This is a genomic window from Bradyrhizobium sp. CB1717 (genome assembly GCF_029714325.1).
GTDB lineage: Bacteria > Pseudomonadota > Alphaproteobacteria > Rhizobiales > Xanthobacteraceae > Bradyrhizobium.
This window is the reverse complement of sequence record NZ_CP121666.1, coordinates 6,905,057-6,961,914: the sequence shown is the minus strand read 5'-3', so window position 1 is coordinate 6,961,914 and position 56,858 is coordinate 6,905,057. Positions and strand designations below refer to the sequence as shown.

The following is a 56,858-nucleotide window of genomic DNA, read 5'->3' as shown; positions in this document are numbered from 1 at the left end:
ACCGGCTGGCCGCTGCCGGCATAGTTCGGGAAGCGCGCCAGGAAGCGCGAGATCGCGATGGCGCCTTCCAGCCGCGCCAGCGCCATACCGGCGCATTGATGCGCGCCGGTGGCGAAGGCGAGATGCCGGTTCGGCGTCCGCGCGATATCGAAGCGTTCGGGGTCGGCAAACTGCGCGGGATCGCGGTTGGCAGCCCCGATGCACAGCGTCACCGACGTGCCGGCCTCGAGCATGACGCCGCCGAGCTCGACCTTCTCCGTGGTCATGCGGTTGCCGAGCTGGTTCGAGCTCTCGTAGCGCAGCATTTCCTCCACCGCGGTCTTGATCATGTCGGGGTTGTCGATCAGCCGCTGCTTCTGGTCCGGGTTGCGGTCGAGCGCGACGAGGCCGTTGCCGATCAGATTGGTGGTGGTCTCGTGGCCGGCATTGAGCAGGAAGATGCAATTGTGCAGCAGCTCCTTCTCGGTCAGCCGCTCGCCGTTCTCCTCGCCTTGAATGAGGCGCGTCAGCACGTCGCGCTCGGGATTGCCGGGCTTTTCGCGCCGCCGTGCGACCAGCGTTTCGAGATAAGCGAGGAAGTCCGTCACCGCCCTGTTGCCGCGCGCGGCCACTTCGGGCGACACCACGGGCTCGAGTGCGCCCAGGATCGCCAGCGACCAGTCGCGCAGCGGCCCGCGCTCGTCATGGGGCACGTCGAGCAGATTGCCGATCACCTCGATGGGAATCGATGCGGCGAAATCCTCGATCAGCTCGCAATGGCCCTTGGCGGCGATGGCGTCGAGCAGGCCGTCGACCAGCTTGACGAGATCGCCTTCCATCCCCGCGATCGCACGCGGCGACAACGCGCCCATGATCAGGCGGCGCACGCGGGTGTGGGACGGCGGATCGTTGAAGACGAGGCTGGTGGTGTGGTGCTCGTAGAGCGGGGTGTCGCCGTATTTCGGCGCGAACTCGCGCTTCTTGTCCGAGCTGAACGATTTCGTGTTCTTGTAGGTGGTGACGAGGTCGTCGTAGCGGGTCAGGAACACAGTGCCGTTCGGCAGGCGCTTGACCGGGTCGTTCTCCCGCAGTGCACGATAAGTCGGATAGGGGTTGTCGTAGAATTCAGGCGTCAGCTTCTCGAGGTCGAAGCTTGCCGCCAGCGCCTTCGCATCTGCGTTCATCCCGTTATACTCGCCGGTTAAAGCCGTTATGCCGTTTTTGTTGTTCTGGTCGGCGCATGCATGCGTCTACAGTCTTTGCACCTTGCTAGCCGACCGGACAGAAAAATGCACGCACGCGCTGACGCTGCCGACACGGTGCCGAACTGGCCCGACGATATTTTCGCGACCTTGCAACGCTTCGACGTCCGGCAGGTGCCGTACGTGCCCGATGCCGGTCATTCGAAACTGATCCAGCGGGTGCTGGACTCCTCCACCATGCGCGGCATTCCGCTGACGACGGAGGAGGAGGGCGTGGCGCTGCTCGCCGGCGCCTGGGCAGGCGGCCAGCGTGGCGTCTTGCTGATGCAGTCGAGCGGCGTCGGCAATTGCATCAACATGCTGTCGCTGATCCCGATCCTGCGCTTTCCGTTCCTCACGCTCGTGACCATGCGCGGCGAGTGGGGTGAGTTCAATCCGTGGCAGGTGCCGATGGGGTCGACCACGCAGGGCGTGTTCGAGCTCTCAGGCGTTCAGGTGCTGCGTGCCTCGAACGCAGCCGAGGTGCCGGCGGTGCTCGAGGCCGCCGCCTCGCAGGCCTACAACGCGCTTACGCCCACCGCCGTCCTTCTGTCGCAGCGCCTGATCGGCGCCAAGGTTTTCACCAAATGAGCAAGGCCAATCTCCTCGACCGCCGTCAGGTGGTCTCCACCCTGCTTGCGAACCGCAAGGACGTGGTCGCGATCGGCGGCTTAGGCGCCTCCACCAACGACATGTGCGCGGCCGGCGACCATGCCCGCAACTTCTATCTCTGGGGCGGCATGGGCGGCGCCGCGATGATCGGGCTGGGTTTGGCACTGGCGCAGCCAAAGCTGCCGGTGCTGGTCATCACCGGCGACGGCGAGATGCTGATGGGCCTCGGCAGCCTTGCCACCATCGGCCTGCAGAAGCCGGCCAACCTCTCGATCGCAGTGCTCGACAACGAGGCCTATGGCGAGACCGGCGGCCAGACCAGCCACACCTCGGCCGCTGCCGACCTCGTCGGCGTCGCCAGGGCCTGCGGCATCAAGGACAGCCAGTCGATCTCGACCATGGCCGAGGTCGAGGCCTTCGCCAAAGCCGTCCATGACGTCTCGGCGGGCCCGCGATTTGCCAATGTGAAGATCGACAGCGCCAATCTGGAGCGAATCCTGCCGATTCGGGACGGGACCTACATCGTCAACCGGATTCGCGGGGACCTCGGCTTCCAGCCGATCTAGGCGGTCTACGCCATTCTGCCGATGTCCCGCACGCGGGCCGTGCAGGCTGGATCAATTTCCACTATTTTTACGCCGCATCTAGGTTGCGGTGCGGTATAGTGCTTGACTTTTGCGTGGGTGAGTGCTTACTCACTAACATGAGCTCATTGCGTATGACGAGCGACCTGAGGCGTCAATTGATCCTCGGTGCCGCGAAACGCTGCTTTGCCCGCCACGGATATAACGGCACCACGACGAAGAGCGTGGCGGCCGCCGCTGCCATTTCCGAGGCGCTGCTGTTCAAGCATTTCCCGTCCAAGGCGGCGCTGTACGCCGAAATCCTCAGCGACGAATGCGAGGCGGATCCGGCCTTGATGGAGCTGCTCGAGCGCGAGCCGTCGACGGCGGCTCTGGTCGAGCTGATCCGCGGCATGGTCCAGCACTTCCTCCACATCGCCGACGGTCCCGACCAGGAAGAAGCGCAGCGCCTGCGACTGATGGCCACGAGCCATTTGGATGATGGCGAATTCGCCCGTCTGCTATATGCCAAAATCGAGAAGCTGATCGGGGCGGTCTTCGTCGCCTCGCTCGAGCGTGCGGTTGCCAGCGGTGAGGCGCGGCCTTTCAGCGGTGATCCGCTCAACCTGTTCTGGTTTGCGCATCACGCGGTGATGATGGCTGCGCTGACCAGGCTGCCGGCTGCGCCCTGTCTCGCTTACGGCAAGGCGAACGATCTGGAGCGGCAGCTCTGTGAGTTTCTCCTGAGGGGTATCGGACTTAACGACGCCGCAATTGCTTCGCATTTGGGCCGCGATCAGGCCGCGGATGCGGGCAAGACGGCGATTGCAGAAAGTGCATGACATGAACATCGTAGCCGAACACAAGATTTCGGGCGAACCGATCGACAACAAGGCCCCCAAGCGTCCGGTCCGGCCGGTACGCTGGTTCATCATCGTCGGCACGCTGCTTGCCGTGCTCGTTGGTGGTCTCGTCTGGTTCAATAATTTCCGCGGCCAGATGATCAAGCAGTTCTTCGCCAACAACAAGCCGCCGCCGACGGCCGTCAGCGCAGCCGAGGCGAAGTCGGAGGTGGTGCCGAACCTGCTCACGGCGGTCGGCAGCCTCGTCGCCGTGCACCAGGTCGACGTCAGCGCCGACGTCAACGGCCGCGTCACCGAGATCAAGTTCGAGCCGGGTACGCGTGTCGAAGCCGGCACGCCGCTGGTGCAGCTGTTCGACGCGCCGGATCAAGGTGACCTCGCCAACTACAAGGCGCAGGCGACCGTCGCGCAGCTCTCGCTCGACCGCGCCAAGCAGCTGGCCTCGCGCCAGTTCGGCCCGCAGGCGACCGTCGATACCGCGCAGGCTGCCTACGACCAGGCGCAAGCGGGGATCGCAAAGACCGAGGCGCTGATTTCGCAGAAGCTCGTGCGCGCGCCGTTCTCGGGTGATCTCGGCATGCGCAAGGTGGAGGTCGGCCAGTATCTGACGGCCGGCACCGCGATCGTCTCGTTGACCGACCTGTCGGAGCTGTGGGCCAACTTCACCGTCACCGAAAAGGATTCCGCCAGCCTCAAGGTCGGCCAGACCGTTCGGCTGAAGGTCGACGCCTATCCCGGTCGCACCTTCGAGGGCAAGATCACCACGATCGAGCCGCAGATCGCGACCGACACCCGCAACATCCGCGTGCAGGCGACGATCGCCAATCCCGAGAAGATCCTGAAGCCCGGCATGTTCGTGACCACGACGGTGGTGTTGCCGGAGAAGCCGGCGGTGATCACCGTTCCGGAAACGGCGGTCGACTACACTCTGTATGGCGACTCCGTGTTCGTGATCACCGAGAAGAAGGAAGAGGACGGCAAGACCAGCCTCTCCGCGGTGCGCACCTTCGTGCAGACCGGCAACCGGGTCGAGGGCCGCGTCGAGATCGTCAAGGGTCTGAAGGTGGGCGACAAGGTCGTCGCCGTCGGCCAGCTCAAGCTGCAATCGGGCGCGGCGGTCGCGATTTCGACCGATCCGGCTCCGCAGATCCCGGCGCAGCCACCGCGCTACTGATCCGATACATCCAAGTGATCCGGCCCGGCCGGATCACTTTTCTAAAGGCAAAGAATTCGAGATCGCCGCGATGCGCTTTACCGATATTTTCATCAAACGCCCGGTCCTGTCGGTCGTCGTCAGCCTGCTGATCCTGCTGATCGGCCTGCGCGCCGCAATGGTGCTGCCGATCCGGCAATATCCGAAGCTGTCGAACACGGTCATCAACATCACGACCGTCTATCCCGGCGCGTCCGCGGACCTGATCCAGGGCTTCATCACCACGCCGATCGAGCAGGCGGTCGCCTCCGCCGAAGGCGTCGACTACATGACCTCGTCCTCGGTGCTCGGCACCTCGACGATCCAGGTCTACATCAAGCTGAACTTCGATCCGAACCAGGCGCTCACCGAGGTTCTGGCGAAGACGAACTCGGTCAAGTACCTGATCCCGAAGGAATCGAACGACCCGATCGTCACCAAGACCACGGGCCAGACCACGGCCGTGATGTATCTCGGCTTCTCCTCGGAGGAACTGTCGGGCTCGGCGATCTCCGACTATCTGACGCGCGTGGTGCAGCCGGTGCTGTCGACGGTGGACGGCGTCGCTTCGGCCGACATCCTCGGCGGCCAGACCTTTGCGATGCGGCTGTGGCTCGATCCAACGAAGATGGCTGGCCGCAACGTGTCGCCGGCAGATGTCGCGGCCGCGATCACCGCCAACAACTTCCAGTCCGCGGCGGGGCAGACCAAGGGCTATCTGATCGTCTCCAACATCTCGACCAACACCAGCCTCACCGACGTCAACCAGTTCAGGAAAATGATCGTCAAGGCCAAGGACGGTGGCTTCGTCCGGATGGAGGACATCGCGACGGTCGAGCTTGCCGCACAGAGTACGGACGCCAGCGTCGCCTTCAACGGCGAGCATGCGATCTTCATCGGCGTGAACGCGACGCCGCAAGGCAACCCGCTGACGCTGGTCAAGGGCGTGCGTGCTCTGTTCCCGGAGCTCGAGCGCAATCTTCCGCCGTCGATGAAGATGAAGGTCGCCTACGATTCGACCAAGTTCATCCAATCCTCGATCGACGAGGTGGAGAAGACGCTGGGCGAAGCCGTGATCATCGTCATCGTGGTGATCTTCCTGTTCCTGGCCTCGCTGCGCTCGGTCATCATTCCCGTCGTCACGATTCCGCTGTCGATGATCGGCGTCTGCACCTTGATGCTGTCGCTGGGCTTCAGCTTCAACCTCTTGACCCTGCTCGCGATGGTGCTCGCGATCGGCCTCGTGGTCGACGACGCCATCGTGGTGGTGGAGAACATCCACCGCCATCTGGAGGAAGGGAAAACGCCGGTCCAGGCGTCGCTGGAAGGCGCGCGTGAAATCGTCGGTCCCATTATCTCGATGACCATCACGCTCGCGGCCGTGTATGCGCCGATCGGCTTCCTCGGCGGTCTCACCGGTTCGCTGTTCCGCGAATTCGCCTTCACGCTCGCCGGCTCGGTGATCGTGTCGGGCGTGATCGCGCTGACGCTGTCGCCGATGATGTGCTCGGTGCTGCTGAAGAATACGGAGGAGGGCCGCTTTGCCAAGCTGGTCAACCGGGTGTTCGGCGCGCTGACGCGCTGGTATGGCCGCAGGCTCGACCGCTCGCTCGACTACAAGGCGATCACCGGCCTGTTCGCTGTGACGATCCTCGGCCTCGTCGGCTTCCTCTATATGCACACCTCGAAGGAGCTGGCGCCGGAGGAAGACCAGGGCATCGTGTTCGCGGTGACCAAGGCGCCGAAGTACGCCAACATCGATTATGTCGATTTCTACGGCGACAAGCTCGACAAGGAATTCCAGAAGTTCCCCGAGACCGACCTTCGCTTCGTGCTGAACGGCATCAACGGCCCGCAGGGCGGTATCGCCGGCATGCTGCTCAAGCCCTGGGAGGAGCGCAAGCGCTCGTCGATCGCCTTGAAGCCGCTGGTGCAGGCCGAGCTTTCCAAGATCGAGGGCGTGCAGGCCTTCGCGTTCAACCTGCCGCCGCTGCCGGGTGGTCCGGGCGGTCTGCCGGTGCAGATGGTCATCAACTCGACCGCGGGCTACCAGACCGTCTATGAGCAGATGGAGAAGCTGAAGGATGCCGCGCGCAAGAGCGGCATGTTCATCGTCTCCGACAGCGACCTCGCCTACAACCAGCCGAGCGTTCAGGTCACGATCGACCGTAGCAAGGCGCAGGATCTCGGCGTCAACATGCAGAACCTCGGCTCGACGCTCGCGGTTCTGCTCGGCGGCAACTACATCAACCGCTTCAATCTCGAAGGCAGGTCGTACCAGGTGATCCCGCAGGTGCCGCGCGGTCAGCGGCTCTCGCCGGAATCGCTCGGCGGCTACTATGTGACGACCAACACCGGCCAGCAGCTGCCGCTGTCGACTGTGGTCTCGATCAAGACCAGGACCGATCCGAATTCGCTGACGCACTACAATCAGCTCAATTCGGCGACCTTCTCGGCGGTGCCGATGCCGGGCGTGACCGTCGGTGCCGCGGTCGACTTCCTGGAAGGCGAGGCCAAGAAGCTGCCTGCCGGCTTCAGCCACGACTATCTGGCCGACTCCCGTCAGTATGTGCAGGAAGGCAACCAGCTCGCGATCACCTTCGGCTTCGCGCTGATCATCATCTTCCTGGTGCTGGCCGCGCAGTTCGAGAGCCTGCGCGATCCGCTCGTGATCATGATCTCGGTGCCGATGGCGATCGTCGGCGCGCTGATCCCGCTCTTCTTCGGCGTGGCGACCATGAACATCTACACCCAGGTCGGTCTGCTCACCCTGGTCGGCCTGATCACCAAGCACGGCATCCTGATGGTGGAGTTCGCCAACGAGCTCCAGGTCAAGGAGCGGCTCGATCGCCGCTCGGCCATCGAGATGTCGGCCCGCATCCGCCTGCGGCCGATCCTGATGACGACGGCTGCGATGGTGACCGGCCTGATCCCGCTGCTCACCGCGACCGGCGCGGGCGCGGCCAGCCGCTTCTCGATCGGTCTGGTCGTCGTCGCCGGCATGTCGATCGGAACGCTGTTCACGCTGTTCGTGCTGCCTGCGGTCTACGTGGTGCTGGCGACCGACCATCGTGCGGCGGCCGATTCCGAGCGGAACAAGCAGGTCAACGAACTCGACCTCGGCGCCAAGGCGCTGCGCCCGACCTGAGGCCGGAAGCAAGCAAATCGGAGGGCGGCAGCGGCGAGTCCGCTGCCGCCCTTTTTCGTTGGGTCCCGCTGCGGCGGCCGCAACCTTGGGGCGGGCCCTTGGCCGCGCTGGCGAGAGACAAGGTCCGGTCTTCTTGCTAGGTTCCGCGGGATGAGCCTTTCCCTCCATCCCGACACCCCGCAAGCCAGGACGCTGCCGAGCGCGGCGCCGGATGGCGTCGCGCCCAGCGCGGCGGCGGGGAAGGGAATCAGGACCCGGCTGTTCGCCAAATATGTCGCGCTGTTCGTGGCGGTCGTCGCCATCGCGTTGCTCGCCAACGGCCTGTTCGAGGTCTTTTTCTATTACCGCGAGCACAAGGCCTCGCTGATCCGGGTCCAGCATGAGCAGGCCGAGGCGGCTGCGGCCAAGATCGGGCAGTTCGTCAAGGAGATCGAGAGTCAGCTCGGCTGGACCACGCAGCTGCCATGGTCGGCGGGCTCGATCGAGCAGCGTCGGTTCGACGCGCTGCGGCTGCTGCGCCAAGTGCCGGCGATCACGGAACTCGCCCAGGTCGATGCGAGCGGCAGGGAGCGTCTGCGTGTGTCGCGGCTGGCGATGGACGCGATCGACAGCGGGATCGATCTGTCTGACGACCCCAAATTCACCGAGGCGGTCGCGCGCAAGGTGTTCTACGGGCCGGTCTACTTTCGCAGGGACTCCGAGCCCTACATGACGCTGGCGCAGGCCGGGTCGCGCAAGGACGCCGGCGTCAGCATCGCGGAAGTCAACCTGAAGCTGATCTGGGACGTCGTGTCCCAGATCAAGGTCGGCCAGCACGGGCACGCTTACGTCGTCGGCCCGGAGGGGCGGCTGATCGCGCATCCCGATATCAGCCTCGTTCTGCGCAACACCGACATGTCGAACCTTGCGCAGGTGCGCGCCGCGCTGGCCGGGGGCGGGGGGACTGCCGACGCGCTCTCCGAGGCGCGCAACATCCAGGGCCAGAAGGTGCTGACCGCATCGGCCCCGATCGAGCCGATGCACTGGACCATGTTCGTCGAGCTGCCGGTCGAGGAGGCCTATGCGGCGCTCTATGCCGCGCTGGAACGGCTCGCATTCGTGCTGCTCGCGGCCTCGGTCTTCGCGGTGCTGGCCGGGATCTTCCTGGCGCGCCGCATGGTCGGGCCGATCCAGGCACTGCGCATCGGCGCCGAGCGCATCGGCGGGGGCGATTTCGCCCAGCGTATCTCGATCAAAACCGGCGATGAGCTGGAGGGGCTCGCGGACCAATTCAACCACATGGGCGAGCGCTTGCAGGAATCCTATGCCGACCTCGAGAACAAGGTCGAGCAGCGGACCGCCGAGTTGCGGGAAGCGCTGCAACAGCAGACAGCGACCTCGGAGGTCTTGGAGACCATCAGTTCGTCCGCGGGCGAACTACAGCCGGTCTTCAACAAGATGTTGGCCAATGCAACGCGGGTCTGCGGTGCGAGCTTTGGCGTCATGGATCTCTGGGACGGGGAACGATACAATCTCGTATCGGACTACAATCTGCCCCCGGAATTTGCGGCCAGGCGCCGGCATGTCGGAATGCTTGCTCCACATCCCGAGAGCGGCCTTGCCGAGGTTGTCAGAACACATCGGGTCGCCCATGTTCTCGATGTCCGTGAAGCCCCTGCCTATCGTGCTGGAGCCGAGATGGCGGTCTTGATTGGTGACGTCGGCGGCGCCCGCACGACGCTTATGGTCCCGCTGTTGCGAGATAACGAGCTGGTCGGCGTGATAACTATCTTTCGTCGTGAGGTTCGTGCGTTCACAGACAAGCAAATCGCTCTGGTAGAGAATTTTGGCAACCAGGCGGTCATTGCCATTGAGAACGCGCGACTGCTCAAGCAGCTTCGCGAACGCACGAGCGAGCTTTCCCAATCCCTCGACAATTTGCGCGCCGCACAGGATCGCCTGGTGCAGACCGAGAAGCTTGCCTCCCTCGGCCAGCTCACCGCCGGCATCGCCCACGAGATCAAGAACCCCCTCAACTTCGTCAATAACTTCTCCTCGGTCTCGACCGAGCTGATCGACGAGCTCAACGAGACCCTGCAATCGGTCTCGCTCGACGACAAGACCAAGGAGGAGGTCGACGAGCTGACTGCAATGCTCAAGGGCAATCTCGAGAAGGTGGTGCAGCACGGCAAGCGCGCCGACTCCATCGTCAGGAACATGCTGCTGCATTCGCGCCAGGGGTCTGGCGAACATCGTCCCGTCGATATCAATGCGGTCGTGGAGGAGAGCCTCAATCTCGCCTATCACGGTGCGCGCGCCGAGAGGCCCGCCTTCAATGTCACGCTCGAGCGCGAATTCGACCCCGCGGCCGGCATGATCGACATCTATCCGCAGGAGATCACGCGCGTCTTCCTCAACCTGATCTCGAACGGCTTCTACGCCGCTGCCAAGCGCAAGGCGAGTGCGGCGGAAGGTTTTGAGCCCACCCTGAGCGCTGCAACGCGGAACCTCGGTGACAAGGTCGAGATCCGGATCCGCGACAACGGCACCGGAATTCCGCCCGAGGTGCAGGAGAAGCTGTTCAACCCGTTCTTCACGACCAAGCCGGCCGGCGAAGGCACCGGGCTCGGCCTGTCCATGAGCCACGACATCGTCGTGAAGCAGCATGGTGGCACGATCGACGTGAAGACCGACCCCGGTGTATTCACCGAATTCATCATCACGCTGCCGCGGACGATGGCAGCGGGCGACACCCCCGGAGGCAAGACTTGAACGTTTACATTCTGGTCGTCGACGACGAGCCCGACGTCGAGCCGCTGTTCAGGCAACACTTCCGGCGCGACCTGCGCGCCGGCCGTTTCCAGATGGAGTTCGCGCCCTCTGCAGCCGATGCGCTGAGGCGTGCCGCCGAGGTTCGGGATCCTTCGCTGATCCTGATCCTGTCAGACATCAACATGCCAGGCATGAGTGGGCTCGACATGCTGCCGAAGGTGCGCGCCGACTATCCGCATGTCCCCGTCATCATGATCACCGCCTATGGCGACACCGAGACGCGCCGCAAGGCGATCGAGCGGGGCGCCGTCGGGCTCCTGACCAAGCCGATTGACTTTGCGCTGCTGCGCCAGGAAATCGATACGAGGCTCGAGCAAGCCGCATGACTGCGACCATCCTCTTCGTCGACGACGAGCCGGACCTCGAAGCGCTGATCCTGCAGAAGTTCCGCAGGCAGATTCGCGATGGCCAGTTCGCCCTGATGTTCGCCCGCGACGGCCTCGAGGCACTGGAGTCGCTGGAGCAGAATCCGCATGTCGACATGGTGGTCTCCGACATCAACATGCCGCGGATGGACGGGCTGTCGCTGCTGGCGAAGCTCCAGGAGGCCGAGGACAAGAAGTCGATCATCATCGTCTCGGCCTATGGCGATATGAGCAACATCCGTACCGCCATGAACCGCGGTGCATTCGACTTCCTGACCAAGCCGATCGACTTCGCCGACTTGGAAACCACGATCCAGAAGACCATCCGCCATGTGGAGATGCTGCGCGACGTGCGGCGGCGCCAGATGGAAGCCGAGCGCGCCCATGCCTCGCTGTCGCGCTTCTTCTCACCGGAGATCGCAAGACGCCTGGCGGCGGATGTCGAAGGCGACGGCATGGAGGTGCAGTGGCGCGATGTCGCCACCCTCTTCACCGACATCACCGGCTTCACCTCGCTGGTCGAGAGCGCGCCTCCGCAGACACTCGGTCAGCTCCTCAACGAATATGTCGGCGGGATGACCGAGATCGTGTTCGCGCATGAGGGGACGGTCGCCAAGATCATCGGCGATGCGATCCAGGTGCTGTTCAATGCCCCCGGCGATCAGCCGGATTATGCGACGCGTGCGGTCGCCTGCGCGCATGCTCTCGACGCCTGGGCGGAGAATTTTTCTGCGTGTTGGAGGGCGAAGGGCGTGAATTTCGGGACGACCCGCATCGGTGCCCATGCAGGTCCTGCGCTGGTCGGCAATTTCGGCGGCAATCGTTTCTTCGACTACACGGCCTATGGCGACTCCATCAACATCGCGGCGCGGCTGGAAGCCGCCAACAAACACCTGGGCACGCGCATCTGCGTCAGCGCCAACGTCGCCAAGGCGGCTGAGAATTTTCAAGGACGTCCCGTCGGCGAGCTGATGCTGCGCGGACGCAGCGAGCCGCTGCGCGCGTTCGAGCCGTTGTTGCCGGACAAATTCGAAGCGCCGGAGACGGCGATCTATTCGGAGGCTTTCGCCAAGATGGAGGCTGGCGACGCCGCAGCCATGCCGGCCTTCGCCTCGCTGGTCGGCATGCGTGCCGACGATCCGCTGGCCGGTTTTCACCTGAAGCGCCTGCTCAACGGCGCCAAGGGCATTCGCATGCAACTGGAATAGGAGCCCGTCATGACGCGCGAATTCTCCGCCGGCAATTATCGTTTCATCCCGTCCGTGTTCCAGTATTCGGCCGGTGCTGCCGCGGATGACGGCTACGAGATCGAGCGCGTCCGCTTCGACCGCCTGGTGCCGCTCGCCGAAGGATTTGCGCTGGCCGCAAAATTCATCCAGGAGGCGGGGCGGCCGCTGACGGCGTTCTGTGCCTGCGAATTGCGCTCACCGGCCGCCTTCAGCGAGGAAGGCTTTCGCGCCTTCAACCTGCATTATGTGAAGACGCTATCGGAATGGGGCATCTTCGACGGCACCACCAATCCGGTGGCGCGCAGCAACGTCTGTCCCGAGATCGACCCGCCGTCCGAGCCGTCGTTCTACGCGTTCTCCTTCACGCGCCCGACGCGGTCAAACGCACCGAGCTTCGTCATTGCCGGCGGCGCCGAGGCGCGCGAGGGCAGCGGCACCTATGTCGAGCGCACGGTGCGCTACCGCGATCTCAGCCCGGACGGTCTGCGCGAGAAGGTGCGCTTCACCACGACCTCGCAGATGGAAAACCGGATGACGGCGTTCGGCTTCGGCTGGAAGGACACGACCGGCGTGCAGGCCTATTCGGTGCACGACTTCCACCATGCCCTCGTCGATGAGCTGGTCCGCCGCGGCGCGCTGCGCTCCGGCCTGACCTGGCATTTTGCCCGGCCGCCGGTGGTCGATCTCGAATACGAGATGGATTGCCGCCGCGTGATGCGGGAGGTGGTGATCTAGCGCTGCCTTGGGTCGAGCGCGTCGCGCAGGCCGTCGCCGAGCAGATTCAGCGACAGAACCACGAGGAAGATCGCAAGGCCCGGCCAGATCGCCATCCACGGCGCCTGGGTCAGGAAGCGTTGTGCCGCATTGAGCATGCTGCCCCAGGACGGCGCCGGCGGCTGCTGGCCGAGGCCGAGGAACGACAGCGCGGCCTCGGCGATGATGGCCGCCGCGATAGAGAGCGTCGCCTGCACCAATAGCGAAGGCAGGATGTTCGGCAGGATATGTGAGAACGCGATCCGCCAGGGCGGGTTGCCGAGCGCTCGTGCGGCCTCGACATAGTCCTCGGCCTTGACGCTCAGTACCTGGCCGCGGGTCAGCCGGATGAAGATCGGCGTGGCCGAGATGCCGATCGCGATCATGGCGTTGCCGAGGCTCGGACCGAGGAACGCGGCGAGCGCGATCGCCAGGATCAAAAACGGGCAGGCCAGCATCGCATCGGTGATGCGGCTGATCAGCGCATCGACAAAACCGCCGCGATAGCCGGCGAGCAGGCCGAGCGGCACGCCGATGCCGAGCGCGATCGCGACCGAGATGAGGCCTGCGAGCAGGGAGGCGCGCGCGCCGTAGACGACGCGGCTGAGGATGTCGCGGCCGAGCTCGTCGGTGCCGAACCAGTGCGCCGCGGTCGGCGGTTTGCGCACGAGGCTCCAGCTCGTCGCGATGGGGTCATAGGGCACGACGATGGGCGCAAGGACTGCCAGCGCGATGAACATCGTGATCACGACGAGCCCGAACACGGCGGCCTTGCGCTTGAACAGCCGCCGCCGCGCGCGGCGCGCGGGGCTGTCGAGCTCATAGCTCTGCGTGGCGGAGGGGGCGGCGGGCAGCGCGGCGTCGGTCATGGCGCTAGCCCCGCAGCCGCGGATTGACGAGGATATAGGCGATGTCGGCAACGAGATTCAGCGTAATGTAGACCGTGGCCGTCACCAGCACCACGCCCTGCACGACCGCATAGTCGCGATTGAACACGGCATCGACGATCAGCTTGCCGAAGCCGGGAATGGAGAAGATCTGCTCGGTCAGCACGGCGCCCGACAGGAGCGTGCCGAGCTCGAGCGCGCCGAGCGTGATCACGGGCGTCAGGGCATTGCGCATCGCATGCTTGAGGATCACCGAGCGCTCCGACAGGCCCTTGGCGCGCGCGGTGCGGACGTAGTCGCTTTCCAGCACCTGGAGCATCGCGCTACGCGTATGCCGCATCAGGATCGCGGAAATCGCGTTGCCGAGCACGAAGGCCGGCATGATGGTGGCGGCCAAGCTCGCGCGCCAGTTCTCGGTCAGCGGGACGTAGCCCGAGGCCGGCAGCCAGCCGAGCTCGATCGAGAACAGGAAGATCAGGAGAATTCCAAGCCAGAAATTCGGCGTCGAGATGCCCCACAGCGCGAACAGGTTGGCGCCGTAGTCCCAGGCCGTACCCTTCCTCACGGCCGAGACGATGCCGGCGGGAATGCCAATGAAGAACGCGATCAGGATCGCCATCGAGCCGAGCTGCAGCGTCACCGGCAGCTTCTGCGCGATCAGCTCGCGCACCGGCATCTTGTTGCGCAGCGACTCGCCGAAATTGCCTGTCAGCACACCCTTGAGCCAGTAGACGTATTGCACGGGAATCGGCTGGTCGAGCTTGTACTGCTGGCGGATCTGCTCGATCACGGCGGGATCGCGCTCCTCGCCGGCCATCACCAGCGCGGGGTCGCCCGGCAGCAACTGTTGCAGCGAGAAGATCAGCACCGACACGAAGAACAGCGTCGGCACGATCTGCGCGATGCGGCGGGCGAGGAAGTTCAGCATGGTTCGACCCGTGTCCCGGGCGCTGCGTAACATGCAATGTTGCGCAGCTGAACCGGGACCCATCTATCCTGATGAGCGGTTGTCATGGGTCCCGGCTCTGCGGTGCAGCGCTTACGCGCTGCGCCGCGTCCGGGACACGCCATTGTCGTCATCAGGTCGATCACTTGAACTTCAGCCCGACCACGCGCACCAGCCCGTCGGGCATCTGCCGGTAGCCCTCGAGCTTCTTCGTGTGCGCGATCAGCAGCGTGCGGTGATAGATGTAGATGATCGGCAGGTCGTCGAGCACGATCTTGGTCAGCTTGGCATAGGTCGCCTTGCGTTCCTCGACGTTGGATGTCGCCCGTCCCTCTTCCAGCAGCTTGTCGACCTCGGGGTTCGAATAGCCTCCGTCGTTCTGCGGCGCCTTGCTGCGCATGAAGATGTAGGAATTGCCGTCGGGATCGATGCGGCCGCTCCAGTTGATCTGAAACACCTGGAATTCGCCGGCCTGTGCCTGCTTGAAGGTGGTCGCGAATTCGACGGCGCGGATCTTGATGTCGAAGCCGGCTTCCGCGGCCATGGACTGCACGACCTGGGCGACGGCCTCATACTCGGTGCCCTTGGGAACCATGTAATCGACGGTGACGGGGAGGCTGACGCCGGCTTCCTTCAACAGCGCCTTGGCCTTGGCGATGTCGCGGCCCGGAATGGGGAACGCCTTCTGGTAGTAGGGGTGCGTCGGGCTGACCCACTGATTGCCCGGCGTGAACTCGCCGTTGAACACGACCTGGTTGATGGCCTCGCGGTCGATCGACAGGCTGAGCGCCTGGCGCACCTTCGCCGACTGGCTGAGCGGCCCCTTGGCCTTGTCATTGCCGATGTTGATGGTCAGGCCTTGATAGCCGAGCTCGGGGGCCGTCGACAGCACCAGCTTGGGATCGGCGCGGACGTCCTTGATGTCGGTCGCGAGCACGCGTTCGATCAGATCGAGCGCACCGGATTTCAGGTTCGCAAGCCGCACGGTCGAGTCGATGATCGGCTGGAACACGACGCGATCGATGTGAACGTTGTCCTTGTTCCAGTAGTCTGCGAACTTCTCGAATACCATGCGGTCCTGCTGGACGCGCTCGACGAACTTATAGGGGCCGGCGCAGACCGGATGCAGGCCGAACTTGTCGCCGGCCGCCTTCGCCGCCTTCGGCGAGACCATCATGCCGGAGCGGTCGGTGAGCTGGGCGATCAGCGGCGAGTAGGGCGTCTTCAGCACCAGCTTGATGGTGAGGGGATCGACCACCTCGACGTGGTCGACGCTGGCAAGCTCCGACTTGCGGAACGAGGTCGGCAGCGTCATGTGACGCTCGATCGAGAATTTTGCGGCCTCCGCATCCAGCGGCTCGCCGTCATGGAATTTGACGCCTGGCCGGAGCTTGATCGTCATTTCCTTGCCGTCCGCCGAGGTCTCGTGGGATAGGGCAAGCTGCGGCACGATGTTCAGCTTCTCGTCGATGTCGAACAGCTTGTCGCAGAAGGCGGAGAACACGATGCGGCCGACATAGGTGCGGCCGATGCTGGGATCGAGAATGTCGGGGTCTTCGGCGATCCCGATGCGAAGCGTGGTCTGAGCCTGGACCGTGCCCACGAGCGACGTCAGCAGGGCCGACGCCAGGATTGTCACACGCATGAAGCTCATCGCTCTCAACCTCTGTTTCACTTCTATGTGGGGGCCGGCCCCAATGAACTAACCCCGCCGCCGCGTGCTGCTTCCGGCCCGCCGCTGAAGGCTGCGACCAATTTTTCCAGCACCGGCGAGAAGCCGCCATCCATGGGAACGATCGCCGCCGAGGACGGCAGTTCCGACGTTCGGTGGCAGGCCGTTGCATGTCCGATGCCATCCGAGACGAGCTGCGGCATTTCAGTGCGGCAACGCTCGACCACATAGGGGCAGCGGGTGTGGAAGCGGCATCCCGGCGGCGGATTGAGGGCGCTGGGGATCTCTCCCTGCAGCACAATCCGGCTGCGCTTTGCCCGCGGTTTGGGCACGGGGATCGCGGACAACAGTGCGCGGCTATAGGGATGGCGCGGCGCGGCGAACAGCGCGTCGGCCTCCGCGGTCTCAACGATCTGGCCGAGGTTCATCACCGCGACATGGTCGGCGATGTGCTTGACCACGGCGAGATCGTGCGAGACGAAGATATAGGCGAGGCCGAGGCGGTCCTGGAGCGCGCGCAGCAGGTTGAGAATCTGCGAGCGGATCGAGACGTCGAGCGCCGAGACCGGCTCGTCGCAGATGATCAGCTTCGGTTCGACCGCGAGCGCGCGGGCGATGGCGATGCGCTGGCGCTGGCCGCCGGAGAACTCGTGCGGATAGCGCCGGGCGAGGCGCGGCTCCAGCCCGACCAGCCGCAGGATCTCCGCGACGCGTTCGGGCCGCCGCGCCGCCGGAACGAGATCGTGCAGCGCCAGCGGCTCGGTCAGGATCTGGCCGACCGTCATGCGCGGATTGAGCGAGGCGTAAGGGTCCTGGAAGATGATCTGCGCCTCGCGGCGGAATCTTCGCAGCGCGTCGGCGTCGAGGGAGAGGAGATCGCGGCCGTCGAAGCGCACCGTGCCGGCATCCGGCTCGATCAGCCGCAGCACCAGGCGGCTGACGGTGGACTTGCCGCAGCCGGATTCGCCGACCAGCGCCAGCGTCTTGCCGGCGTCCAGCGAGAAAGACACGCCATCGACCGCTTTGACATGCGCAAGCGCCCGGCCGAACAGCGAGCGCTCGGCGACGAAATGCTTGACCAGGCCCTCGACTTCGAGCAGCGCCATCACGACACCAGCAGTTCGAGCGGCGCGCGGATGCAGCGCGAGAGGTGACCGGCGCTGGCTTCCACCAGCGGCGGCGGCGCCTTGGTGCAGGTATCCAGCACGAAGGGACAGCGCGCGGCGAAGCGGCAGCCGGCGGGCGGCTGTGCCATGTTCGGGACCATGCCTTCGATCGTCGCCAGCTGCTCGGCGCGGTGGTCGAGCCGCGGGATCGAGCCGAGCAGGCCGACGGTGTAGGGATGCTGCGGCGCGGAGAACAGCTCATCCACCGGCGCGCGTTCGACGATCTCGCCGGCATACATCACCGCGACCTCGTCGCAGACCTCGGCAACGACACCGAGATCGTGGGTGATCAGGATAATCGCGGCGCCGCTCGCGGCCTTCAGCTCGCGCATCAGCTCCAGGATCTGAGCTTGCAAGGTGACGTCGAGCGCGGTGGTCGGCTCGTCCGCGATCAGGAGCCGCGGATCGCAGGCGAGCGCCATCGCGATCATCACGCGCTGGCGCATGCCGCCGGAGAGTTTGTGCGGATATTCGTCGATGCGCCGCTCGGGCGAGGGGATGTGGACGCGGCGCAGCAGCTCGATCGCCCGCTCGCGCGCGCTCTTCCGCGAGCCGCCACGGTGACGCAGGATCGTCTCGATGATCTGGTCGCCGATGGTAAAGCTCGGGTTGAGCGAGGTCATCGGCTCCTGGAAGATCATCGCCAGCCGGTTGCCACGCAGATCGCGCAACGTCTGGTCCGGGGTCTTCAGCAGGTCAAAACCGTCGAAGCGGATCGCGCCTGATATCTCCGCGCTCTGCTTCGGCAGCAGGCCCATGATCGCCAGCGACGTCACGCTCTTGCCGCAGCCGGATTCGCCGACGAGGCCGAGCGTCGCGCCGTTTGCGACGCTGAGATCGACGCTGTCGACGGCGTGGGTGACGCGGCCATCGTCACCATGAAAGCGGATGCGCAGATCGCTGATCTCGATGAGGGGGCTCGCGCTCATGATCGTCTCGCGCGCGCCGCAGCGATGCTGGCGTCGATGACACTCCGATCGGTGTTGCCGGCCGGGTTCTGCCGCGTCGGCATGGAGGGGCGGAAGTGAACCCAGAGCTCGTGGCTGACGCGCTCGAGCCGTTCGAGCTCGCCGAGCGGATCGGGATGGTCGTCGGCGCGAATATCCAGCGCCGGCCATTCTTCGTCGCCGTGGATCAGGAGCGCCGCCGATTGCTTGCCGCGCTTGTCGCCGCCGGCGGCTTCGCCTGCGCGCATCGCGGCGAGCAGGCGGCGCGGGAAGGGCAGGCTGTCATTGGCGATGTAGGTCTTTGCGGTCTCGTCGAGCACGTCGGCGCCGGCGAGCATGTTGCCGGCGATCGAGAAGCCGCTGCCGGCGATGTGGCCGCACCAGTCGACGCAGTCGCGCCCGGTATGCGCCGCGATCTCGCCGCTGGCGTCCATGATGTGGACCTGGCGGCTCTCGCGGCCGTCGTCGGTCGCGAGGAGGGTAGCGAGCACGTCATGGACGTTCAAACCTTCGCGCAGCAACTTCACGCCGTCGATGCCGAAATAGGGATTGACGAAGGCCTGGGTCGCGATGGCGCCGAGGCCGGCCGCGATATAGGGCACTCGCGCGCCGACGGCGAAGAAGCGGGTCGCAACCGCGATGCCGAACTGGCCGGTGGCAGGATCGCGTGCGATGATCGACCAGGTCATGTGCTACCTTCAGCGTCCCGCGGCGTAGCCCTGCATGCCGCGCGGATTGGCGGCGGCGCGGCGGCGTACCCCGACACGCGAGGCCGCGGTAAGGCGTCCCTCGGACCAATCGGGGCCGACCTCCACGATATGCCCGCGTTCGCGCAAATTCTCGATCGTCGCCTTCGGCACGCGGTTCTCGACCACGAGCACGCCTGGCCGCGCGGTGCGCGGCCAGAATGAGATCGGGAAATGCTCGGAATGCCAAGCCGGCGCGTCGATCGCCTCCTGGAGATTGAGATTGCAATGGACGTGGCGCAGGAAGAACTGCGTGATCCACTGATCCTGCTGGTCGCCGCCGGGCGAGCCCCAGGCGAGATAAGGCTCGCCGTCGCACAGCGCCATGGTCGGCGACAGCGTCGTGCGCGGCCGCTTGCCCGGCGCGAGCGAGCCCGGTTGGTTCTCCTCCAAATCGAACATTTGTGCGCGGCTGCCGAGGCAGAAGCCCAGCTCAGGGATGACAGGCGAGGATTGCAGCCAGCCCCCTGAAGGCGTCGAGGACACCATGTTGCCAGTCTTGTCGATGATGTCGAAGTGCACGGTGTCGCCGCGCACCTCGCCGAAGCGCCCCACGGTTGGTTCACCGGCGCCGAGCGCGCCAACGGCCTCGCGTTGGCCCTCAGCGCGGCGCAGCTTGACCACGCCGCCGAAGCCCTCGACCGCGCCGGGCCGGAGATCGAGCGAAGCCTTCTCGGTGACCAGCTTGCGGCGCTCGTCGTTATAGGCATCCGACAGCAGCGTCGCGATCGGGATCTCGCTGAATTTGGGATCGCCGTAGAATTTTTCGCGGTCGGCGAAGGCGAGCTTGGCGCATTCGATCTGGAGATGGATGAACTCGGGCCCGGTCGGGTCGAGCCCATCGAGCGCAAAGCCCTTCAGCAGCGCGAGCTGCTGCAGCGTCACCGGACCCTGGCTCCAGACGCCGGCCTTGCAGACGGTGTAGCGGCCGTAGTCGTAGGTCAGCGGCGCCTCGACCGTCGGCTGCCAGCGCGCCATGTCGTCGGCGGAGAGCACGCCGCGATGCGGCGAGCCGCTGACGTCCATCACTTCCTGGGTGCGGCAGAACCTGTCGATGGCTTCCGCGACGAAACCTTGCGACCAGGCTTTTCGCGCGCGCTCGATTTCGGCATCGCGGCCATCGCCACCGCTCTCGGCCTCGTTCAGAATCCGGGCGTAGGTCGCAGCCAGCGTCTTGTTGGTGAAGAGGATGCCGGGTTTCGGCACTTCACCGTTCGGAAGATAGACCGCGGCCGATGTCGGCCAGTGCTTGCGGAACAGCTGCTCGACGGTCTGGATGGTGGCGCAGGCGCGTTCGACCAGCGGATAGCCGTCGCGGGCGTAGGAGATCGCGGGTTCCAGCACGTCGCGCACGCGCATCGTGCCGTAGTCACGCAGCAGCATCATCCAGGATTCGAACGTGCCGGGGACGCAGGCGGCGAGCAGGCCGGTGCCGGGCACCATGTCGAGGCCTTCGCTCTTGTAATGCGCGATGGTGGCGCGGGCCGGAGCCGGGCCCTGGCCGCAGATCACTTCGGTGCGGCCGCGCTTGACGTCATGGACGATAATGGGGACGTCCCCGCCGGGGCCGTTCAGATGCGGCTCGACCACCTGGAGCGTGAAGGCGGTGGCGACGCCGGCGTCGAAGGCGTTGCCGCCCTTTTCGAGGATGGCCATGCCGACGGCGGTCGCGATCCAGTGCGTCGAGGCGACGACGCCGAACGTGCCCTCGATCTCGGGGCGCGTGGTGAAGGGATCGGGATTGACGTTGCTGGCCATCTTATTTCGCTACCTTGTTTCCGGCGCGCGCAATTGATCACAACCGGTGCTGGGATGCCAAATGCACAGACCGCATGGCACGCGCGCGTTAGGCCGGGACCGGCGCGGTGTTGACTGCATGGCAGGCAACCCCGTCGATCAGTTCCGGAGTTTCCTTGCGGCAGAGATCGAACGCCAGCGGACAGCGCGGATTGAAGGCGCAGCCGGGCGGCGGATTGATCGGGTTCGGGATCTCGCCCTTCACCGGAATGCGCTGGCGGCCGCTCATCGCGAGGTCAGGCACGGCCCCCAGCAGCATCTTGGTGTAGGGCATGCGTGGCCGGGAAAACAGCTCGCGTCCCTCCGCGATCTCGACGATACGGCCGAGATACATCACGCCGACGCGGCTCGCCATGTGGCGGACCACGGCGAGGTTGTGGCTGATGAACATGTAGGTCAGGCCGAACTTGTCCTGGAGGTCGCGCATCAGATTGAGGATCTGTGCCTGCACGGAGACGTCGAGCGCCGAGGTCGGCTCGTCGCAGACGATGAATTCGGCGTCGGATGCGAGCGCGCGCGCGATCGCGATGCGCTGGCGCTGGCCGCCGGAGAACTCGTGCGGAAATTTCAGCCGGTCGTCCGGATGCAGGCCGACGAGGCTGAGCAACTCGCCGACGCGGGCCTGGATCTCGCGCTCGCCCTGGATCAGGTCGAACGCGCGGATCGGCTCGGAGATGATGGCATCGACACGGAAGCGCGGATTCAGGCTCGCATAGGGGTCCTGGAAGATCATCTGGATGCGGCGGCGCAGCTTGCGCCGCGCCGGTGCCTGCCTCGGATCGCCCATCGAGACGCCGTCGATCAGCACGTCGCCGGAGCTCGGCGGCAGCAGGCCGACGACCATCCGCGCCACCGTGGTCTTGCCCGAGCCGGACTCGCCGACCAGCGCAAAGGTCTCGCCCTTCCTGATGTCGAAGGTAACCCCGTCGACAGCCTTGAGGTATTCGAGATGGCCGCCTTCGAGCACGCGGTTCAGCCAAGGTTTTGAGACGTCGAAGACGCGGCGCAGATTGGTGGCCTGGACGAAAGGCGTGCTCATGCCGCGCTCTCCGCCGGCACATTGTCGTAGAGATGGCAGGCGACCGATTGCGCGCCGCGCGGCAGCGGCTCCGGCCGCTCGACACGGCAACGGTCGAACGCGAAAGCGCAGCGCGGGTTGAACGAGCAGCCGCGCGGAATCGCCGACAGGCGTGGCATCGAGCCCGGGATCTGCACCAGGCGCTTGTCTTCGCCGGCAAGCGTCGGGATCGCGCCCATCAGGCCCTTGGCATAGGGATGCAGCGGGTTCTTCACGACGTCCTGCACCGGGCCGATCTCGGCGACGCGTCCGGCATACATCACCGCGACGCGGTCCGAGGTTTCCGCGATCACGCCCATGTCGTGGGTCACCAGCATCACGGCAGTGCCGTGATCGCGGCCGAGCCGCTTTATCAGCGAGATGATCTGGGCCTGCACGGAGACGTCGAGCGCGGTGGTCGGCTCGTCCGCGATGATCAGCTCCGGCTCGGCGCAGATCGCGAGCGCAATCACCACGCGCTGGCGCATGCCGCCGGAGAATTCGTGGGGATAGCCGTCGATGCGCTTCTCCGGCGCGGGAATGCCGACCTCGGCGAGCAGATCGATGGCGCGGCGGCGGGCGGCGGATTCGGAGAGATTGAGGTGGGTCCGGATCGTCTCGACGATCTGGTCGCCGACCTTGTACAGCGGATTGAGCGAGGTGAGGGGATCCTGGAAGATCATGCCGATGCGCTTGCCGCGGACGCGCCGCATCTCCTCCGGCGGCAGGTTGTCGATGCGCATTCCTGCGAGGCGGATCTCGCCGCCGGCAATACGGCCGGGCGGATCGATCAGGCCGATCACCGCGAGGCCGGTGACGGATTTGCCGGCGCCGGATTCGCCGACCACCCCGAGCACCTCGCCCTTGGCAATGTCGAAGGAGACGTCGTCGATGGCGCGCAGCGTGCCGCGGCGGGAGGCGAACTCGACCTGGAGATTACGCACGGAGAGAACGGGTTCGGTCATGGGCGAGGCGTACTCATCGAAGCTTCGGGTTGAGCGCATCGCGCAGCCAGTCGCCGAGCAGGTTGATCGACAGGATCAGCGCGGCCAGCGCGAGCCCGGGGAAGGCGACGATCCACCATTCGCCGGCGAACAGATAGTTGTTGCCGATGCGGATCAGCGTGCCGAGTGAGGGCATGGTGTCGGGCAGGCCGACGCCGAGGAAGGACAGCGTTGCTTCCGTGATGATGGCGAGCGCAAGGTTGATCGTGGCGATGACCAGGATCGGGCCCATCGTGTTCGGCAGCACGTGGCGCAGCATGATCTTCGGCGCGGGCAGGCCGATCAGCTGCGCGGCGGCGACGTAGTCCTTGTTCTTCTCGACCATCACGGAGCCGCGCACGGTCCGGGCATATCCGACCCAGAAGCTGAGGCCGATCGAGATCACCAGCACGAACAGCATGCTGGTGGCGTCCAGCCGGTTGCCGAGGATCGACTTTGCGATGCCGTTGACCAGCAGTGCGATCAGGATGGCGGGGAAGGTGAGCTGCACGTCGGCAATCCGCATGATGACGCCGTCGACGGCGCCGCCGAAATAGCCGGCGATGAGACCGAGCGCGATGCCGAGGGCGCCGGCGAAGATCACGCCGGCAACGCCCACGGCGAGCGAGATGCGCATGCCGTAGAGGATGGCGGAGAACACATCGCGGCCCTGCTCGTCGGTGCCGAGCAGGAACGGGCTCTGGCCGTCGGCGGTCCACAGCGGCGAGATCCGCGAATTGATCAACTGGAGCTGCGCCGGATCGAACGGGTTCTGCACCGCGAGCACGGATGCAAAGATCGCAAGCAGGAAGAACACGACCGTTATGGCGGCCGCAACCATGGTGAGCTTGGAGCGGCGGAACGAATAGAACACGTCGCTGTCGAGCGCGCGGCTGAACCAGCTGCGGGCGTGGGGCGGTTGCGCGCTCTTCCGATCGGAATTGGAGACGACTGCGTCGGACATGCAGGCTGCCTTACGTGGCGCGGCCGACTGTCGCGCGCAGGCGCGGGTCGACCACGGTGTAGAGGATATCGACCACCAGGTTGATGGTGACGAAGATCAGCGAAACCATCAGCAAATAGGCGGCCATGATCGGGATATCGACGTTTTGCACGGCCTGGACGAACAGAAGTCCCATGCCCGGCCACTGGAACACGGTTTCGGTGATGATTGAAAATGCAATAACCGAGCCAAACTGCAGTCCGGCCACGGTGATCACGGGAATGAGGGTGTTCTTCAGCGCATGGCCGAAATGGATCGCACGCGTGGTCAGCCCCCGCGCGCGGGCGAAACGGATATAGTCGGTCCGCAGCACCTCCAGCATCTCCGCGCGCACCAGCCGCATGATCAGGGTCATCTGGAACAGGCCGAGGGTGATCGAGGGCATGATCAGCGCCTTCAGGCCCGACAGCGTCAGCAGCCCCGTCGTCCACCAGCCGAGCTTCACCACCTCGCCGCGGCCGAACGAGGGCAGCCAGCCAAGCGTCACCGCGAACAGGTAGATCAGGAGGATGCCGATCAGGAAAGTCGGCAGCGAGATGCCGATCAGGGAGACCGCCTGGAATAATTTGGCGAGCACGGTGTCGCGCTTGAGGGCCGAATAGACGCCCATCAGGATGCCGAACACCATCGCAAACACGGTCGCGCAGATCGCCAGTTCCAGCGTCGCGGGCATGCGTTCGCTGAGCAGCGCCGAGACCGGCTGGCGGAACTGGTAGGAGACGCCGAACTTGAACTGCGCGGCATCGGCGAAATAGCGCATGAACTGCACCGGCACGGGATCGTCGAGTCCGAGCGACTTGCGCACGATCGCGCGCTCCGCCGCCGAAGTGTCGATCGAGACGATCTGGTTGACGGGGTCGCCGGCGAAACGGAACATCGAGAACGCGATGATGCCGACGGCGAACATGACGCCGATGGCCTGAACGGCGCGGCGAAGCGTGAAAGCGAGCATGCCTTCCACTTTCCTTGGGTGTGCGTACGGCCGACGTCCTTGTCAGCCGGAAAAGGAAAGGTCCCGGAAGCCTGACGCTGCCGGGACCTCGTGTTCAATTAACGCTATTCCTTCTTGGTCGCCCAGTGGAACATGACGAGATTGTCGGCGCGCTGCGGCAGGTTGACCTTCTTCGAAACGCCCCAGGCGAGAGCCTGCTGGTGCAGCGGGATGTAGGACCAGTCCTTGATGCCGATCTGGTAGGCCTCCTTGATCAGCTGGTTGCGTTTCTCGGCGTCGGTTTCGACCAGCACCTTGTCGGTGATGGCGTCGAACTCCTTGTTGCAGTAGCCGCCGAGATTGGCCTCGCCCCGCGAGGATTTCGCATCGTCGCGGCAGCCCATGATGTCGTAAAGCACGTTGTGGGAGTCCATCGTGCTCGGGGTCCAGCCCAGCAGATAGAACGAGGTCTGGTACCCGCCCTGCTTGAGCACCTTGGCGAAGTACTGCGCCTTCGGCTGCGCCAGCAGATTGATCTTGACGCCGATGCGGGCAAGCATGCCGACCACGGCCTGACAGATCGCGGCGTCGTTGACGTAGCGGTCGTTCGGGCAGTCCATGGTGACCTCGAAGCCGTCGGGGTAGCCGGCTTCGGTCAGCAGCTTCTTGGCGCCGTCAGGATCGAATTTCGGCCGCGTGAAGCTCTTGGACAGTGCGAACAGCTCCGGCGCGATCATCAGCGCCGACGGCGTCGACAGCCCGCGCATCACGCGCGTCTTGATCAGCTCGATGTCGATTGCCTTGTAGAAGGCTTCGCGGACACGGATGTCCTTGAACGGGTTCTTGCCCTTGATGTTGGAGTAGAGCAACTCGTCGCGCATCTGGTCGAAGCCGATGAAGATGGTGCGCAGCTCCGGCCCCTTCAGCACCTGGGCGTTCGGGCTGGAATCGACGCGAGAGATGTCCTGGATCGGCACCGGCTCGATGACGTCGACCTCGCCCGAGAGCAGCGCCGCGACGCGGGTGGCGTCGGAGGAGATCGGGGTGAAGATGATCTCCTTCAAATTACCTTCGACCTTGCCCCAGTAATTGGGATTGGCCTTGAACACCGTCTTCACACCGGGCTGATGGCTCTCGATGATGAAAGGACCGGTGCCGTTCTCGTGGAGCGAGGCGTAGCTCGGCGTGGTCGCCGCCACCGGGGTCGGATCGACGACGTTGTTCTCCTCGGCCCATTTCTTGTCCATGATGTACCAGACATCCCACGAGTTAAGCAGGATGGGATTGGGCGAGGGCAGCACGAAATCGACGGTGTAGTCGTCGACCTTGACGACCTTGACGTCCGGCGCAAGGCGGGTCTGCATGTTGGACCCCTTCTTGCGGACGCGATCGGCCGAGAACACCACGTCGTCGGCGGTGAAGGGATCGCCGTTGTGGAACTTCACGCCCTTGCGCAGATGGAAGCGCCAGCGGGTCGGCTCCGGAGTTTCCCAGCTTTCTGCCAGTGCCGGGATGATCTTGAGGTCCTTGTCGCGCGCGGTGAGGCCTTGATAGACGTGCCCGAGATGGGCGTGGGTGGTGCTCTCGTTGAGCGTATAGGGATCGAGCGACTTCAGGTCACCCTGGTTGGCATAACGTAGCGTCTGGCTCGACGCCGGCGAGACCGCCAACGCAAGCGTGCCGGCGAGCGTCGCCGCAAACAGACTTCGACCGATTGACATTCTTGACCCTCTCCACACTGCCACGCCGGTGATTTTTGATTGTTCGGCGGGGCTGACTGATCCATGTTGCCCAGAGTTCACGACCCGTGCAAGCGCCATTCCAGCAAGGAACGCGCCAAGTTGCACCGCTGTGCAGCAATGCTGCCCGGCAATCTAGGGGAGGCCGGCGCGCGAACGACATTCGACTTTCGACCTGTGAGGTCTCCGGAAGCAGCGACATGGGCCCTGCCGGCCGCCGGCATTTCAGTCGTCCGCTGCGGTCGCGGCCGGGCGATTTGATTGACCATACCCGTCGATTGCGGAAGCCGGTCCTAGCGGCTTCCCCTTAGGCCGCTTGCGTTGCACACCGTGTCGCGGTGATACTGCGAGCAGGCCGCTCGAATCTCATCCGGAGGGGACATGAAGGTTAACATCGAAATCGACTGCACCCCCCTCGAGGCCCGCCAGTTCTTCGGATTGCCCGACGTGGCGCCGATGCAGACGGCGGTGATGGACAAGCTGCAGCAGCAAGTCCTCAGCAATATCGAGAAGGTCTCGCCGGAATCGCTGATCCAGAGCTGGTTCACCTTCGATCCCAAGATTGCCGAGCGGTTTCAGGACATGTTCGTCACCATGGCTGGTCTCGGTAGCCCGCGCAGCAGCGACAAGAAGAAATAGTGCAGTCCGGGCGGGACGGAGCGCAGGATCCAGGCCGGCTTCGTCCGCCGGCTCTCGGCCTGCTGCTGGCCGAAGCCCGTGGACTGTTCGAGTTCAACGCGAGCCTGCTGCTTTCGCCGCTGCTGATGCGTGCGCCCAAAGGCGACGGCCATCCTGTGCTGGCGCTGCCGGGCTTTCTCGCCAGCGATCTTTCGATGGCGCCGCTGCGGCGCTATCTCAGTGAGCTCGGCTATGAGGCACATGCCTGGAGGATGGGCCGCAATCTCGGCGGGCTGGAGCGGATGCGGGAGGCATTGCGCACGCGTCTCGCCGAAATCCATGCTGCGACCGGGCGCAAGGTCAGCCTGGTCGGATGGAGTCTCGGCGGCGTCTATGCCCGCGATCTCGCGCTTCGGGCGCCCGACATGGTTCGCTACGTCGTCACGCTCGGCAGCCCTTTTGCCAACGACGTGCGCGCGACCAACGCCACGCGGCTCTATGAGGCGCTGTCCGGCGAGCGGGTCGAGGATTTCGCGGAAGCGCGCGAAGCGATCGCCGGCGAACTGCCGGTGCCGGCGACGTCGATCTATTCGCGCGCCGACGGTGTCGTGAACTGGCGGACGTGCCTGTTGCATCCCTCCGACCGTGCCGAGAATATCGAGGTGCACCTGGCGAGCCACATCGGGCTCGGCGTGAACCCCGCGGTGCTGTGGGCCGTGGCGGACCGCCTGGCGCAACCGGAGGGAGAGTTCTGGCCATTTGACCGGGTGGGGCCCTTTGCCATTGCATATGCCCCGCCGGAGCGGGCAGTATCGGCCTGACGAGAAGCGCCGCCAAGGCGCCCGTCGATTATTCGGGAGGGAACTATGGCTGACGGTAAGAAGCTGTCGTCGCTGGACGCGTCGTTTCTGTATCTGGAAACGCCGGAGATGCCGATGCATGTCGGAAGCATGGCGATCTTCCGCCTGCCCGACGACTACAAGGGCGACTTCTTCGAAGACTTCAAGGCGATGATCGTCTCGCGCCTGCACATCGCGCCGATCCTGAAGGCGCGGCTGGAGAAGGCGCCGCTCGACATCGACCATCCCTCCTGGGTCGAGGACGACCAGTTCGACATCGACCGTCACATCTTCCGCGCCAGCCTGCCGCAGCCGCGCGACCGCGCCACGCTCGAACGCATCGTCGGCTGGATGCATGCCAAGCTCTTGAACCGCGCCCGCCCGCTCTGGGAGTTCTACGTGTTCGAGGGCATGAAGGACAACGAGGTCGGGCTCTATTCCAAGATGCACCATGCCGCGATCGACGGCGGCGCCGGCGCGGCGCTGACCAACATGATCTACGACATCTCGCCGATCCCGCGGAAGGTCGAGCCGCCGACGGGAGGCACCAAGCCCGGCCAGGAGCCGCGCGACATCGCGGCGAACCTGCTCGATTCCTACCAGCAGCTGTTCAGCCAGCCGCTCGATGCTTCGCAAGCGGCGAAGAACCTGCAGCTGCCGCGCACGGGCAAGAGCGACATCGGCTCGATCCTGTTCGACAACGCGATGTACCAGATCGAGAGCGCGGTGCGCTTCGCCGGCAACATCCCGACCGTGCTCAAGAGCGTGTCCGACGTGCTCGGCAAGGTCGCCGATCCGAAGTCGCGCGAAAGCCTTGCCAGCATGGTGTCGCCGCCGACCATGCTCAACAAGACGATCTCGTCGGAGCGCAGCTTTGCCGGCGTGTCGATCTCGCTGTCGCGGGCGAAGGCGCTGGCCAAGCAGGCCGGCGGCAAGCTCAACGACGTCGTGCTGGCACTCGCCTCCGGCGTGGTCCGGCGTTACCTCCAACAATATGGCACCCTGCCGACGAAATCCCTGACCGCCGCGGTGCCGATCTCGCTGCGCGAGGAAGGCAACACCGAGGCCAACAACCAGGTGTTCGGCATGATCTGCGCGATCGCGACCAACATCGAGGATCCCAAGGCGCGGCTGGAGGCGATCATCGCGCAATCGACCAAGTCCAAGGAGATGTCGCATCCCTTGCGCGCCTTGATGCCGCAGGTCTCCAACATCTCGATGCTGGGCGCGCCGATCATGGTGCAGATCCTGGCGCTGCTCTACAGCCGCTCGAACCTCTCGGATGTGCTGCCGCCGGCCGCCAATATCACCGTCTCCAACGTGCCGGGGCCGCGGCAGACGCTCTACGCCGCCGGCGCCGAGCTCTTGCACATCTTCCCGGTGTCGATCTCGACGCACGGGCAGGCGCTCAACATCACCGTGCAGAGCTATCGCGACCAGCTCGATTTCGGCTTCATCGTCGGCGCCAACATCATTCCGCACGTGCAGGTGATGTGCGACATGCTGCCCGAGGAGTTTGCCGCGTTGGAGGCGGCCTACATGCCGCCGTCGGCGGACATCAAGGGTGCTGCCGAGTAGGAGTGTTGCAATGATTGAAATGCCGCCGCTCAAGTTCGCGCAGACGAACGGAATCCGCATGGGCTATTACGAAGCGGGCCCGGCCGACGACAAGCCGCCGGTGGTTCTGTGCCACGGCTGGCCCGAGCTTGCTTTCTCCTGGCGCCATCAGATCAAGGCACTGAGCGAAGCCGGCATCCGCGTGATCGCGCCGGACCAGCGCGGCTATGGCGCGACCGACCGGCCCGAGCCGGTCGAGGACTACGACATGGAGCATCTGACCGGCGATCTCGTCGGCCTGCTCGATCATCTCAACATCGACAAGGCGATCTTCGTCGGCCACGACTGGGGCGGCTTCATCGTCTGGCAGATGCCGCTGCGCCACCCCACGCGCGTCGCCGGCGTCGTCGGCGTCAACACCCCGCATTGGGACCGCGCGCCGATCGACCCGATCGCGCTGTTCCGCCAGCGTTTTGGCGACCAGATGTATATCGTCCAGTTCCAGGATCCCGCGCGCGGACCGGACAAGATCTTCAGCAGCCGTGTCGAGCAGACCTTCGATGCCTTCATGCGCAAGCCGGCCGCGCGCCCTCCGGGTGCGCCCGAGGAACAGCCGATTGCCGGCATTGGTGCTTCGCCCCGCATCAACCTGGCATTCCCGCAGATGATCGCGAATTACGACGCCAGACATGATCCGCGCACGCCGATCCTGTCGGCGGAGGAGAAGAAGCTGTTCGTCGACACCTTCACGAAGACAGGCTTCACGGGCGGCATCAACTGGTATCGCAATTTCACCCGCAATTGGGAGCGCTCGAAGGGACTGGATCATCACATCCACGTGCCGTCATTGATGATCATGGCCGAGAACGATGCGGTGCTGCCGCCGTCTGCGGCCGACGGCATGGAAAAGCTCATCGCCGACCTCGAGAAGTACCTGGTGAAGGACAGCGGCCATTGGACGCAGCAGGAGAAGCCGGAAGAGGTCAGCGCCAAGCTCATCGAATGGCGTAGAAGGCGGTTTGGCTAGCTCGTCATTGCGAGCGAAGCGAAGCAATCCAGGAATGCGTCCGCGGAGACACTCTGGATTGCTTCGTCGCAAGGGCTCCTCGCAATGACGACGTTGAATATCGAGGCAGGGGGAAGCGCATTTAATGTCGTCATCCAAGAACCGACTGGACCCGATCCCGCAGCCGCCGACCAAGCCGGTGGTCGGCAATATGCTGTCGCTGGATTCGGCGGCGCCCGTGCAGCACCTGACGCGGCTCGCCAAGGAGCTCGGTCCGATCTTCTGGCTCGACATGATGGGCTCGCCGATCGTCGTCGTCTCCGGCCACGATCTCGTCGACGAGCTCTCCGACGAGAAGCGTTTCGACAAGACGGTGCGCGGCGCGCTCAGGCGCGTGCGTGCGGTCGGTGGCGACGGCCTGTTCACCGCGGATACCCGGGAGCCGAACTGGAGCAAGGCGCACAACATCCTGCTGCAGCCGTTCGGCAACCGCGCCATGCAGTCCTATCACCCGAGTATGGTCGATATCGCCGAGCAGCTCGTTCAGAAATGGGAGCGGCTCAACGCCGACGACGAGATTGACGTCGTCCATGACATGACGGCGTTGACGCTGGATACGATCGGCCTGTGCGGCTTCGACTATCGCTTCAACTCGTTCTACCGGCGCGACTACCATCCCTTCGTCGAATCGCTGGTGCGTTCGCTCGAAACCATCATGATGACGCGCGGCCTGCCGTTCGAGCAGCTTTGGATGCAGAAGCGCCGCAAGACGCTCGCCGAAGACGTCGCCTTCATGAACAGGATGGTGGACGAGATCATTGCCGAGCGCCGCAAGAGCGCGGAGGGGATCGACGACAAGAAGGACATGCTCGCCGCGATGATGACCGGCGTTGACCGTTCAACCGGCGAGCAGCTCGACGACGTCAACATCCGCTACCAGATCAACACGTTCCTGATCGCGGGCCACGAGACCACCAGCGGCCTGTTGTCCTACACGCTGTATGCACTGCTCAAGCACCCGGACCTTCTCAAGAAGGCCTATGACGAGGTCGACCGCGTCTTCGGCCCCGACGTCAATGCGAAGCCGACCTACCAGCAGGTGACGCAGCTCACCTACATCACGCAGATCCTCAAAGAAGCGCTGCGGTTGTGGCCGCCCGCGCCGGCCTATGGCATCTCGCCGCTGCAGGACGAGACCATCGGCGGCGGCAAGTACAAGCTCAGGAAGGGCACATTCGTCACCATCCTGGTGACGGCGCTGCATCGTGACCCCAGTGTTTGGGGTCCCAACCCCGACGCCTTCGATCCCGAGAATTTCAGCCGCGAGGCGGAAGCAAAACGGCCGATCAATGCCTGGAAGCCGTTCGGCAACGGCCAGCGCGCCTGCATCGGCCGGGGCTTTGCCATGCACGAGGCCGCGCTTGCGCTCGGCATGATCCTGCAGCGCTTCAAGCTGATCGATCACCAGCGCTACCAGATGCACCTGAAGGAAACGCTGACGATGAAGCCGGAGGGCTTCAAGATCAAGGTGCGTCCGCGCGCCGATCGCGAGCGCGGCGCCTACGGCGGTCCTGTCGCGGCGGCTGCGACGCCGAAGACGCAGCGTCAGCCCACCACGCGGCCCGGCCACAACACGCCGATGCTGGTGCTCTACGGCTCCAATCTCGGCACCGCGGAGGAACTCGCAACGCGCATGGCGGACCTCGCGGAGATCAACGGCTTTGCCGTGCATCTCGGGCCGCTCGACGACTATGTCGGCAAGCTACCGCAGGAGGGTGGCGTGCTGATCATCTGCGCCTCCTATAACGGCGCGCCGCCGGACAATGCGACGCAGTTCGTCAAATGGCTTGGCGACGACCTGCCGAAGGAGGCCTTTGCCGGCGTGCGCTACGCCGTGTTCGGCTGTGGCAACAGCGATTGGGCGGCGACCTATCAATCGGTGCCGCGCTTCATCGACGAGCAATTGTCGAAGCATGGCGCCCGCGCGGTCTATCCGCGCGGCGAGGGCGACGCGCGCAGCGATCTCGACGGCCAGTTCCAGAAATGGTTCCCGGCGGCGGCCCAGGTCGCCACCAAGGAATTCGGCATCGACTGGAATTTCACCCGCACGGCGGAGGACGATCCGCTCTATGCGATCGAGCCGGTCGCGGTCACTGCCGTTAACACCATCGTCGCCCAGGGCGGCGCGGTGGCGATGAAGGTGCTCGTCAACGACGAGCTCCAGAACAAGAGCGGCCCCACTCCCTCGGAGCGTTCGACGCGTCATATCGAGGTGCAATTGCCGGCCAATGTCGGCTACCGGGTGGGCGACCATTTGAGCGTCGTCCCGCGCAACGATCCGACGCTTGTGGACTCAGTCGCTCGGCGCTTCGGCTTCCTGCCGGCCGACCAGATCAGGCTTCAGGTCGCAGAAGGCCGCCGTGCGCAATTGCCGGTCGGCGAGGCGGTGTCGGTTGGCCGCCTGCTCAGCGAGTTCGTCGAACTGCAGCAGGTCGCGACCCGCAAGCAGATCCAGATCATGGCCGATCACACCCGCTGCCCGGTCACCAAGCCGAAGCTGCTGGGTTTCGTCGGCGAGGAGCCTGAAACGCTCGAACGGTACCGCACCGAGATTTTGTCCAGGCGCAAATCCGTGTTCGACCTGCTGCTGGAATATCCGGCCTGCGAATTGCCGTTCCACGCTTATCTGGAAATGCTCTCGCTGCTGGCGCCGCGCTATTACTCGATATCGTCCTCGCCGTCGGTCGACCCGGCGCGATGTAGCGTCACGGTCGGCGTGGTCGCAGGGCCGGCCGCGTCCGGCCGCGGTGTCTACAAAGGCATCTGCTCGAACTATCTCGCCAATCGCCGCGCGGGCGATACCATCTACGCCACCGTGCGCGAGACCAAGGCGGGCTTCCGGCTCCCGGATGATCCATCGGTGCCGATCATCATGATCGGTCCCGGCACGGGACTTGCGCCGTTCCGCGGCTTCCTCCAGGAGCGCGCGGCGCGCAAGGCGAAGGGGACCACGCTCGGTCCGGCCATGCTGTTCTTCGGCTGCCGCCATCCCGATCAGGATTTTCTCTACGCGGACGAGCTGAAAGCACTGGCGGGCGCCGGCATTGCCGAGCTCTTCACGGCGTTCTCGCGCGCGGACGGACCGAAGACCTATGTGCAGCACGTGCTCGCCGCGCAGAAGGACCGGCTGTGGCCGCTGATCGAGCGGGGCGCGATCATCTATGTCTGCGGCGATGGTGGAAAAATGGAGCCCGACGTGAAGGCCGCGCTCGTCGCGATCCATGGCGAGAAGAGTGGCAGCGATGCCACTGCCAGCGCGCGCTGGATCGAGGAGATGGGGACGAAGAACCGCTATGTGCTCGACGTCTGGGCCGGCGGGTGATCGAGGCGCGCTCCCGTGGCCGGATGGCGCGCAGCGAAATCCGGGGCGGTCTTTCCTCACGAAGGCGTTTCCCGGATTGCGCTTCGCTCCATCCAGGCTACGAGCCAAATCGTGCTAAAGCTCGCGCATGATTCCCTGGGAAAAGATCGACACCGCCAAAATCCCCGGCTCCGACGAAGAGCTCCGCCTGATGCGGCGGGGCAAGGAGTTCTCGATCAAGCTCGGCACCAACGAGCTGATGAACAGCCGGTTGTCGGGCTCGGAAGCGGCGCTGGCGACGCTCGCGGCAAAGCAGATCGAGAAGATCGCAAAACCCGTCATCCTCATCGGCGGCCTCGGCATGGGCTTTACGCTGCGCGCGGCGCTGGCCGTGCTCGGAGCCAAGGCGAAGATCGTGGTCTCCGAGTTGGTCCCGTCGGTCGTCGCCTGGGCGCGAGGGCCGATGGCCGAGGTCTTCGGCGACAGCCTCGATGATGCCAGGGTCAGCATCCGCGAAATCGATGTCGGCGAAATCATCCGGGCACAGCGGTCGGCGTTCGACGCCATTCTGCTTGACGTCGACAACGGGCCGGAGGGGCTGACCCGGAAGGGCAATGATGCGCTCTATAATGCGAGCGGGTTGGCGGCCGCGAAGGCGGCGCTGCGACCGGGAGGCGTGCTCGCTGTCTGGTCGTCAGGACCGAACCCGGCATTCACCAGGCGCCTTCGGACCGCCGGCTTCGATGTGAACGAAGTCAACGTCCGGGCCACCGGAAGGGGCGGCGGCGCGCGCCATGTGATCTGGATGGCAAGGAAGAGCTAGATGGCTGTTCTGTAGCCCGGATGGGCGTAGCGCAATCCGGGACAGTCGATCCGGGGAAGGTGGTCCCGGATTACGCTGCGCTCCATCCGGGCTACGCGGCTAGAACATCGTGTTGCCGTTCGCCGGATTTTCAGGAATCTCCTGAACGACGTCCCAGTGCTCGACGATCTTGCCGTTCTCCAGCTTGAAGATGTCGACGATCGCGCGGCCCCTGGTGCCGGGCTCGCGAACGGAGTGGACGTGCAGGATGACGTAATCGCCGTCCACGAAGCTGCGCTTGATCTCGCTGTGCGAGTTCGGAAATTTTTCACGGAGGAAGCCGATGAACTTCCGGAAGCCGTCCGGACCGTCCGCCGCATTTGGATTGTGCTGCACATAGCGGTTGCCGATATAGGCGATGGCTGCATCGGCGTCCTTCTGGTTGAGGCCCTTCTCGTAGAAGGCGAGCACGGCGGTGCGATTGGCTTCTTCCTGCGCGCTGCCGGCGATTGCGGCGCCGTTTCCGAGAACCAGCACGAGAATGGAAGCCGCAATCATGGCGACGGGGCGGACGATGGGATGCATGTGAGCTCCGAGAGGCCGCAGCCTCTTTTGTGATCGAGGGAGGCCTCTATAGCTTTCGTGCCGGCTTCCGTTAAGACAGTCACCGGCAGCTCACATGGTCACCGCGGAGAGACCGCCCGCGAGTCTACGCCGCCCGCACTGCTGAGCCATGCGCGTGCTTGTCGATGGCGCCGATGATCTCCGGCCAGAAGCGCATCGGCAGCGCGTGGCCCATGCCCGGGATCATCAACAGCTTTGCGTTCGGAATTGACGCCGCCGTGTCCTTGCCGCCTTCGGGATGGACCAGCGGATCGACGGTGCCGTGAATGACGAGCGTCGGCGCCGTCACGGCGTGCAGCCGCTCCTTGCGGCTGCCGGAGGCAAGCACGGCGCGGAGCTGGCGGCCGACGCCGGCCGGATTGAGCCCGCGCGCGAACACGCGCTCGGCACGGTCAGGATCGAGCGCTTCCTCTTCCGGAAACGACCCGGCGCGCAGCACTTTCCAGGTCTGGCCAAAGCGGACCATGAACTCCTCCTTGCTGCGTGGCGGCGGTGCCATCAGCATCGCCGCGGCCTCACGTGTCGGCGGCGGTATGCGCGGATTGCCCGTGGTCGACATGATCGAGGTCAGCGAGCGCACGCGCTGCGGAAACGACAGCGTCACCTCCTGCGCGATCATGCCGCCCATGGATGCCCCGACCAGATGCGCCGATTTGATTCCGAGCGCATCCATCAGGCCGACCGTGTCCTTGGCCATGTCGATCAGCTTGTAGGTCGCGGCCACGGGAATCCGCAGGAAGCGCAGCTTCAGCAGCTCGAGCGGCGTCAGCCGCTTGCCGCCGGTGAGATGGCTCGACTTGCCGATGTCGCGATTGTCGAAGCGGATCACGCGGAAGCCGTGCGTGGCGAGCTGCTCGCAGAACGCATCGTCCCAATGGATCATCTGCGCGCCCAGACCCATGATGAGCAGCAGCGGCTCGGCGTTGTCGTTCCCGAAGATCTCGTAACAGACGTCGATGCCGTTGGCGCGGACGGTCTGGGGCGGCTGATGGGCGGTCACGGGTCCCTCCTGCTGATCGCTGCTGTATCGCACGGTTTGCCGCCGCAAAGAAGTGCATGCGCGACGACGCGTCCGCCGCTTGCCGGTTGACCGGCCCCGCGCAACGGTGTGGTATGGCGAAAAAGAAGGGCATCGCAGCTCTCGATACCAGGAGGACGCCGATGACCGACAAGACCAATGACCCGGTCGCCATGTGGCAGAAGATGATGGGTGAGATGGAGAAGGGGTTCAATTCCTTCGCCAACCAGGCCATGTCGTCGCCAGAGTTTTCTCAAGCGCTGAACCGAGCGGGCGGCGTTGCTGCAGGTGCTCAGAAGCAGCTCGGCGAGCTCATGGAGAAATATCTCGTCACGATGAATCTGCCGAGCCGGGAGCAGGTGACGGCGCTCGCGGAACGGCTGCAATCCATTGAAGGCCAGATCGGCGAGATGAAGTCGATACTGAGCCAAATCGCGGCTAGTTCCGGAATCTCGCAAAGCTTCGATGCTGCGCCGCGGCCGCCGCGGACGAAGCGCCCGCCCTCCGAAAACGGAGGACAGACATGAACGCGCCGGCGGCACTTGATTTCGCGTCCATCCCGGAGCGCATCCAGTCCGAAGTGCAGCGCGCGATCCAGCGCAGCATCAAGGGCGTCGAATATTTCTCGACCTCGGGCCCTTCGCTCGGCTCGACGCCGAAGGACGTGCTGCATTCGCGCGGCACCATGAGCCTCTACCACTATCGTCCGATGTCGGACGAGATCTACCGTGTGCCGGTGCTGATCGTGATGGCGACCACCAACCGCGGCTACATCCTCGACCTCGTGCCCGGCCAGAGCTTCATCGAGTTCCTGCTGAAGCGCGGCTACGATGTCTACATGCTCGACTGGAGCGCGCCGCGGCCGGAGGAGAAGAGCCTGCGGATGGAGGACTATGTCCTCGACTTCATCCCGGATTGCGTCCGCCGCGTGCAGCAGGATTCGGGCGAGAAGGACGTCTCCGTCATCGGCTATTGCTTCGGCGGCGTGCTGTCGCTGCTCTACGGCTCGATCCACAAGGACGGGCCGATGAAGAACCTGATCTGCTTCACCACGCCGATCGATTTCCGCGAGATGAAGCTGTTCTCGAATTTCTCCGACCGCCGCTATTTCGACGTCGACCACCTCGTCGACAGCGTCGGCAACGTGCCGCCGGAGATGATCCTGTCCTCGTTCGAGATGCTGCGGCCGGCCTCGCGCACGGTGAGCCAGATCCAGCTCTGGGAAAACATCTGGAACGACGAGTTCGTGAAGTCGTACCGGATGTTCGACCGCTGGGCGACCGACACGCTGCCGCTGGCGGGCGAATATTTCCGCACCATCACCAAGGACCTGATGTGGGACAACAAGCTGTTCAACGACACCATGTCGGTCGGCGGCCGGGTGGCGAAGCTCGAAGACATCAAGGTGCCGATCCTGCATGCGGTCGCCGAGCACGACCACATCGTGCCCTATGACGCCGCCAAGCACCTGATCGCGAAGATCGGCTCGGCGGACAAGGAAGAGGTGATGCTGAAGGGCGGTCACGTCTCGCTGGTCGCCGGCGCCAACGCGGTGAAGCGGCTGTGGCCGAAACTGGATTCCTGGCTGGGGAAGAGATCGACATGAGCGAGCAGCGTTCCTATCCGCGCCACGTCAAGACCGACGCCGGCGATATCGAGATCCGCCTGATGTCGCCGGCCGACGAGGCCGCCGTGCTGGCGTTCGGCAAGGGCCTCCCGACCCACGACCTGTTGTTCCTGCCGCGCAACATCAGCGAGCCCAAGGTGCTGTCGGCCTGGGTCAAGGAGATCGAGCGGGGTGCGATCACGAGCCTGCTCGCGGTCAGGGACGGCAAGGTCGTCGGCTGCGGCACGCTGGTGCGCGATCCTCACTCCTGGTCGCCCCATGTCGGCGAGATCCGGATGGTGATCTCGCCCGAGGTCCGCGGCCAGGGGGTGGGCAAGGCGCTGTCGCAGGAGACCTTTGCCCTCGCGCTCGGGGCTGGCCTGGAAAAGCTCTCGGTTCAGATGACCGTGGACCAGCAGGCGGCGATTGCCCTGTTCGAGAGTCTCGGCTTCAAGGCCGAAGCGCTGCTGCGGGATCATGTCCGGGACGTCGACGGCAAGACCCACGACATCGTCGTGCTCGGCCACAACATCGCGCAGGTCCAGGCCCAGATGGAGGCCTATGGGCTGCCAGGCGCGGTCCAGCACTGAGGCGGCCGCCCAGCATTAGGTCCAAATCGGGCCGATCGCGGGGCCAATTGGCCAGGGAGGCATCAGGCTGCCTCTCGTTAAGGCTGTTCACGGTTTCGTGATATCGCAGTGCAATACGAATATTGCATCGCACAATTAACCGTGTCATATAAGCCGTGCCCCGGGCCAATGCGGACGGGGTGAGCCCATAGCTCAGACCAATGAGGATGGAGAGAACCCCATGACCACTGAAACCAACACCGCTTTCGAGGGCTTCAAGGACGCTTTCAAGAACATCCAGAACCTGGAAGTTCCCGAGGCCGCCCGCGAATTCGTCAAGAAGACTGCCAACACCGCCAAGGACCGTGCTGCCGAGGCTTTCGCTGGCTCCGAGCGCGTGACCGCCGCCGTCGAGAACGCGGTGACCGAGTCCGTCGCTGAGGCCGGCAAGATCAGCCGCAACATCCAGCAGGCGATCTACGAGGACGCCGAGGCGTTCTTCTCGGGCATCGACAAGCTCGCGTCCGCCAAGTCGGTCAGCGAAGCCGTCGAGATCCAGTCGAGCCTGCTCCGCACCCGTGGCGAAGTGTTCGTCTCGCGCGCCAAGGCGACCGCCGACTATCTCGGCAAGCTCGCCGCCAACGGTGCGAAGTCCGCTCAGGACAACTTCGCCAAGGTCTACAACAAGACCGCCTGATCTGGTGCCCTGAGTAGAAACTGAATTTGAGGCCCGCTTCGGCGGGCCTTTTGTTTTTTGTTTTGCGCCGCCGTCATTGCGAGGAGCCCGCGACAAAATTGCGGAGCAATCTTGCGCTGGCGACGAAGCAATCCAGAGTCTTTCCACGGAGGCAGACTGGTTTGCTTCGCTTCGCTCGCAATGACGAGTACTGTGATCCAGTCATGAACGCACCCGCCACCTTCTCATTCGACACCCCCGGCGATGCCGAACGTGCGGCCGAGCTGCGCCGCGTGAAAGCGCTGGCGACGCTGGTGCTGGCCTCGACGTTTCTGCTCTTCATCGTCGCGAAATGGCTGCTGCCCGTGCATCCCGTGTTCGGCTTCATTGCAGCCTTCGCGGAAGCCGCGACCATCGGCGGGCTCGCCGACTGGTATGCGGTGGTCGCGCTGTTCAAGCGTCCGCTCGGCCTGCCGATCCCGCACACCGCGATCATCCAGAGCAACCAGGCCCGCATCGCCGACAAGCTCGGCGAGTTCATCCAGGTGCATTTCCTCGAGGCCGGTCCCGTCGAGGCCAAGCTGAATGAGATCGATTTCGGCTCGTTCGTTGCTGACTGGCTGCGCGACCGCAAGCGCAGCGATGACCTTGCGCGCTTCGCGCTGCGTCTGTTGCCGGAGGCGGTGTCCGCGACGGAAAGCTCCGGCCTGATGACCTTCATCATCCGCCGCATGTCCTCGCAGCTCCAGGCGATCGACCTCGCCCCGCTCGCGGCCGGCACGCTGCGCGGCTTCGTTGCGGAGGGGCGGCACCAGATCCTGTTCGACGATCTCCTGCGCGTGATGCACGAGACGCTGAACCAGAAAGAGACGATGGCGATGATCCGCGAGAAGGTGCGCGCGGAGTTGCCGACCCTGCTCAATCTCTATCGCGCCGACAAGTTTCTGGTGAACAAGATCGTCGCCTCCGCCACCGCTTTCTTCAACGAGGTGCGCAGCGATCCCAAGCATCCGTTCCGCGGCGAGTTCGACCGCATGGTGCTGAACTTCGTCGACCGGCTCGGCACCGATCAGGCTTATATCGACCGCATCGACGGCTTGAAACGCGACCTGCTGGCGCGGCCGGAGCTTGCCGATCTCGCCCGCACCGTCTGGGCCAACACGCGCGCCTTCATCGAGCGCAGCGCGAGCGGCGAGACGCAGGTGCTGCAGCATCATCTCGCCGGCATGTTCGTCTCGGCGGGCGAGGCGCTCGCCGGCGATGCCGAACTGCGGGGCGAGATCAACAAGGGCCTGGTGACCGTGCTGCGCAGCTTCGTCGCCGATCAGAAGAGCGGCGTCTCCACCTTCATCTCCGACCAGGTCAAGGCGTGGAATATGACGCAGCTGATTTCGCTGATCGAAATCAACATCGGGCGCGACCTGCAATACATCCGCTTCAACGGGTCGTTGATCGGCGGGCTCGCCGGGCTCGCGCTCTACTCCGTAGAATCCCTGCTCCGCTGGTTGTGACTTTTGCGTCACGACCGTTAGCATTAACGCGCGGGCCTATTGTCGTCCCGCGTCTCTCCCGCTTGAATGTCGGGAACCGGCCGCCTAGCTGATTCATGTTGCGCTGCGGAACGTTCGCGAAGCCGGCGTATTGGAATTCATGCCCATTTGCCGGCATCGCAGCCGGCGCCTTCTCAGGGGAAATCTTGATGACCGCTACTGCCCAGACGCTGCGTCCGCCGTCCCGTACTTTGATGTTTCTGGAAGGGCGCGCGATCCACGAGTTCGGCGCGTTCCTCGGCGCACTGCCGCTGCTGAGCCTCGCGCCGCGCGGCGACGGGCATCCGGTGCTGGTGCTGCCGGGCCTCGTGGCGTCCGACGCCTCCACACGCGCGCTGCGCTCGTTCCTGACCAGCAAGGGTTATGCGGTGAGCGGCTGGCGCCAGGGCCGCAATTACGGCCTGCGCCCGGGCGTGCAGCACGCGATGGTGGATCTGGTTCAGGAGCTTAGCGACACCCACGGCCGCAAGATCAGCCTGGTCGGCTGGAGCCTCGGCGGCCTCTACGCGCGCCAGCTCGCCAAGATGATGCCCGAGCGTGTGCGCCAGGTCATCACGCTCGGCAGCCCGTTCGCGGGCGATCACCGTTCGACCAATGCCTGGCGGGTTTATGAATGGGCGAGCGGCCGCAAGGCCGATGAGGTCGATCCACGCTTCGGCGGCGAGCTTGCCGTCCCGCCGCCGGTGCCAACCACCGCCATCTTCAGCCGCACCGACGGCGTCTGCGCCTGGCAGGGCTGCATGGAGAAGTCGGGCGCGCAGACCGAGAGCATCGAGATCGAGAGCAGCCATTGCGGCATGGGCCATCATCCCGCCGCGGTCTACGCAGTCGCCGATCGCCTTGCGCAGAAGGAAGGCCAGTGGCGCCCCTTCGACCGCAGCGGCTGGCGCAGCCTGGCCTATCCCGATCCACACAGGTGATCTTCTTCGCCTCTCCCCGCCTGCGGGGAGAGGCCGACACGCGCCGAGCGATGCGGAGCATCGTCCGAAGCTTGGCGGGTGAGGGGGAGTCTCCGCGAGCCCATCTACCAATGAGTCTGCCGATGCAGCCCCTCACCCCAGCCCTCTCCCCGTAAGGACGGGGAGAGGGAGAGCAAGAGCGTCGCTCCCGTCCATTGTCGCACCTGCACTAAACGCGCTATGCCTCGCGCATGGCGCATCTGCTCTCCCGCATCATCGACCAGCTCAAGCGCGAACCGTCGCGCACCGGCTCCATCGTCATCACCGTGTTCGGCGATGCCATCGTGCCGCGCGGCGGCTCCGTGTGGCTGGGGACGCTGCTGGAATTTTTCGAGAGCCTGGACATCGATAGCGGTGTCGTTCGCACCGCGATGTCGCGCCTTGCAGCCGACGGCTGGCTGACACGCGAAAAGGTCGGTCGCAACAGTTTTTATCGTCTTGCCGACAAGGGACGCCAGACCTTCGAGGCTGCCACGCGCCACATCTACGATCCGCCGCCATCGGGTTGGACCGGGCGCTTCGAGCTGCTGCTGATCGGCAATGGCGAGGACCGCGACGCCTCGCGCGAAGCGCTGCGCAATGCCGGCTTCGGCAGTCCATTGCCGGGTGTGTGGGTCGCACCGTCAGGCGTGCCGGTGCCGGATGAGGCTGCTGGCGCGATCCGTCTCGAAGTTTCTGCGGAGGACGACAGCGGCCGCCGCCTGCTCAGCGCGAGCTGGCCGCTTGAGCGCACTGCGGACGCCTATCTAAAATTCATGAAGACGTTCGAGCCGCTACGCGCCGCTCTCGCGCGCGGCACGGATCTGTCCGAAGCCGACGCCTTCACCGCGCGCATCCTGCTGATCCACTACTATCGCCGCGTCGTGCTGCGCGATCCGCTGCTGCCCGAAAGCCTGCTGCCAGCGGATTGGCCGGGCAGGGCGGCCCGCGCGCTCTGCGGCGAAATCTATCGCGCGCTGCTTGCGCCGTCCGAGCAATGGCTTGATGGCCATGGAACCAATGAAAAGGGGGCGCTGCCGCCGGCGTGGAAGCTGTTGGAACGGAGATTTGGCACCTGATTTTTATGTTACAGAAATATCTTGCATGACATAATTTTTGTTATATATTGCCTCCCAATAAAACGGGAGGATGCGCATGTATACCCAGGCGCTGAACGCGGCCGAGACCGATGATCGCGGTCTGGAGGACGCAGGCAAAGCTGCGCAGTTCCAGGCCCGCGTCGATGCGGAGGAACGCATTGAGCCGAACGACTGGATGCCGGCGGCCTACCGCAAGACGCTCACCCGCCAGATCTCCCAGCACGCGCACTCCGAAATCGTCGGCATGCTGCCCGAGGGCAACTGGATCACGCGCGCGCCGACCTTGCGCCGCAAGGCGGCGCTGCTTGCCAAGGTGCAGGACGAGTGCGGTCACGGACTTTATCTCTACGCCGCGGCCGAGACGCTCGGCTCCTCGCGCGAGGAGCTGGTCGACGCCATGCTCGCGGGGAAAGCAAAGTATTCCTCAATCTTCAACTATCCGACGCTGACCTGGGCCGACATCGGCACGATCGGCTGGCTGGTCGACGGCGCCGCGATCATGAACCAGATCCCGCTGTGCCGCTGCTCCTACGGGCCTTATGCCCGCGCGATGATCCGCGTCTGCAAGGAGGAGTCGTTCCACCAGCGCCAGGGCTACGAGATCATGCTGACGCTGTGCCGCGGCTCGGACGAGCAGAAGGCGATGGCGCAAGATGCGCTGAACCGCTGGTGGTGGCCGGTGCTGATGATGTTCGGCCCGCCGGACGCGACGAGCCAGCACAGCGACGCCTCGACGAAATGGAAGATCAAGCGCTTCTCCAATGACGAGCTGCGCCAGAAGTTCGTCGATGCCACCGTGCCGCAGGCGCGATATCTCGGCCTCAGCATCCCCGATCCCGGCATGATGCAGGACGCCGACGGCCACTGGCGCTACAGCGAGATCGACTGGACCGAGTTCAAGCAGGTGCTCGCCGGCAACGGCCCCTGCAACCGCGACCGCATCGCCGCGCGCCGCAAGGCGCATGAGGAGGGCACCTGGGTGCGCGAGGCGGCAGCTAGCTATGCCGCCAAGCGCGCCCAGCGCCGGACCGCGCAAGCCGCCGAGTAGGGAGATCGATATGGCCACGCCGAACACGCCGCTGTGGGAAGTCTTCATTCGCAGCCGCAACGGGCTCGCGCACAAACATGTGGGATCGCTGCATGCGAGCGACGCGACGATGGCGCTGCAGGCAGCCCGCGACATCTACACCCGTCGCGGCGAAGGCCTGTCGATCTGGGTCGTGCCGTCCACCGCGATCACCGCGAGCGATCCCGCCGAGAAGGGCATGATGTTCGAGCCGGCGGAATCCAAGATCTACCGGCATCCGACGTTCTATGAAGTGCCGGAAGAAGTGGGGCATATGTGATGGCGGTCGCCAACATCCAGGTCTCGGAAACGCCGCTGGTGCTCTACGCGCTGCGCCGCGCCGACGATGCGCTGATCCTCGGTCACAGGTTGTCGGAATGGTGCGGTCACGCGCCGATGCTGGAAGAGGACATGGCGCTCTCCAACATCGCGCTCGACCTCATCGGCCAGGCGCGCGAGCTCTACACCTATGCCGCCAAGGCCGAAGGCAGGGACAACGACGAGGACAAGCTCGCTTATCTGCGCGATGTCAGGCAGTACCGCAATCTGCTCCTGGTCGAGCAGCCCAACGGCGACTTTGCCCAGACCCTGGTGCGGCAGTTCTTCTATTCCGCCTTCGCCGACCTCTACTGGCGCGCGATGATGACATCGCGCGATGCGACGCTGGCGGCAATTGCCGCCAAGTCGGAGAAGGAGAGCGCCTATCACCTGCGTCACGCCTCGGAATGGATCATCCGGCTCGGCGACGGTACCGCCGAGAGCCATCGACGGGCGCAGGCCGCGATCGATCATCTCTGGGCCTTCGCCGGCGAGATGTTTGCCGTCGACGACGGCGAGCGCGCCCTGATTCATGCCGGCGTTGCCATCGATCCCGGCACCTTGCGCGGCCGCTGGCTGACGACGCTCTCGGATGTCACCCGTGAAGCGACGCTCACGCTCCCGCAGAACGAGTGGATGCAGCAGGGCGGCCGCTCCGGTCGCCACAGCGAGCATCTTGGCCATCTCCTGTCGGAGCTGCAATCGATGCAGCGAACGTTTCCGGGGCTGACATGGTGACGGTGCTGGACCGCGACAGCGAGCTGCGCCGGCGCGCCTGGGATGCCGCCGCGAGCGTGGTCGATCCGGAAATCCCGGTGTTGAGCATTGCCGATCTCGGCGTGCTGCGTGATGTCGTTCTCGACGGCGGCCATGTCGAAGTCGCGATTACCCCGACCTATTCGGGCTGCCCGGCCATGAACATGATCGCGCTCGAAATCGAGCTCGCGCTGGAGCGCGCCGGTTTTCGTCATCCGAAGATCCGCACCGTGCTGTCACCGGCCTGGACCACGGACTGGATGAGCGAGGAGGGGCGCGAGAAGCTGCGCGCCTACGGCATCGCGCCGCCGCAGGCCTCGGGCTCGCGCCGCGCGCTGTTCGGCGAGCAGGCCGTCGTTTGCCCGCAATGCGGCTCGGACAAGACCGAGCTGCTGTCCGAATTCGGCTCGACGTCCTGCAAAGCGCTGTGGCGCTGCCAGACGTGCCGCGAACCCTTTGATTACTTCAAATGTCATTGAGGCCCACGATGCCAACCCCGTCGTCATTGCGAGGAGCTCTTGCGACGAAGCAATCCAGACTGCTTCCGCAGAAAGACTCTGGATTGCTTCGCTTCGCTCGCAATGACGACGGAGAGACCGAACGAGGGCACCTGTAATGTCCGCAGCCGCACCGCGCTTCCACCGTCTGGCCGTCAGCGACCTCCGCCGCGAGGCGTCCGACGCCGTCTCGATGACGTTCGCCATTCCCGGCGATCTCGCCGACGACTACGCGTTTGCGCCCGGCCAGTACCTGACGCTGCGCACGATGCTGGACGGCGAGGAGGTGCGCCGTTCCTATTCAATCTGCTCCGGCCCTGATGACGGCGAGATTCGCATCGCCGTGAAGAAGGTCGACGGCGGTGCGTTTTCGAGCTGGGTAGCCGAAGATCTCAAATGCGGCGACGAGCTCGACGTGATGACGCCGACCGGACGCTTCGGCGCGGTCCCGGCGGCAGATAGCGCGCGGATTCATGTCGGCTTCGCCGCGGGCTCCGGCATCACGCCGATCCTGTCGATCGTGAAGGGCATCCTCGCGCGCGAGCGGGACAGCCGTTTCTTCCTGTTCTACGGCAACCGCACGACCGACAACATCATGTTCCTCGAAGCACTCGAGGAGCTCAAGGATCGCTTCATCGATCGCCTCTCGATCTTCCACGTCATCTCGGGCGAGGAGCAGGACATTCCGATCCTGCATGGCCGGCTCGACGGCGAGAAGGTGAGGGTACTACTGCGCTCGCTGGTGCCAGCGGCAAACGTCGATCATGTTTTCATCTGCGGTCCCCTTGGCATGAGCGAGGAGATCGAGGCGACCTGCCGCGACCTCGGCATCGCCAACGACCGCATCCACGTCGAGCGCTTCGTCTCCGAATTTGGCGGCAAGCCGCGACCTAAGAAAGCGGTTGCGCCCGACGCACCGCCGAAGGCGATCGCATCGCTGATCATCGACGGCAAGCGCCGCGACGTGCCGGTCGCCGAGGACGAGGCGATCCTCGATGCCGCGCTACGTGCCGGCGTCGATCTGCCCTTCGCCTGCAAGGGCGGCATGTGCTCGACCTGCCGCGCCAAGCTGGTCGAGGGTGAGGCGCCGATGGACATCAACTATTCGCTGGAATCGTGGGAGCTGAAGGCCGGTTTTGTTCTCACCTGCCAGGCCAAGCCGTCCACGGAGCGCGTCGTCGTCGATTACGACCATGTTTGACAGTGTGGGCCAACCAGCAGAACATTGCGTGCAAACAGCCGGGAGAAGCGCGTGAACGTCAAAGCCGCCCTGTCGCCTGAGGATATCGCCCGCGCCTGTGCTCAGGCGATGTGGGCCGAGGACGATGCGTCCAAAGGTCTCGGCATGGAGATCGTCGAGATCGGCCCCGGTTATGCGACGCTCGCGATGACGGTGCGGCCGGACATGGTCAATGGCCAGCGCATCGCCCACGGCGGCTTCATCTTCACCCTTGCCGATTCCGCGTTCGCCTTTGCCTGCAACTCGCACAATGAGCGCGTCGTGGCGGCGCAGGGGCAGATCACCTTCATCAAGCCCGGCAGGCTCGGCGAGCGCCTCGTAGCGAAGGCGCGGGAGATCGCCCGCGGCGGCCGCTCGGGCATTTACGACGTGCGCGTAACCGCGGGCGATACCGTCATCGCCGAATTCCGCGGGCATTCGCGCGTCATTCCCGGCACGTGGCTGCCGGCGCAAGATCAATAAGACCAAATAAGAAAAAACAAACCAATGTGGGGAAACGAGCATGGCTCTGACGAGGCGCAAGGAAGGTGCCAGCAGCTATAGTGCCGAGATGGATGCGCATGAGCGCGCATCGCGCGACGAGCTCATGGCGCTGCAGACGCAGCGGCTGGCCTGGTCGCTGAAGCACGCCTACGACAACGTCGCGCATTACCGCAAGGCGTTCGACAAGGCCGGCGTGCATCCGTCCGATTTTCGCGAGCTCTCCGATCTCGCAAGATTTCCGTTCACGGTGAAGACGGACCTGCGCGACAACTATCCCTTCAACATGTTCGCCGTGCCGCGCGAGAAGCTGGTGCGGGTGCATGCCTCTTCCGGCACGACCGGTAAGCCGATCGTGGTGGGCTACACCCAACGTGACATCGACACCTGGTCCGAGGTGATGGCGCGCTCCATCCGCGCCGCCGGCGGCCGCACCGGCATGATCATCCACAATGCCTACGGCTACGGGCTCTTCACCGGCGGATTGGGGGTGCACTACGGCGCCGAAAAACTCGGCTGCACGGTGGTGCCGATCTCCGGCGGCATGACCGAGCGGCAGGTGCAGCTCATCAACGATTTCCGGCCCGACATCATCACGGTGACGCCGAGCTACATGCTGGCGATTCTCGACGAGTTCAAACGCCAGAAGCTGGATCCGCGCCAGTGTTCGCTCAAGGTTGGCATCTTCGGCGCCGAGCCCTGGACCAATGCGATGCGCGGCGAGATCGAGGACGCCTTCGACATGGATGCGACCGACATCTACGGCCTGTCCGAGGTGATCGGGCCGGGTGTCGCGCAGGAGTGCATCGAGACCAAGGACGGCCTGCACATCTGGGAGGATCATTTCTATCCCGAAGTGATCGATCCTCAGACGGGTGCGGTGCTGCCGGACGGCGAGAAGGGCGAGCTGGTCTTCACTTCGCTCACCAAGGAGGCCTTTCCGGTGATCCGCTATCGCACCCGCGACCTGACGCGGCTGCTGCCGGGCACGGCGCGGCCGGGCATGCGGCGGATGGAGAAGGTCACGGGCCGCTCGGACGACATGATCATCCTGCGCGGCGTCAATCTGTTCCCGACCCAGATCGAGGAGGTGCTGCTCGCCACCGACTGGTGCGGCGGCCATTTCATCCTCGAACTGACCCGCGAAGGCCGGATGGACGAACTGACCATCATTGCCGAGGCTCGGCCCGAGAGCTGGGACGGACGGGGTCTCGTCGACCATGCCGACCGGATCTCGGCTCACATCAAGAACACGATCGGGATCAGCTCGAGGGTGCAGGTGGTCGCGCCGGCCACGCTGGAGCGCTCGCTCGGCAAGGCCAAGCGGCTCTATGACAAGCGGCCCAAGGACTGACTTGACGGATTGACTCGACCGGCCCCAAAGGCGACAAGGCCCGCGAGAAATCGCGGGTCTTTTCATGTCGCCAGCCGATGCCAAAACCGTCGAAGCGCGCTGTGTGCGCCTCAACGCCAAAGCTGAAAACGCCGCGGCGCTTGCACCTGGCGTGGAGCGCCAGACGCTCACGCGCGGTCCGAACGATCTCCTGATCGAGGTGAAGGCCGCCGCCGTCAATCCCTCCGACGTCAAGGCCGCGACCGGGCTGATGGCCTATGCCGTGTTCCCCCGGACCCCCGGCCGCGACTACGCCGGCGTGGTGATCGACGGGCCCGCCGGCACAACGGGGCGCGAAGTGTTCGGCTCGTCCGGTGATCTCGGCATCCGACGCGACGGCACCCACGCAACCCATCTCGTCGTCGAGGCCGACGCGGTCGTGGAGAAGCCCAAGACGGTGTCCTGGGAAGAGGCCGCCGGCATCGGCGTGCCCTTCGTCACCGCGATGGAAGGCTTTCGCCGTGCCGGCGTGCCGAAGAGTGGCGAGACCGTCCTGGTGTTCGGCGTCAACGGCAAGGTCGGGCAGGCCGCAGTGCAGATCGCGACCTGGCAGGGGGTGCGCGTCATCGGCGTGGTGCGCAAGGCGGAAGCTTATGAAGGCCACGCCAACGCGCCCATCGAGGTGATCGACGCCTCCGCCGCCGACGTTGCCACGCGCGTGCGCGAATTGACCGGCGGCAAGGGCGCCGACATCGTCTTCAACACGGTCGGCGATCCCTATTTCCAGGCGGCGCACAAGTCGCTCGCCTTGCGCGGCCGCCAGATCCTGATCGCCGCGATTGACCGCATCGTGCAGTTCAACATCCTGGAATTCTACCGGGGCCAGCACACCTATGTCGGCATTGACACGCTCGGCCTGTCGTCTGCCGCGACGGGCGCGGTGCTGCGCGATCTCGGACCCGGCTTTGCGAGCGGCCATCTGAAGCCGTTTCCGATCAACGCGAATGCGATCTATCCGCTGGAGCGCGCCAAGGAGGCGTACGTCGCCGTCGCCGGCTCCTCGCGCGACAGGGTGATCCTGAAGCCGTAACACACCGTCATTGCGAGCGCAGCGAAGCAATCCAGAAATGCATCCGCGGAGACAGGCTGGACTGCTTCGCTGCGCTCGCAATGACGGAGAATGGTGAGAGGTCTGAGAACAACCGATGGAATCCACCCAGCTCGTCATCCTTGCCGGCCTCGTCATTGGCCTCGTCTACGGCGCCGTGGGCCTGCTCAGCGGCTTCTGCCTGATGAGCAGCATGCGCGGCTTTCTGGCGGACGGCGATGGGCGGCTGGGGCGGACCTACGCGCTGGCCATTGCGGTCGCGATTGCCGCGAGCCAGCTCCTCGCCGGCAGCGGCACCGTCGATCTCGGCAAGTCGATCTACTTGCAACAGACCTTCTCGGTGCCGGTGCTGTTCCTTGGCGGCCTGCTGTTTGGCTACGGCATGGTGCTGTCGAACGGCTGCGGCTCGCGCGCCCTGGTGCTGCTGGGGCGCGGCAATCTCCGCTCCTTCGTCGTGGTGATTGTGCTGGCGATTGCTGCGCAGATGACGCTCAAGGGCCTGATCGCACCGGCGCGTATCGCGCTGGTCCAGGCCTCGCAAACCACGGTCAACGCGAATTCGCTGCCGTCCGTGCTGGCGATGTTCGGTCTGACGGAAGCACTTTCACGCTCGCTTGCCGCTGCGACGATTGTCGTTGCGCTGATCCTGTTCGCTTTCGCGCATCCGGCGTTCCGCCGCTCGCCCGGCCAGATCGTAGCCGGCATCATCGTGGGCCTCCTCGTCGCCGGCGGCTGGCTGGTCACCGGCTATCTCGGCGCCGACGACTTCAATCCGATTCCCGTGACCTCGCTCACCTTCATCGCGCCGATCGCGGATGCCCTGCAATACGCCATGCTTTCGACCGGCCTGACGCTGAATTTTGGCATCGCGACGGTGGCCGGCGTCTTCGCCGGGAGTCTGGTGACGGCGCTCGCGACCGGCCGCTTCAAGCTCGAAGGCTATTCATCGCCACGCCACATGCTGCGCTCAGGCGCCGGTGCTGCGCTGATGGGGATCGGCGGCGTGATGGCGTTCGGCTGCTCGATCGGGCAGGGGCTCACGGGCGTTTCGACCCTCGCGCTGGGGTCGTTCATCGCGGTCGCGGGCATCCTGCTCGGCACAGCGGCTGGTCTGCGGGGCGTTCTGCGGGTTCAGCCGCTCGCTGTGGCCTGACTTCGCAGTATCCGGTCGCCCAGCGTTGCAAGGCCGATGCCGGTGACGATCAGTCCGGCCGCAACAGCGAGACTCATATCGATGGGCTCGCCGAGCAGGATCGCGGCGCTGGCGATGCCGACGAGCGGCGTTCCCGTGGTGCCCAGCGCCGTGGTCAGGGCCGAGATGCTCTTGTTGACCATCGACATCGCCCAATAGGCCAGCGCGGTCCCGATCAGACCGGAATACAGGAACAGCAGCACGAGCCTCCACGACCATTCCGCATGCGGCAGGCCGTCCGTGACCACCGCCGACGCTGTCAGCACGATCGTCGCCACGAGCACCTGCCAGATCAGCAACTGGAGCGGCGAGGCGATCCACCGATGCGCGCGGATATAGATGATGTTGGCGGCCCAGGAGATCGCGGCCAGGATGACCATGCCGGCGCCGAGCACGACGTTCGCATTGGTCCAGTCGATGGACGCGGGGTTCAGGATCACGGCAAGGCCGATCAGCCCGAGCAGGGCGCCGGCGAGCCTTGGCGCGGTCAGCGTATCCTTCCCCAGCAGGGGCGCGGCGATTGCGACCCAGAGCGGCGTGGTGTAGCCGAGCACGATGGCCTTGCTCGCAGGCAGGAAGCGCACCCCGGCCGCGACCAGGACCGAAAATATCGTCATGTGCAGCAGCGCCACGCTCAGGACCACGGGAATGTCGCGCCGCTCCGGAATCATCAGATTGTTGCTCAGTCCGAGGATCACGAACAATCCGGCCAACGCGATCCAGCTCCGGATCGCTGAAGTCCACAACGGTGGAAGGAACTGGACGAGCTGCTTCGTCACCGACCAGTTCACGCCCCAGGCCAGCACGACGATGAGGAACAGGCCGATGGCGGCGCGAGGGGACAGGGAATTCATCTCGGTGGCCCTTGAAGCAGTCCAGTGCGGCGGATAGCATCCCGGCTGGCGCCAGAAAAAGTGCCAGATTGGAGAAGAATAAGGTGCCAGTTGCCGAAGGCATGATCGCGGGCCTGATCGACCTGAGGCGGGCCGACGAGGAGGGATTGGCGAGGCAGCTGACGGGGCAGCTCCGAAGCCTGATTGCGAGCGGTCGCCTCGGCAGGGGCCGTGCGCTGCCGTCGAGCCGCCGGCTCGCGAGCGATCTCGGCGTGTCCCGCAACACCGTCACCTACGCGTTCGAGCAGCTCGCCGCGGAGGGGTATTTGGCAGCGTCGCACGGGCGGCGCCCGGTCGTGACCGTCGACGGCGCCGAGCGGATCGATGCAGCAGGGGCATCTGCATTGCGTCCGCGCTCCGGTAAGCCGCGGCTCTCGCCCTGGGCCTCAAAGCTCGGGCAGACGGACTGGCCGATGTCTTATCTGGCGCCGTTAAAGCCGTTGCGTCCGGGGCATGGCGATGCAAGGGAGTTTCCGAACGACATCTGGGGACGCTGCCTGCGCCGCAGTGCCATAGGAGCAGCCAGGCGCGAGCTCGGACCGGTGAACCGGCCGCGCCTGCGCGAGGCGCTGGCGCATTACCTCGCGACCAACCGAGGCGTTCGCGCCACGGCTGGCCAGATCCTGATCCTGCCGAGCGCGCAGGCGGCGCTCATGTTGATCGCGGCTGTCGTCATCACGCCCGGCGATGAGGTCTGGGTCGAGGATCCCGGCTATCCCGGTGCCGCGGCGGCCTTCCGTGCGTCTGGCGCGCGCGTGACCGGCATCAGGCTGGACGAGCAGGGCATGCAGCGGATGCCGGAGCACGCAGCGCCAACACTGATCTTCATGACGCCGTCGCACCAGCATCCGACCGGGCGCCTGATGTCGCTGGCCCGTCGCACCGAGTTTCTCAGGGCAAGCAGGCCCGGCAGGACCTGGATCGTGGAGGACGACTACGACGGCGAATTCCATTACGACAGCCGGCCGGTGCCGGCGTTGCAGGGCCTCGATGCACACGGCCGCGTGTTCTATGTCGGCACCTTCTCGAAGGCGATGACATCGGACATCCGGCTCGGCTATCTCGTCGTGCCGCCGGCACTGGTCAGTACGCTGGAGATCGCGCAGCGACATATCGGGCTGATCGCGTCCAGCCACATCCAGGAGGCGTTGGCCGAGTTCATCGCCGACGGGCATTTCCTCGCGCATCTGCGCCGGATGCGCCGGCTCTATCACGCGCGCCGCGATCATCTCGTCGCGGGGCTGGAGCGCCATCTCGGCGATGTGCTCACGGTCGAGGTGCCCTCGGGCGGCATCCAGCTCGTGGCGCGTCTCAAACGCGGTCGTGCCGATCAGGCAGCAGTCAAACGGCTGGTCGAGGCGGGCGTTGTCACGCGAGCCATATCCAGCCTGGCGCTCGGCAAGCCGCGCGATCACGGCCTGCTGCTCGGCTTTGCGGCGTGGCGCGAGAACGAGATCAGCGCGGCGGTGCGGACGATGGCGTCGTGCTTCTAGCGCGCCGCTTCACTCCACGGCCTTCGTCACGATGCGGATCTCCGACGTCAGCGTGCGATGCACCGGGCACTTGTCGGCGATCTCCATCAGCTTCTTGCGCTGCTCGGCATCGAGCGCGCCGTCGATCGCGATGTCGCGCTCGATCTGGTCGAGCATGCCCTCACGGGTCTCGCACTCCGCGCAATCCCTGGCGTAGATCTTCGAGTGTTTCAGCGTGACCGTGACGCGGTCGAGCGGCAGCGACTTGCGATCGGCATAGAGGCGCATGGTCATGGAGGTGCAGGCCCCGAGGCCTGCAAGCAGGAAGTCATAGGGGCCGGGGCCGGCATCCTCGCCGCCGGCCGCCTTCGGCTCGTCCGCCACCAGATGATGCGGGCCAACGGTGATAAGCTGGTTGAACTTGCTCTTGCGGGTCTCCTGCACCACGACCTTCCGCGGTTCCTCGGGGAGATCCATCGCTTTTGCGGGTTTTGCGGTGTCGATGTAGCGGCTCGCCCAGGCCACGATCACGTCAGCCGCATAGAGCGCGTCGGCTGGCCTGGTCAGGAGATGATCGGCGTGGTCGAGCGAGACGAAGCTCTTGGGGTGCTTGGCCGCAACGAAAATCTTCGTCGCGTTGTCGATGCCGACGGTGTCGTCAACGGGCGAATGCATCACCAGCAGCGCCTTGTGCAGGCCCGTGACATCCTTCATCAGCTCGTGCTCGACGATGTCGTCGAGGAATTCGCGCTTGATCCGGAACGGACGTCCGGCGAGCGAGACTTCGACCTCGCCCTGCGTGCGAATGTTGTCGATGTGCTCTTTGAACAAGCCGGTGACGTGGGCGGGATCGGAGGGCGCCGCGATGGTGACGACCGCTCTTGCCTCGGGAATCTTTCCGGCAGCGGCAAGGATAGCGGCGCCACCGAGGCTGTGACCGATCAGGAGCGACGGTGCCTTGCGGACGCTGCGCAGGTGATCGGCGGCACGCACGAGATCGGCGACGTTGGAGGAAAAGGTCGAATTGGCGAAATCACCCTCGCTGGAGCCGAGCCCGGTGAAATCGAAACGCAGCACGGCGATGCCCTTGGCCGCGAGGGCGACCGAGATGCGCTTGGCCGCCAGCGTGTCCTTGCCGCAAGTGAAGCAGTGCGCGAACAGCGCGTAGGCGGCGGGCTCGCCGTCGGGCAGCTCAAGCGCGGCAGCAAGCTGATGGCCGCCTTCGCTGGTGAACTGAAAGCGTTCCGTAGGCATGGGCTTCCCCCGTTGTTGTTCGAACCTAATCGCCTGAATAGCGCTGCTCGGCCCAGGGATCGCCGCGGTTATGATAGCCGCGGACTTCCCAGAAGCCCGGCGCGTCCTCGGTCACAAATTCGATGGCCTGGAGCCATTTCGCGCTCTTCCAGAAATAGAGATGCGGCACCACCAGCCGCACCGGGCCGCCATGCTCCTCCGTCAGCGGCTGGCCGGACCAGCTATGGGCGAGCAGCGCATCCTCGGCGGCGAAGTCCTCCAGCGCGAGGTTGGTGGTGTAGCCGTCGTAGGAGTGTAGCACGACGAAGCGGGCATCCTCGCGCGGACGGCAGACGGCGAGCAGCTCGCGCGTGGCGAGGCCTTCCCAAAGGTTGTCGTAGCGCGACCAGGTCGTCACGCAGTGGATGTCGGAGGTGAACTGGACCTGCTTCTGCGCGGTGAACTCGGGATAAGTCCAGAAGACGGGATTTTCGACCGCGCCGTAGACGTCGAGCCGCCAGCGCTCGCGCGACACCGGCGGCATGACCCCGAGATCGAGCACCGGCCAGTCCTTGGTCAGGTGCTGGCCGGGCGGCAGGCGCTGGTCTTCCGGCCGCGTGACCTTGCCGGTGAGGAAACGGCCCTCGCGCGCCCATTTCTCCTTGGTGCGCGTCAGCTTGCTGTCGGGCGGCTCGTTGTCGTCGGCCATGGGTTACTCGTGGCGGTGCATTGCGGAAGCGTGCTTGGTATCGCGCATGGTGGAATAGATGATCAGCGACAGGCAGATGATGCCGGCGAGATAGTAGTAGAACCAGTCCTCATGCCCGATGCTCTTGAAGTAGAGCGCGATCGCCGGCGCGGTGCCGCCGAAGATCGAGACCGTGATGGCGTAGGGCAGGCCGACGCCGAGCGCGCGGACATTGGTCGGGAATAGCTCGGCCTTCACCACGGCGTTGATCGAGGTGTAGCCGGCGACGAACAGCCAGGCGCAGCAGATCAGGATGAAGGCCATGAAGGGCGACTTGGTCTCCTTCAGAGTCATCAGCAGCGGAACGGTCGCGAGGGTGCCGGCGACACCGAAAAAGATCAGCAGCGGCTTGCGGCCGATCCTATCGGAGATGGCGCCGTAGATCGGTTGCAGGATGGTGGCGAAGATCAGCGTGCCGAAGATCACGAAGGTGGTTTGATCCTCGGTCAGCCCGACCGAGAGCTTGACGAAGGTCTGCATGTAGGTGGTGAAGGTGTAGAACGCCGCGGTGCCGCCGGCGGTGAGGCCGACCACCAGAAGCAGCTCGCGCGGATAGCGCAGCAGATTGGTGATCGAGCCGGTCGGCTTCACCACCTTCTTGGCTTCCTCAAAGGCCTCGGTCTCGTGCAAGCCGCGCCGCATGACTGCCGCAAAGATCGCGAGCGCCGCGCCGATCGCGAAGGGGATGCGCCAGCCCCAGGCCTTCAGCTCTTCCGGCGTCAGGAAGACCTTCTGCAGGAGCAGCAGCACAATGATCGCGGTGAGCTGGCCGCCGATCAGCGTGACGTACTGGAAGCTGGAATAGAAGCCGCGATGCCTGGGATCGGCAACTTCACTCAAGTAGGTGGCGCTGGCGCCGTATTCGCCGCCAAGACTTAAGCCCTCGATCACGCGCGCGACCGCCAGGATGGCCGGGGCGGCAAGACCGATCGAGGCATAGGTCGGCGTCACCGCGATGATCAGCGAGCCGAAGCACATGAAGACGACGGAGAGCGTCAGCGAGATCCGGCGCCCGAAATGATCGGCGAGATAGCCGAAGAACCAGCCACCCAGGGGGCGCATCAGGAAAGTCGCCGCGAACACGACGGCGACGTTCAGTTGCTGGACGACGGGATCGTTGCCGGGAAAGAAGGCGGGGGCGAAATAAAGCGCGAACGCGGTGTAGGCGTAGAAGTCATACCATTCGACGAGATTGCCGATCGAGCCGATGAAGATCGCCTTGATGCGGCGTTCAGCGTCGGCAATGTCGAAGTGCTCGGAGGCCGGCTTGATTGCTTGGTCTGTCATCGCCGGCCTCCCAGGACATTTGCCGTCTCGAGGCTACATGGCCTTTCCAAGCAGAAATGGCAACTGGCGGGGGCCGCGCACGGTCCCTTGCGACCAGGTCACGGTGCCCGCCGGGTCGAGCCGGAAGTCCGGGATTCGCTTCAACCATTCCTCAATTGCGACCTGCATCTCCATGCGCGCAAGGTTGGAACCGACGCAGCGATGGATGCCGAGGCCGAAGGCGGCGTGGCGGTTCTCCCGGCGGTCGATCACGACTTTGTCAGCATCGGGAAACATCTTTGGGTCGCGGTTGGCGGCCGGGAAGGACAGCAGCACCATGTTGCCCGCCTTGACCGGGCAGC

52 protein-coding genes (2 of these 52 running past the window's edge) are annotated in these 56,858 nt (G+C 64.9%); 32 read left to right on the top strand and 20 right to left on the bottom strand.

Annotation, left to right across the window (positions count from 1 at the left end):
• Positions 1 to 1,163: the 5' portion of a cytochrome P450 gene (locus QA649_RS32520; RefSeq protein WP_283020792.1), read on the bottom strand. 58 nt of this gene lie to the left of the window's left edge; only the first 1,163 of its 1,221 coding nucleotides appear in the window; its start codon is at positions 1,161 to 1,163; its stop codon lies beyond the left edge, outside the window.
• A 105-nt stretch (positions 1,164 to 1,268) separates the two neighbouring features.
• On the opposite strand from QA649_RS32520, the gene QA649_RS32515 reads away from it, so the two are divergent.
• The 9 genes from QA649_RS32515 to QA649_RS32475 all read left to right on the top strand — a co-directional run bounded on the left by QA649_RS32515 (position 1,269) and on the right by QA649_RS32475 (position 12,738).
• Positions 1,269 to 1,811 carry a phosphonopyruvate decarboxylase gene (locus QA649_RS32515; protein WP_283020791.1) on the top strand — a complete coding sequence of 181 codons (543 nt, stop codon included), beginning with the start codon at positions 1,269 to 1,271 and terminating at the stop codon, positions 1,809 to 1,811.
• Positions 1,808 to 2,398, top strand: coding sequence for a thiamine pyrophosphate-dependent enzyme (locus QA649_RS32510; protein WP_283020790.1), 591 nt, complete (start codon positions 1,808 to 1,810; stop codon positions 2,396 to 2,398). The genes QA649_RS32515 and QA649_RS32510 overlap by 4 nt, the downstream gene beginning before the upstream one ends.
• A 137-nt stretch (positions 2,399 to 2,535) precedes the next feature.
• Positions 2,536 to 3,237, top strand: coding sequence for a TetR/AcrR family transcriptional regulator (locus QA649_RS32505; protein ID WP_283026150.1), 702 nt, complete (start codon positions 2,536 to 2,538; stop codon positions 3,235 to 3,237).
• A 1-nt stretch (position 3,238) separates the two neighbouring features.
• The gene (locus tag QA649_RS32500) at positions 3,239 to 4,432 is read left to right on the top strand and encodes an efflux RND transporter periplasmic adaptor subunit (RefSeq protein WP_283020789.1); all 1,194 of its coding nucleotides are present in this window, start codon (positions 3,239 to 3,241) and stop codon (positions 4,430 to 4,432) included.
• A gap of 70 nt (positions 4,433 to 4,502) precedes the next feature.
• Positions 4,503 to 7,598 (top strand): MexW/MexI family multidrug efflux RND transporter permease subunit, encoded by a 3,096-nt coding sequence (locus QA649_RS32495; protein ID WP_283020788.1) that lies wholly within the window; start codon positions 4,503 to 4,505, stop codon positions 7,596 to 7,598.
• A 150-nt stretch (positions 7,599 to 7,748) separates the two neighbouring features.
• Positions 7,749 to 10,349, top strand: coding sequence for an ATP-binding protein (locus tag QA649_RS32490; protein ID WP_283020787.1), 2,601 nt, complete (start codon positions 7,749 to 7,751; stop codon positions 10,347 to 10,349).
• Positions 10,346 to 10,735 (top strand): response regulator, encoded by a 390-nt coding sequence (locus QA649_RS32485; RefSeq protein ID WP_283020786.1) that lies wholly within the window; start codon positions 10,346 to 10,348, stop codon positions 10,733 to 10,735. The genes QA649_RS32490 and QA649_RS32485 overlap by 4 nt, the downstream gene beginning before the upstream one ends.
• Positions 10,732 to 11,982: a response regulator gene (locus tag QA649_RS32480; protein WP_283020785.1), complete on the top strand. Its 1,251-nt coding sequence runs from the start codon at positions 10,732 to 10,734 to the stop codon at positions 11,980 to 11,982. The genes QA649_RS32485 and QA649_RS32480 overlap by 4 nt, the downstream gene beginning before the upstream one ends.
• 9 nt (positions 11,983 to 11,991) lie before the next feature.
• Positions 11,992 to 12,738, top strand: a complete 747-nt coding sequence (locus QA649_RS32475; protein ID WP_283020784.1) for a hypothetical protein — start codon at positions 11,992 to 11,994, stop codon at positions 12,736 to 12,738.
• On the opposite strand, the gene QA649_RS32470 is transcribed toward QA649_RS32475, so the two are convergent.
• The 12 genes from QA649_RS32470 to QA649_RS32415 all read right to left on the bottom strand — a co-directional run bounded on the left by QA649_RS32470 (position 12,735) and on the right by QA649_RS32415 (position 26,612).
• On the bottom strand, positions 12,735 to 13,625 hold the full coding sequence (locus tag QA649_RS32470; RefSeq protein ID WP_283020783.1) for an ABC transporter permease: 891 nt from the start codon (positions 13,623 to 13,625) through the stop codon (positions 12,735 to 12,737). The genes QA649_RS32475 and QA649_RS32470 overlap by 4 nt on opposite strands.
• Before the next feature lie 4 nt (positions 13,626 to 13,629).
• Positions 13,630 to 14,571, bottom strand: a complete 942-nt coding sequence (locus QA649_RS32465; RefSeq protein WP_283020782.1) for an ABC transporter permease — start codon at positions 14,569 to 14,571, stop codon at positions 13,630 to 13,632.
• 160 nt (positions 14,572 to 14,731) lie between these two features.
• On the bottom strand, positions 14,732 to 16,243 hold the full coding sequence (locus QA649_RS32460) for an ABC transporter substrate-binding protein (protein ID WP_283020781.1): 1,512 nt from the start codon (positions 16,241 to 16,243) through the stop codon (positions 14,732 to 14,734).
• Positions 16,244 to 16,266: 23 nt separating this feature from the next.
• A complete protein-coding gene (locus tag QA649_RS32455) occupies positions 16,267 to 17,367 on the bottom strand; it encodes a dipeptide ABC transporter ATP-binding protein (protein WP_283020780.1) in 1,101 nt (366 codons plus the stop codon).
• Positions 17,367 to 18,356, bottom strand: a complete 990-nt coding sequence (locus tag QA649_RS32450; RefSeq protein ID WP_283020779.1) for an ABC transporter ATP-binding protein — start codon at positions 18,354 to 18,356, stop codon at positions 17,367 to 17,369. Before QA649_RS32450 ends, QA649_RS32455 begins: the two co-directional genes overlap by 1 nt.
• On the bottom strand, positions 18,353 to 19,063 hold the full coding sequence (locus tag QA649_RS32445) for a DUF1028 domain-containing protein (protein WP_283020778.1): 711 nt from the start codon (positions 19,061 to 19,063) through the stop codon (positions 18,353 to 18,355). Before QA649_RS32445 ends, QA649_RS32450 begins: the two co-directional genes overlap by 4 nt.
• 9 nt (positions 19,064 to 19,072) lie before the next feature.
• Positions 19,073 to 20,878 (bottom strand): gamma-glutamyltransferase family protein, encoded by a 1,806-nt coding sequence (locus tag QA649_RS32440; RefSeq protein WP_283020777.1) that lies wholly within the window; start codon positions 20,876 to 20,878, stop codon positions 19,073 to 19,075.
• An 88-nt stretch (positions 20,879 to 20,966) separates the two neighbouring features.
• Positions 20,967 to 21,956, bottom strand: a complete 990-nt coding sequence (locus QA649_RS32435; protein WP_283020776.1) for an oligopeptide/dipeptide ABC transporter ATP-binding protein — start codon at positions 21,954 to 21,956, stop codon at positions 20,967 to 20,969.
• Positions 21,953 to 22,939, bottom strand: coding sequence for an ABC transporter ATP-binding protein (locus tag QA649_RS32430; protein WP_283020775.1), 987 nt, complete (start codon positions 22,937 to 22,939; stop codon positions 21,953 to 21,955). The genes QA649_RS32435 and QA649_RS32430 overlap by 4 nt, the downstream gene beginning before the upstream one ends.
• Positions 22,940 to 22,952: 13 nt before the next feature.
• Positions 22,953 to 23,921 (bottom strand): ABC transporter permease, encoded by a 969-nt coding sequence (locus tag QA649_RS32425; protein WP_283020774.1) that lies wholly within the window; start codon positions 23,919 to 23,921, stop codon positions 22,953 to 22,955.
• A gap of 10 nt (positions 23,922 to 23,931) precedes the next feature.
• Positions 23,932 to 24,912, bottom strand: coding sequence for an ABC transporter permease (locus tag QA649_RS32420; protein ID WP_283020773.1), 981 nt, complete (start codon positions 24,910 to 24,912; stop codon positions 23,932 to 23,934).
• A gap of 104 nt (positions 24,913 to 25,016) precedes the next feature.
• Positions 25,017 to 26,612 (bottom strand): ABC transporter substrate-binding protein, encoded by a 1,596-nt coding sequence (locus tag QA649_RS32415; RefSeq protein WP_283020772.1) that lies wholly within the window; start codon positions 26,610 to 26,612, stop codon positions 25,017 to 25,019.
• 399 nt (positions 26,613 to 27,011) lie between these two features.
• Here QA649_RS32415 and QA649_RS32410 point away from each other — a divergent pair, with 399 nt between their 5' ends.
• The 6 genes from QA649_RS32410 (at position 27,012) to QA649_RS32385 (ending at position 34,834) form a co-directional block, all read left to right on the top strand.
• Positions 27,012 to 27,269: a DUF6489 family protein gene (locus QA649_RS32410; RefSeq protein ID WP_018648137.1), complete on the top strand. Its 258-nt coding sequence runs from the start codon at positions 27,012 to 27,014 to the stop codon at positions 27,267 to 27,269.
• Complete coding sequence (locus QA649_RS32405; protein WP_283020771.1) at positions 27,269 to 28,069, top strand: alpha/beta hydrolase; 801 nt, start codon at positions 27,269 to 27,271, stop codon at positions 28,067 to 28,069. The genes QA649_RS32410 and QA649_RS32405 overlap by 1 nt, the downstream gene beginning before the upstream one ends.
• 45 nt (positions 28,070 to 28,114) lie before the next feature.
• Positions 28,115 to 29,665, top strand: a complete 1,551-nt coding sequence (locus tag QA649_RS32400; RefSeq protein WP_283020770.1) for a wax ester/triacylglycerol synthase family O-acyltransferase — start codon at positions 28,115 to 28,117, stop codon at positions 29,663 to 29,665.
• A gap of 10 nt (positions 29,666 to 29,675) precedes the next feature.
• Positions 29,676 to 30,671 (top strand): alpha/beta hydrolase, encoded by a 996-nt coding sequence (locus QA649_RS32395; RefSeq protein WP_283020769.1) that lies wholly within the window; start codon positions 29,676 to 29,678, stop codon positions 30,669 to 30,671.
• A gap of 124 nt (positions 30,672 to 30,795) precedes the next feature.
• Positions 30,796 to 34,032: a cytochrome P450 gene (locus QA649_RS32390; RefSeq protein ID WP_283020768.1), complete on the top strand. Its 3,237-nt coding sequence runs from the start codon at positions 30,796 to 30,798 to the stop codon at positions 34,030 to 34,032.
• 127 nt (positions 34,033 to 34,159) lie between these two features.
• The gene (locus QA649_RS32385; protein ID WP_283020767.1) at positions 34,160 to 34,834 is read left to right on the top strand and encodes a spermidine synthase; all 675 of its coding nucleotides are present in this window, start codon (positions 34,160 to 34,162) and stop codon (positions 34,832 to 34,834) included.
• Positions 34,835 to 34,933: 99 nt separating this feature from the next.
• Here the strand turns inward: QA649_RS32385 and QA649_RS32380 are convergent, their stop codons facing one another.
• Together QA649_RS32380 and QA649_RS32375 are read right to left on the bottom strand one after the other, a co-directional pair.
• Complete coding sequence (locus tag QA649_RS32380) at positions 34,934 to 35,398, bottom strand: nuclear transport factor 2 family protein (RefSeq protein ID WP_283020766.1); 465 nt, start codon at positions 35,396 to 35,398, stop codon at positions 34,934 to 34,936.
• 124 nt (positions 35,399 to 35,522) lie between these two features.
• Positions 35,523 to 36,437 (bottom strand): alpha/beta hydrolase, encoded by a 915-nt coding sequence (locus QA649_RS32375; RefSeq protein ID WP_283020765.1) that lies wholly within the window; start codon positions 36,435 to 36,437, stop codon positions 35,523 to 35,525.
• Positions 36,438 to 36,598: 161 nt separating this feature from the next.
• On the opposite strand from QA649_RS32375, the gene QA649_RS32370 reads away from it, so the two are divergent.
• The 16 genes from QA649_RS32370 (at position 36,599) to QA649_RS32295 (ending at position 50,845) form a co-directional block, all read left to right on the top strand.
• Positions 36,599 to 36,982 (top strand): hypothetical protein, encoded by a 384-nt coding sequence (locus QA649_RS32370; RefSeq protein ID WP_283020764.1) that lies wholly within the window; start codon positions 36,599 to 36,601, stop codon positions 36,980 to 36,982.
• Positions 36,979 to 38,061 (top strand): alpha/beta fold hydrolase, encoded by a 1,083-nt coding sequence (locus QA649_RS32365; RefSeq protein WP_283020763.1) that lies wholly within the window; start codon positions 36,979 to 36,981, stop codon positions 38,059 to 38,061. The genes QA649_RS32370 and QA649_RS32365 overlap by 4 nt, the downstream gene beginning before the upstream one ends.
• Positions 38,058 to 38,651: a GNAT family N-acetyltransferase gene (locus QA649_RS32360; RefSeq protein ID WP_026312831.1), complete on the top strand. Its 594-nt coding sequence runs from the start codon at positions 38,058 to 38,060 to the stop codon at positions 38,649 to 38,651. The genes QA649_RS32365 and QA649_RS32360 overlap by 4 nt, the downstream gene beginning before the upstream one ends.
• A gap of 220 nt (positions 38,652 to 38,871) precedes the next feature.
• Positions 38,872 to 39,327 carry a phasin gene (locus QA649_RS32355; RefSeq protein ID WP_283020762.1) on the top strand — a complete coding sequence of 152 codons (456 nt, stop codon included), beginning with the start codon at positions 38,872 to 38,874 and terminating at the stop codon, positions 39,325 to 39,327.
• Between the two features lie 203 nt (positions 39,328 to 39,530).
• Positions 39,531 to 40,817 carry a DUF445 domain-containing protein gene (locus tag QA649_RS32350; RefSeq protein WP_283020761.1) on the top strand — a complete coding sequence of 429 codons (1,287 nt, stop codon included), beginning with the start codon at positions 39,531 to 39,533 and terminating at the stop codon, positions 40,815 to 40,817.
• A 188-nt stretch (positions 40,818 to 41,005) separates the two neighbouring features.
• A complete protein-coding gene (locus QA649_RS32345; RefSeq protein ID WP_283020760.1) occupies positions 41,006 to 41,776 on the top strand; it encodes an alpha/beta hydrolase in 771 nt (256 codons plus the stop codon).
• Positions 41,777 to 42,006: 230 nt separating this feature from the next.
• Positions 42,007 to 42,873, top strand: a complete 867-nt coding sequence (paaX, locus tag QA649_RS32340; protein WP_283020759.1) for a phenylacetic acid degradation operon negative regulatory protein PaaX — start codon at positions 42,007 to 42,009, stop codon at positions 42,871 to 42,873.
• A gap of 76 nt (positions 42,874 to 42,949) precedes the next feature.
• Positions 42,950 to 43,942, top strand: a complete 993-nt coding sequence (gene paaA / locus QA649_RS32335) for a 1,2-phenylacetyl-CoA epoxidase subunit PaaA (protein WP_283020758.1) — start codon at positions 42,950 to 42,952, stop codon at positions 43,940 to 43,942.
• A 10-nt stretch (positions 43,943 to 43,952) separates the two neighbouring features.
• Positions 43,953 to 44,240 (top strand): 1,2-phenylacetyl-CoA epoxidase subunit PaaB, encoded by a 288-nt coding sequence (paaB, locus tag QA649_RS32330; protein ID WP_008136594.1) that lies wholly within the window; start codon positions 43,953 to 43,955, stop codon positions 44,238 to 44,240.
• Positions 44,240 to 45,016: a 1,2-phenylacetyl-CoA epoxidase subunit PaaC gene (gene paaC / locus QA649_RS32325; RefSeq protein ID WP_283020757.1), complete on the top strand. Its 777-nt coding sequence runs from the start codon at positions 44,240 to 44,242 to the stop codon at positions 45,014 to 45,016. The genes paaB and paaC overlap by 1 nt, the downstream gene beginning before the upstream one ends.
• The gene (paaD, locus tag QA649_RS32320; RefSeq protein ID WP_283020756.1) at positions 45,010 to 45,513 is read left to right on the top strand and encodes a 1,2-phenylacetyl-CoA epoxidase subunit PaaD; all 504 of its coding nucleotides are present in this window, start codon (positions 45,010 to 45,012) and stop codon (positions 45,511 to 45,513) included. Before paaC ends, paaD begins: the two co-directional genes overlap by 7 nt.
• Positions 45,514 to 45,649: 136 nt before the next feature.
• Positions 45,650 to 46,732 (top strand): 1,2-phenylacetyl-CoA epoxidase subunit PaaE, encoded by a 1,083-nt coding sequence (gene paaE / locus QA649_RS32315; RefSeq protein WP_283020755.1) that lies wholly within the window; start codon positions 45,650 to 45,652, stop codon positions 46,730 to 46,732.
• Between the two features lie 51 nt (positions 46,733 to 46,783).
• On the top strand, positions 46,784 to 47,233 hold the full coding sequence (gene paaI, locus QA649_RS32310; protein WP_283020754.1) for a hydroxyphenylacetyl-CoA thioesterase PaaI: 450 nt from the start codon (positions 46,784 to 46,786) through the stop codon (positions 47,231 to 47,233).
• A 40-nt stretch (positions 47,234 to 47,273) separates the two neighbouring features.
• Positions 47,274 to 48,605, top strand: a complete 1,332-nt coding sequence (paaK, locus tag QA649_RS32305; RefSeq protein WP_283020753.1) for a phenylacetate--CoA ligase PaaK — start codon at positions 47,274 to 47,276, stop codon at positions 48,603 to 48,605.
• A 64-nt stretch (positions 48,606 to 48,669) separates the two neighbouring features.
• Entirely contained in the window at positions 48,670 to 49,674 is a 1,005-nt protein-coding gene (locus QA649_RS32300; RefSeq protein WP_283020752.1) for a zinc-binding alcohol dehydrogenase family protein, read from the top strand.
• A gap of 115 nt (positions 49,675 to 49,789) precedes the next feature.
• Complete coding sequence (locus QA649_RS32295) at positions 49,790 to 50,845, top strand: YeeE/YedE family protein (protein WP_283020751.1); 1,056 nt, start codon at positions 49,790 to 49,792, stop codon at positions 50,843 to 50,845.
• On the opposite strand, the gene QA649_RS32290 is transcribed toward QA649_RS32295, so the two are convergent.
• Complete coding sequence (locus QA649_RS32290; protein ID WP_283020750.1) at positions 50,824 to 51,738, bottom strand: DMT family transporter; 915 nt, start codon at positions 51,736 to 51,738, stop codon at positions 50,824 to 50,826. The two genes, QA649_RS32295 and QA649_RS32290, sit on opposite strands and share 22 nt — an antisense overlap.
• 101 nt (positions 51,739 to 51,839) lie before the next feature.
• Here QA649_RS32290 and QA649_RS32285 point away from each other — a divergent pair, with 101 nt between their 5' ends.
• On the top strand, positions 51,840 to 53,270 hold the full coding sequence (locus QA649_RS32285) for a PLP-dependent aminotransferase family protein (RefSeq protein WP_283026149.1): 1,431 nt from the start codon (positions 51,840 to 51,842) through the stop codon (positions 53,268 to 53,270).
• A 9-nt stretch (positions 53,271 to 53,279) separates the two neighbouring features.
• Here the strand turns inward: QA649_RS32285 and QA649_RS32280 are convergent, their stop codons facing one another.
• The 4 genes in view from QA649_RS32280 to QA649_RS32265 are tightly spaced (at most 33 nt apart) and all read right to left on the bottom strand, a layout consistent with a single transcriptional unit that may run on beyond the window.
• Positions 53,280 to 54,503, bottom strand: coding sequence for a bifunctional alpha/beta hydrolase/OsmC family protein (locus QA649_RS32280; RefSeq protein WP_283020749.1), 1,224 nt, complete (start codon positions 54,501 to 54,503; stop codon positions 53,280 to 53,282).
• Positions 54,504 to 54,528: 25 nt separating this feature from the next.
• Positions 54,529 to 55,191 (bottom strand): sulfite oxidase-like oxidoreductase, encoded by a 663-nt coding sequence (locus QA649_RS32275; protein WP_283020748.1) that lies wholly within the window; start codon positions 55,189 to 55,191, stop codon positions 54,529 to 54,531.
• Positions 55,192 to 55,194: 3 nt separating this feature from the next.
• Complete coding sequence (locus QA649_RS32270) at positions 55,195 to 56,517, bottom strand: MFS transporter (protein WP_018648110.1); 1,323 nt, start codon at positions 56,515 to 56,517, stop codon at positions 55,195 to 55,197.
• Between the two features lie 33 nt (positions 56,518 to 56,550).
• Positions 56,551 to 56,858, bottom strand: the 3' end of a protein-coding gene (locus tag QA649_RS32265; protein WP_283020747.1) for a cytochrome P450. Its footprint extends 913 nt past the window's final position; only the last 308 of its 1,221 coding nucleotides appear in the window; its start codon lies beyond the right edge, outside the window; it ends in the stop codon at positions 56,551 to 56,553.

Coding starts and splice junctions, on each gene's coding strand:
- QA649_RS32515 (WP_283020791.1), top strand. CDS start 1,269: ATGCACGCACGCGCTGACGCTGCCGACACGGTGCCGAACTGGCCCGAC.
- QA649_RS32510 (WP_283020790.1), top strand. CDS start 1,808: ATGAGCAAGGCCAATCTCCTCGACCGCCGTCAGGTGGTCTCCACCCTG.
- QA649_RS32505 (WP_283026150.1), top strand. CDS start 2,536: ATGAGCTCATTGCGTATGACGAGCGACCTGAGGCGTCAATTGATCCTC.
- QA649_RS32500 (WP_283020789.1), top strand. CDS start 3,239: ATGAACATCGTAGCCGAACACAAGATTTCGGGCGAACCGATCGACAAC.
- QA649_RS32495 (WP_283020788.1), top strand. CDS start 4,503: ATGCGCTTTACCGATATTTTCATCAAACGCCCGGTCCTGTCGGTCGTC.
- QA649_RS32490 (WP_283020787.1), top strand. CDS start 7,749: ATGAGCCTTTCCCTCCATCCCGACACCCCGCAAGCCAGGACGCTGCCG.
- QA649_RS32480 (WP_283020785.1), top strand. CDS start 10,732: ATGACTGCGACCATCCTCTTCGTCGACGACGAGCCGGACCTCGAAGCG.
- QA649_RS32475 (WP_283020784.1), top strand. CDS start 11,992: ATGACGCGCGAATTCTCCGCCGGCAATTATCGTTTCATCCCGTCCGTG.
- QA649_RS32470 (WP_283020783.1), bottom strand. CDS start 13,625: ATGACCGACGCCGCGCTGCCCGCCGCCCCCTCCGCCACGCAGAGCTAT.
- QA649_RS32465 (WP_283020782.1), bottom strand. CDS start 14,571: ATGCTGAACTTCCTCGCCCGCCGCATCGCGCAGATCGTGCCGACGCTG.
- QA649_RS32460 (WP_283020781.1), bottom strand. CDS start 16,243: ATGAGCTTCATGCGTGTGACAATCCTGGCGTCGGCCCTGCTGACGTCG.
- QA649_RS32455 (WP_283020780.1), bottom strand. CDS start 17,367: ATGGCGCTGCTCGAAGTCGAGGGCCTGGTCAAGCATTTCGTCGCCGAG.
- QA649_RS32450 (WP_283020779.1), bottom strand. CDS start 18,356: ATGAGCGCGAGCCCCCTCATCGAGATCAGCGATCTGCGCATCCGCTTT.
- QA649_RS32445 (WP_283020778.1), bottom strand. CDS start 19,063: ATGACCTGGTCGATCATCGCACGCGATCCTGCCACCGGCCAGTTCGGC.
- QA649_RS32440 (WP_283020777.1), bottom strand. CDS start 20,878: ATGGCCAGCAACGTCAATCCCGATCCCTTCACCACGCGCCCCGAGATC.
- QA649_RS32435 (WP_283020776.1), bottom strand. CDS start 21,956: ATGAGCACGCCTTTCGTCCAGGCCACCAATCTGCGCCGCGTCTTCGAC.
- QA649_RS32430 (WP_283020775.1), bottom strand. CDS start 22,939: ATGACCGAACCCGTTCTCTCCGTGCGTAATCTCCAGGTCGAGTTCGCC.
- QA649_RS32425 (WP_283020774.1), bottom strand. CDS start 23,921: ATGTCCGACGCAGTCGTCTCCAATTCCGATCGGAAGAGCGCGCAACCG.
- QA649_RS32420 (WP_283020773.1), bottom strand. CDS start 24,912: ATGCTCGCTTTCACGCTTCGCCGCGCCGTTCAGGCCATCGGCGTCATG.
- QA649_RS32415 (WP_283020772.1), bottom strand. CDS start 26,612: ATGTCAATCGGTCGAAGTCTGTTTGCGGCGACGCTCGCCGGCACGCTT.
- QA649_RS32410 (WP_018648137.1), top strand. CDS start 27,012: ATGAAGGTTAACATCGAAATCGACTGCACCCCCCTCGAGGCCCGCCAG.
- QA649_RS32400 (WP_283020770.1), top strand. CDS start 28,115: ATGGCTGACGGTAAGAAGCTGTCGTCGCTGGACGCGTCGTTTCTGTAT.
- QA649_RS32395 (WP_283020769.1), top strand. CDS start 29,676: ATGATTGAAATGCCGCCGCTCAAGTTCGCGCAGACGAACGGAATCCGC.
- QA649_RS32390 (WP_283020768.1), top strand. CDS start 30,796: ATGTCGTCATCCAAGAACCGACTGGACCCGATCCCGCAGCCGCCGACC.
- QA649_RS32385 (WP_283020767.1), top strand. CDS start 34,160: ATGATTCCCTGGGAAAAGATCGACACCGCCAAAATCCCCGGCTCCGAC.
- QA649_RS32380 (WP_283020766.1), bottom strand. CDS start 35,398: ATGCATCCCATCGTCCGCCCCGTCGCCATGATTGCGGCTTCCATTCTC.
- QA649_RS32370 (WP_283020764.1), top strand. CDS start 36,599: ATGACCGACAAGACCAATGACCCGGTCGCCATGTGGCAGAAGATGATG.
- QA649_RS32365 (WP_283020763.1), top strand. CDS start 36,979: ATGAACGCGCCGGCGGCACTTGATTTCGCGTCCATCCCGGAGCGCATC.
- QA649_RS32360 (WP_026312831.1), top strand. CDS start 38,058: ATGAGCGAGCAGCGTTCCTATCCGCGCCACGTCAAGACCGACGCCGGC.
- QA649_RS32355 (WP_283020762.1), top strand. CDS start 38,872: ATGACCACTGAAACCAACACCGCTTTCGAGGGCTTCAAGGACGCTTTC.
- QA649_RS32350 (WP_283020761.1), top strand. CDS start 39,531: ATGAACGCACCCGCCACCTTCTCATTCGACACCCCCGGCGATGCCGAA.
- QA649_RS32345 (WP_283020760.1), top strand. CDS start 41,006: ATGACCGCTACTGCCCAGACGCTGCGTCCGCCGTCCCGTACTTTGATG.
- paaX (WP_283020759.1), top strand. CDS start 42,007: ATGGCGCATCTGCTCTCCCGCATCATCGACCAGCTCAAGCGCGAACCG.
- paaA (WP_283020758.1), top strand. CDS start 42,950: ATGTATACCCAGGCGCTGAACGCGGCCGAGACCGATGATCGCGGTCTG.
- paaB (WP_008136594.1), top strand. CDS start 43,953: ATGGCCACGCCGAACACGCCGCTGTGGGAAGTCTTCATTCGCAGCCGC.
- paaC (WP_283020757.1), top strand. CDS start 44,240: ATGGCGGTCGCCAACATCCAGGTCTCGGAAACGCCGCTGGTGCTCTAC.
- paaD (WP_283020756.1), top strand. CDS start 45,010: ATGGTGACGGTGCTGGACCGCGACAGCGAGCTGCGCCGGCGCGCCTGG.
- paaE (WP_283020755.1), top strand. CDS start 45,650: ATGTCCGCAGCCGCACCGCGCTTCCACCGTCTGGCCGTCAGCGACCTC.
- paaK (WP_283020753.1), top strand. CDS start 47,274: ATGGCTCTGACGAGGCGCAAGGAAGGTGCCAGCAGCTATAGTGCCGAG.
- QA649_RS32300 (WP_283020752.1), top strand. CDS start 48,670: ATGTCGCCAGCCGATGCCAAAACCGTCGAAGCGCGCTGTGTGCGCCTC.
- QA649_RS32295 (WP_283020751.1), top strand. CDS start 49,790: ATGGAATCCACCCAGCTCGTCATCCTTGCCGGCCTCGTCATTGGCCTC.
- QA649_RS32290 (WP_283020750.1), bottom strand. CDS start 51,738: ATGAATTCCCTGTCCCCTCGCGCCGCCATCGGCCTGTTCCTCATCGTC.
- QA649_RS32285 (WP_283026149.1), top strand. CDS start 51,840: ATGATCGCGGGCCTGATCGACCTGAGGCGGGCCGACGAGGAGGGATTG.
- QA649_RS32280 (WP_283020749.1), bottom strand. CDS start 54,503: ATGCCTACGGAACGCTTTCAGTTCACCAGCGAAGGCGGCCATCAGCTT.
- QA649_RS32275 (WP_283020748.1), bottom strand. CDS start 55,191: ATGGCCGACGACAACGAGCCGCCCGACAGCAAGCTGACGCGCACCAAG.
- QA649_RS32270 (WP_018648110.1), bottom strand. CDS start 56,517: ATGACAGACCAAGCAATCAAGCCGGCCTCCGAGCACTTCGACATTGCC.